General features: G+C 64.2%; 55 protein-coding genes and 2 pseudogenes (1 of these 57 only partly in view). 41 read left to right on the forward strand and 16 right to left on the reverse strand.

The annotated features are described in order from the left end of the window. Positions 1 to 212 carry the end of a protein-methionine-sulfoxide reductase catalytic subunit MsrP gene (msrP, locus tag ABS45_RS01055; RefSeq protein WP_291551950.1) on the forward strand. The gene continues 781 nt to the left of window position 1, outside the view, so only the last 212 of its 993 coding nucleotides appear in the window; its start codon lies beyond the left edge, outside the window; it ends in the stop codon at positions 210 to 212. Continuing rightward, positions 212 to 865, forward strand: a complete 654-nt coding sequence (locus ABS45_RS01060) for a protein-methionine-sulfoxide reductase heme-binding subunit MsrQ (RefSeq protein WP_291551953.1) — start codon at positions 212 to 214, stop codon at positions 863 to 865. Before msrP ends, ABS45_RS01060 begins: the two co-directional genes overlap by 1 nt. Positions 866 to 918: 53 nt before the next feature. Here ABS45_RS01060 and lysA read toward each other — a convergent pair whose 3' ends face one another. From lysA to ABS45_RS01075, 3 genes are read right to left on the reverse strand one after another with little or no spacing between them, the layout of a single operon-like run. Then, positions 919 to 2,205, reverse strand: a complete 1,287-nt coding sequence (lysA, locus tag ABS45_RS01065) for a diaminopimelate decarboxylase (RefSeq protein WP_291551955.1) — start codon at positions 2,203 to 2,205, stop codon at positions 919 to 921. Next, a complete protein-coding gene (locus ABS45_RS01070) occupies positions 2,202 to 2,387 on the reverse strand; it encodes a lipoprotein (protein ID WP_291551957.1) in 186 nt (61 codons plus the stop codon). The genes lysA and ABS45_RS01070 overlap by 4 nt, the downstream gene beginning before the upstream one ends. Positions 2,388 to 2,404: 17 nt before the next feature. Next, positions 2,405 to 4,786 carry a PBP1A family penicillin-binding protein gene (locus tag ABS45_RS01075; protein ID WP_291551960.1) on the reverse strand — a complete coding sequence of 794 codons (2,382 nt, stop codon included), beginning with the start codon at positions 4,784 to 4,786 and terminating at the stop codon, positions 2,405 to 2,407. A 233-nt stretch (positions 4,787 to 5,019) separates the two neighbouring features. Here ABS45_RS01075 and ABS45_RS01080 point away from each other — a divergent pair, with 233 nt between their 5' ends. From ABS45_RS01080 to ABS45_RS01130, 11 genes are all read left to right on the forward strand, one after another. Further along, on the forward strand, positions 5,020 to 6,099 hold the full coding sequence (locus ABS45_RS01080; protein WP_291551962.1) for a pilus assembly protein PilM: 1,080 nt from the start codon (positions 5,020 to 5,022) through the stop codon (positions 6,097 to 6,099). Beyond that, a complete protein-coding gene (locus ABS45_RS01085) occupies positions 6,096 to 6,707 on the forward strand; it encodes a PilN domain-containing protein (RefSeq protein WP_291551965.1) in 612 nt (203 codons plus the stop codon). The genes ABS45_RS01080 and ABS45_RS01085 overlap by 4 nt, the downstream gene beginning before the upstream one ends. A 2-nt stretch (positions 6,708 to 6,709) precedes the next feature. Next, a complete protein-coding gene (locus tag ABS45_RS01090; protein ID WP_291551968.1) occupies positions 6,710 to 7,402 on the forward strand; it encodes a type 4a pilus biogenesis protein PilO in 693 nt (230 codons plus the stop codon). Further along, positions 7,402 to 7,956: a pilus assembly protein PilP gene (locus ABS45_RS01095; protein WP_291552132.1), complete on the forward strand. Its 555-nt coding sequence runs from the start codon at positions 7,402 to 7,404 to the stop codon at positions 7,954 to 7,956. Before ABS45_RS01090 ends, ABS45_RS01095 begins: the two co-directional genes overlap by 1 nt. Further along, complete coding sequence (locus ABS45_RS01100; RefSeq protein WP_291551971.1) at positions 7,953 to 10,124, forward strand: type IV pilus secretin PilQ; 2,172 nt, start codon at positions 7,953 to 7,955, stop codon at positions 10,122 to 10,124. Before ABS45_RS01095 ends, ABS45_RS01100 begins: the two co-directional genes overlap by 4 nt. 20 nt (positions 10,125 to 10,144) lie before the next feature. Next, positions 10,145 to 11,668: an Ig domain-containing protein gene (locus ABS45_RS01105; RefSeq protein ID WP_291551973.1), complete on the forward strand. Its 1,524-nt coding sequence runs from the start codon at positions 10,145 to 10,147 to the stop codon at positions 11,666 to 11,668. A gap of 127 nt (positions 11,669 to 11,795) precedes the next feature. Beyond that, positions 11,796 to 12,896 (forward strand): 3-dehydroquinate synthase, encoded by a 1,101-nt coding sequence (aroB, locus tag ABS45_RS01110; protein WP_291551976.1) that lies wholly within the window; start codon positions 11,796 to 11,798, stop codon positions 12,894 to 12,896. Positions 12,897 to 12,952: 56 nt separating this feature from the next. Then, positions 12,953 to 14,110 (forward strand): deoxyguanosinetriphosphate triphosphohydrolase, encoded by a 1,158-nt coding sequence (locus tag ABS45_RS01115; protein ID WP_291551978.1) that lies wholly within the window; start codon positions 12,953 to 12,955, stop codon positions 14,108 to 14,110. Then, entirely contained in the window at positions 14,107 to 15,306 is a 1,200-nt protein-coding gene (locus tag ABS45_RS01120; RefSeq protein WP_291551981.1) for an MFS transporter, read from the forward strand. Before ABS45_RS01115 ends, ABS45_RS01120 begins: the two co-directional genes overlap by 4 nt. Before the next feature lie 6 nt (positions 15,307 to 15,312). Further along, complete coding sequence (locus ABS45_RS01125) at positions 15,313 to 15,903, forward strand: DUF1415 domain-containing protein (protein ID WP_291551984.1); 591 nt, start codon at positions 15,313 to 15,315, stop codon at positions 15,901 to 15,903. After that, positions 15,900 to 16,772, forward strand: coding sequence for an SAM-dependent methyltransferase (locus ABS45_RS01130; RefSeq protein WP_291551987.1), 873 nt, complete (start codon positions 15,900 to 15,902; stop codon positions 16,770 to 16,772). The genes ABS45_RS01125 and ABS45_RS01130 overlap by 4 nt, the downstream gene beginning before the upstream one ends. Here ABS45_RS01130 and ABS45_RS01135 read toward each other — a convergent pair. After that, the gene (locus ABS45_RS01135; protein WP_291551990.1) at positions 16,769 to 18,826 is read right to left on the reverse strand and encodes a TonB-dependent receptor; all 2,058 of its coding nucleotides are present in this window, start codon (positions 18,824 to 18,826) and stop codon (positions 16,769 to 16,771) included. The two genes, ABS45_RS01130 and ABS45_RS01135, sit on opposite strands and share 4 nt — an antisense overlap. Before the next feature lie 127 nt (positions 18,827 to 18,953). Next, positions 18,954 to 19,316 carry a hypothetical protein gene (locus ABS45_RS01140; protein WP_291551993.1) on the reverse strand — a complete coding sequence of 121 codons (363 nt, stop codon included), beginning with the start codon at positions 19,314 to 19,316 and terminating at the stop codon, positions 18,954 to 18,956. A gap of 82 nt (positions 19,317 to 19,398) precedes the next feature. On the opposite strand from ABS45_RS01140, the gene ABS45_RS01145 reads away from it, so the two are divergent. The 4 genes from ABS45_RS01145 to ABS45_RS01160 all read left to right on the forward strand — a co-directional run bounded on the left by ABS45_RS01145 (position 19,399) and on the right by ABS45_RS01160 (position 22,603). Continuing rightward, positions 19,399 to 20,208, forward strand: coding sequence for an amino acid ABC transporter substrate-binding protein (locus tag ABS45_RS01145; protein WP_291551997.1), 810 nt, complete (start codon positions 19,399 to 19,401; stop codon positions 20,206 to 20,208). 56 nt (positions 20,209 to 20,264) lie between these two features. Next, the gene (locus tag ABS45_RS01150; protein ID WP_291551999.1) at positions 20,265 to 20,915 is read left to right on the forward strand and encodes an amino acid ABC transporter permease; all 651 of its coding nucleotides are present in this window, start codon (positions 20,265 to 20,267) and stop codon (positions 20,913 to 20,915) included. Beyond that, positions 20,899 to 21,675: an amino acid ABC transporter ATP-binding protein gene (locus ABS45_RS01155; RefSeq protein WP_291552002.1), complete on the forward strand. Its 777-nt coding sequence runs from the start codon at positions 20,899 to 20,901 to the stop codon at positions 21,673 to 21,675. Before ABS45_RS01150 ends, ABS45_RS01155 begins: the two co-directional genes overlap by 17 nt. A gap of 79 nt (positions 21,676 to 21,754) precedes the next feature. Then, entirely contained in the window at positions 21,755 to 22,603 is an 849-nt protein-coding gene (locus tag ABS45_RS01160) for a lytic transglycosylase domain-containing protein (RefSeq protein ID WP_291552005.1), read from the forward strand. 23 nt (positions 22,604 to 22,626) lie between these two features. Here ABS45_RS01160 and dnaJ read toward each other — a convergent pair whose 3' ends face one another. The 4 genes from dnaJ to grpE form a co-directional block, all read right to left on the reverse strand. Further along, positions 22,627 to 23,766: a molecular chaperone DnaJ gene (gene dnaJ, locus ABS45_RS01165; protein WP_291552008.1), complete on the reverse strand. Its 1,140-nt coding sequence runs from the start codon at positions 23,764 to 23,766 to the stop codon at positions 22,627 to 22,629. 15 nt (positions 23,767 to 23,781) lie between these two features. Next, positions 23,782 to 24,141, reverse strand: a complete 360-nt coding sequence (locus ABS45_RS01170) for a four helix bundle protein (protein ID WP_291552010.1) — start codon at positions 24,139 to 24,141, stop codon at positions 23,782 to 23,784. Positions 24,142 to 24,150: 9 nt separating this feature from the next. Then, entirely contained in the window at positions 24,151 to 26,103 is a 1,953-nt protein-coding gene (gene dnaK / locus ABS45_RS01175) for a molecular chaperone DnaK (RefSeq protein ID WP_291552013.1), read from the reverse strand. A gap of 116 nt (positions 26,104 to 26,219) precedes the next feature. Continuing rightward, positions 26,220 to 26,771: a nucleotide exchange factor GrpE gene (gene grpE / locus ABS45_RS01180; RefSeq protein WP_291552015.1), complete on the reverse strand. Its 552-nt coding sequence runs from the start codon at positions 26,769 to 26,771 to the stop codon at positions 26,220 to 26,222. A gap of 221 nt (positions 26,772 to 26,992) precedes the next feature. Here grpE and rpsF point away from each other — a divergent pair, with 221 nt between their 5' ends. From rpsF to rplI, 4 genes are read left to right on the forward strand one after another with little or no spacing between them, the layout of a single operon-like run. Next, a complete protein-coding gene (gene rpsF / locus ABS45_RS01185) occupies positions 26,993 to 27,361 on the forward strand; it encodes a 30S ribosomal protein S6 (RefSeq protein ID WP_291552017.1) in 369 nt (122 codons plus the stop codon). Between the two features lie 28 nt (positions 27,362 to 27,389). Next, on the forward strand, positions 27,390 to 27,698 hold the full coding sequence (gene priB / locus ABS45_RS01190; RefSeq protein WP_291552019.1) for a primosomal replication protein N: 309 nt from the start codon (positions 27,390 to 27,392) through the stop codon (positions 27,696 to 27,698). 19 nt (positions 27,699 to 27,717) lie between these two features. Beyond that, positions 27,718 to 27,996, forward strand: a complete 279-nt coding sequence (gene rpsR / locus ABS45_RS01195; protein WP_291552021.1) for a 30S ribosomal protein S18 — start codon at positions 27,718 to 27,720, stop codon at positions 27,994 to 27,996. A gap of 12 nt (positions 27,997 to 28,008) precedes the next feature. Further along, positions 28,009 to 28,461, forward strand: a complete 453-nt coding sequence (rplI, locus tag ABS45_RS01200) for a 50S ribosomal protein L9 (RefSeq protein ID WP_291552023.1) — start codon at positions 28,009 to 28,011, stop codon at positions 28,459 to 28,461. A 73-nt stretch (positions 28,462 to 28,534) separates the two neighbouring features. On the opposite strand, the gene ABS45_RS01205 is transcribed toward rplI, so the two are convergent. Beyond that, the gene (locus tag ABS45_RS01205; protein ID WP_291552026.1) at positions 28,535 to 28,897 is read right to left on the reverse strand and encodes a PilZ domain-containing protein; all 363 of its coding nucleotides are present in this window, start codon (positions 28,895 to 28,897) and stop codon (positions 28,535 to 28,537) included. Positions 28,898 to 29,092: 195 nt separating this feature from the next. Here ABS45_RS01205 and dnaB point away from each other — a divergent pair, with 195 nt between their 5' ends. Next, positions 29,093 to 30,511: a replicative DNA helicase gene (gene dnaB / locus ABS45_RS01210; RefSeq protein ID WP_291552029.1), complete on the forward strand. Its 1,419-nt coding sequence runs from the start codon at positions 29,093 to 29,095 to the stop codon at positions 30,509 to 30,511. Positions 30,512 to 30,577: 66 nt separating this feature from the next. Then, the gene (locus ABS45_RS01215; protein WP_291552134.1) at positions 30,578 to 32,110 is read left to right on the forward strand and encodes an aldehyde dehydrogenase family protein; all 1,533 of its coding nucleotides are present in this window, start codon (positions 30,578 to 30,580) and stop codon (positions 32,108 to 32,110) included. Between the two features lie 198 nt (positions 32,111 to 32,308). Here ABS45_RS01215 and ABS45_RS01220 read toward each other — a convergent pair. The 3 genes and pseudogenes from ABS45_RS01220 to ABS45_RS01230 form a co-directional block, all read right to left on the reverse strand. After that, a pseudogene (locus tag ABS45_RS01220) lies at positions 32,309 to 33,922 on the reverse strand (PhoH family protein); the annotation flags it as partial. A 135-nt stretch (positions 33,923 to 34,057) separates the two neighbouring features. Beyond that, on the reverse strand, positions 34,058 to 34,546 hold the full coding sequence (locus ABS45_RS01225) for a peroxiredoxin (RefSeq protein ID WP_291552032.1): 489 nt from the start codon (positions 34,544 to 34,546) through the stop codon (positions 34,058 to 34,060). A 187-nt stretch (positions 34,547 to 34,733) separates the two neighbouring features. Then, the gene (locus ABS45_RS01230) at positions 34,734 to 35,108 is read right to left on the reverse strand and encodes an Mth938-like domain-containing protein (protein WP_291552035.1); all 375 of its coding nucleotides are present in this window, start codon (positions 35,106 to 35,108) and stop codon (positions 34,734 to 34,736) included. Positions 35,109 to 35,195: 87 nt separating this feature from the next. On the opposite strand from ABS45_RS01230, the gene ABS45_RS01235 reads away from it, so the two are divergent. The 8 genes from ABS45_RS01235 to moaD all read left to right on the forward strand — a co-directional run bounded on the left by ABS45_RS01235 (position 35,196) and on the right by moaD (position 42,195). Continuing rightward, positions 35,196 to 36,470: a pyridoxal phosphate-dependent aminotransferase gene (locus tag ABS45_RS01235; protein ID WP_291552038.1), complete on the forward strand. Its 1,275-nt coding sequence runs from the start codon at positions 35,196 to 35,198 to the stop codon at positions 36,468 to 36,470. Positions 36,471 to 36,512: 42 nt separating this feature from the next. Further along, a complete protein-coding gene (locus tag ABS45_RS01240) occupies positions 36,513 to 37,850 on the forward strand; it encodes a homoserine dehydrogenase (RefSeq protein WP_291552041.1) in 1,338 nt (445 codons plus the stop codon). Between the two features lie 65 nt (positions 37,851 to 37,915). After that, the gene (locus ABS45_RS01245; RefSeq protein WP_291552043.1) at positions 37,916 to 38,173 is read left to right on the forward strand and encodes a type II toxin-antitoxin system prevent-host-death family antitoxin; all 258 of its coding nucleotides are present in this window, start codon (positions 37,916 to 37,918) and stop codon (positions 38,171 to 38,173) included. Between the two features lie 5 nt (positions 38,174 to 38,178). Continuing rightward, positions 38,179 to 38,607 carry a type II toxin-antitoxin system VapC family toxin gene (locus ABS45_RS01250; RefSeq protein WP_291552047.1) on the forward strand — a complete coding sequence of 143 codons (429 nt, stop codon included), beginning with the start codon at positions 38,179 to 38,181 and terminating at the stop codon, positions 38,605 to 38,607. Positions 38,608 to 38,616: 9 nt separating this feature from the next. Continuing rightward, a complete protein-coding gene (thrC, locus tag ABS45_RS01255; RefSeq protein WP_291552049.1) occupies positions 38,617 to 40,101 on the forward strand; it encodes a threonine synthase in 1,485 nt (494 codons plus the stop codon). 62 nt (positions 40,102 to 40,163) lie between these two features. Continuing rightward, complete coding sequence (gene mobB, locus ABS45_RS01260) at positions 40,164 to 40,709, forward strand: molybdopterin-guanine dinucleotide biosynthesis protein B (protein ID WP_291552052.1); 546 nt, start codon at positions 40,164 to 40,166, stop codon at positions 40,707 to 40,709. After that, on the forward strand, positions 40,706 to 41,938 hold the full coding sequence (gene glp / locus ABS45_RS01265; protein WP_291552055.1) for a gephyrin-like molybdotransferase Glp: 1,233 nt from the start codon (positions 40,706 to 40,708) through the stop codon (positions 41,936 to 41,938). The genes mobB and glp overlap by 4 nt, the downstream gene beginning before the upstream one ends. Next, complete coding sequence (gene moaD, locus ABS45_RS01270) at positions 41,938 to 42,195, forward strand: molybdopterin converting factor subunit 1 (protein WP_291552059.1); 258 nt, start codon at positions 41,938 to 41,940, stop codon at positions 42,193 to 42,195. The genes glp and moaD overlap by 1 nt, the downstream gene beginning before the upstream one ends. Here moaD and ABS45_RS01275 read toward each other — a convergent pair. Together ABS45_RS01275 and ABS45_RS01280 are read right to left on the reverse strand one after the other, a co-directional pair. After that, positions 42,182 to 42,508 carry a hypothetical protein gene (locus ABS45_RS01275; protein WP_291552063.1) on the reverse strand — a complete coding sequence of 109 codons (327 nt, stop codon included), beginning with the start codon at positions 42,506 to 42,508 and terminating at the stop codon, positions 42,182 to 42,184. The genes moaD and ABS45_RS01275 overlap by 14 nt on opposite strands. Before the next feature lie 4 nt (positions 42,509 to 42,512). Next, positions 42,513 to 42,767 (reverse strand): hypothetical protein, encoded by a 255-nt coding sequence (locus ABS45_RS01280; RefSeq protein ID WP_291552065.1) that lies wholly within the window; start codon positions 42,765 to 42,767, stop codon positions 42,513 to 42,515. A gap of 53 nt (positions 42,768 to 42,820) precedes the next feature. On the opposite strand from ABS45_RS01280, the gene moaE reads away from it, so the two are divergent. Then, positions 42,821 to 43,294 carry a molybdopterin synthase catalytic subunit MoaE gene (moaE, locus tag ABS45_RS01285; RefSeq protein WP_291552137.1) on the forward strand — a complete coding sequence of 158 codons (474 nt, stop codon included), beginning with the start codon at positions 42,821 to 42,823 and terminating at the stop codon, positions 43,292 to 43,294. 180 nt (positions 43,295 to 43,474) lie between these two features. On the opposite strand, the pseudogene ABS45_RS01290 reads toward moaE, so the two are convergent. After that, positions 43,475 to 44,461: pseudogene (locus tag ABS45_RS01290) on the reverse strand (biotin--[acetyl-CoA-carboxylase] ligase); the annotation flags it as partial. Here ABS45_RS01290 and ABS45_RS01295 point away from each other — a divergent pair. The 9 genes from ABS45_RS01295 to clpB all read left to right on the forward strand — a co-directional run bounded on the left by ABS45_RS01295 (position 44,460) and on the right by clpB (position 54,821). After that, complete coding sequence (locus ABS45_RS01295; RefSeq protein WP_291552069.1) at positions 44,460 to 45,032, forward strand: biotin transporter BioY; 573 nt, start codon at positions 44,460 to 44,462, stop codon at positions 45,030 to 45,032. The pseudogene ABS45_RS01290 and the gene ABS45_RS01295 sit on opposite strands and share 2 nt — an antisense overlap. Next, on the forward strand, positions 45,029 to 45,466 hold the full coding sequence (locus ABS45_RS01300) for a DUF1284 domain-containing protein (RefSeq protein WP_291552071.1): 438 nt from the start codon (positions 45,029 to 45,031) through the stop codon (positions 45,464 to 45,466). Before ABS45_RS01295 ends, ABS45_RS01300 begins: the two co-directional genes overlap by 4 nt. Positions 45,467 to 45,867: 401 nt before the next feature. Continuing rightward, complete coding sequence (locus ABS45_RS01305; protein WP_291552075.1) at positions 45,868 to 47,349, forward strand: glutamine synthetase family protein; 1,482 nt, start codon at positions 45,868 to 45,870, stop codon at positions 47,347 to 47,349. Between the two features lie 9 nt (positions 47,350 to 47,358). Further along, complete coding sequence (locus tag ABS45_RS01310; RefSeq protein ID WP_291552077.1) at positions 47,359 to 48,129, forward strand: type 1 glutamine amidotransferase; 771 nt, start codon at positions 47,359 to 47,361, stop codon at positions 48,127 to 48,129. Beyond that, positions 48,126 to 49,472, forward strand: coding sequence for a Rieske 2Fe-2S domain-containing protein (locus tag ABS45_RS01315; RefSeq protein ID WP_291552080.1), 1,347 nt, complete (start codon positions 48,126 to 48,128; stop codon positions 49,470 to 49,472). Before ABS45_RS01310 ends, ABS45_RS01315 begins: the two co-directional genes overlap by 4 nt. Then, positions 49,469 to 50,122, forward strand: a complete 654-nt coding sequence (locus ABS45_RS01320) for an aromatic-ring-hydroxylating dioxygenase subunit beta (protein WP_291552084.1) — start codon at positions 49,469 to 49,471, stop codon at positions 50,120 to 50,122. The genes ABS45_RS01315 and ABS45_RS01320 overlap by 4 nt, the downstream gene beginning before the upstream one ends. A 10-nt stretch (positions 50,123 to 50,132) precedes the next feature. Then, on the forward strand, positions 50,133 to 51,140 hold the full coding sequence (locus ABS45_RS01325; protein ID WP_291552087.1) for a ferredoxin--NADP reductase: 1,008 nt from the start codon (positions 50,133 to 50,135) through the stop codon (positions 51,138 to 51,140). 25 nt (positions 51,141 to 51,165) lie between these two features. Further along, entirely contained in the window at positions 51,166 to 52,041 is an 876-nt protein-coding gene (locus ABS45_RS01330) for a LysR family transcriptional regulator (RefSeq protein WP_291552092.1), read from the forward strand. A 182-nt stretch (positions 52,042 to 52,223) separates the two neighbouring features. Continuing rightward, positions 52,224 to 54,821, forward strand: a complete 2,598-nt coding sequence (gene clpB / locus ABS45_RS01335; RefSeq protein ID WP_291552095.1) for an ATP-dependent chaperone ClpB — start codon at positions 52,224 to 52,226, stop codon at positions 54,819 to 54,821. The last annotated feature ends 132 nt before the right edge of the window (positions 54,822 to 54,953 follow it).

Below are 54,953 nucleotides of genomic sequence, written 5' to 3' on the forward strand. Positions count from 1 at the left end.
GCACCGCGTGGAATATCGCCGCGCAGCATGAATACGGTTTTTATTCCAACGTCAACCCGGACGTGCCGCACCCGCGCTGGAGCCAGGCGACGGAACGACGCATCGGCGAGGACGGGCTCTTTGCCAAGCGCCGCAAGACCTTGCTCTTCAACGGCTATGGCAACCAGGTCGCCCAGCTCTATGCGGGCATGGACCTGAAGAAGTTCTATTGATGGCCGTCCCGGGCACGCGCGGTCGCTGGCTGCTGCATCCGGCAGCCAAGCCGGCACTCTTTCTGTTGTGCCTGCTGCCGCTGGCATGGCTGATCTGGGGGGCGGCAACGAACGGCCTGGGTGCCAACCCGGCGGAAAAGCTGATCCGCGCCACCGGCGACTGGACGCTGCGCCTGCTCTGTGCCACGCTGGCGATCACCCCCGTGCGCACGCTGCTGCGCGTGCCTGCGCTGGCACGCTTTCGGCGCATGCTTGGGCTGTTTGCCTTCAGCTACGCGTTGCTGCACCTGCTGTGCTATGCCGGTTTCGACATGGGATTGGACCTGGCCGATATCGCCGCTGACATCGCCAAACGCCCTTTCATCCTGGCAGGCATGAGCACCTTCGCCGTGCTGCTGGTGCTTGCCATCACCTCGTTTCAGCCACTGGTGCGCTGGTTGGGCGGTCGGCGCTGGCAGCAGTTGCACCGGCTGGTGTACCTGGCGGCAGGCCTTGCCATCCTGCACTTTTTCTGGATGCGGGCCGGCAAGCGCGACTTTGCCGATGTGTTGCTCTATGGCGGCATTCTGGCCGCGTTGCTGCTGGCACGGGTGGCATTGCGCTGGCGGGCTACGCCCTCAAAAATAGCGAAAAAGATAGCTGTTCGCGCTTGATGGATAAGCGCTGGAAAGCTATTTGATTCGATTCTCGCGAATGCCGATGGTGATTACCGTGCAGGCACCAGCCGCTCGCTGCGAAAGATATCGCTGACCGATTCGCGCTCGCGGATCAGGTGGGCCGCGCTGCCATCCACCAATACCTCGGCGGGTCGTGCGCGGGTGTTGTAGGTGCTGCCCATGGCGCTGCAGTAGGCGCCGGCGGACAGCACGGCGAGCAGGTCGCCCGGCTGCACCGCCAGCGCCCGATCACGCCCCAGCCAGTCGCCGCTCTCGCAGATCGGGCCGACCACGTCGTACACCTGCGTTTCGCCGGCAGGCTTCTCGGTGAGCGGCACGATGCCGTGGAAGGCCTCGTACATCATCGGGCGTGGCAGGTCGTTCATCGCCGCATCCACGATGCAGAAATTCTTCTGCTCGCCGGGCTTGAGGTACAGCACCTCGGTGAGGCAGACACCGGCGTTGCCCACCAGCGAGCGGCCCGGCTCGATCATCAGCATGCGCTCGCCATAGCCGCGCGCATCGAGCCTGGCCAGCAGCTGGGCCCAGAGCGCATCGGCGGCTGGCGGCGTATCGCCCTGGTAATCGATGCCCAGGCCGCCGCCAAAATCGATGTGTTCGATCACGATGCCCGCAGCTTCGATGGTCTGCACCAGGTCGATCACGCGGTCCATGGCATCCAGGTAGGGCGTGGCTTCGGTGATCTGCGAGCCGATGTGGCAGTCGATGCCCTTGACATGCAACCCCGGCAGGCTGGCCGCGCGCCGGTAGGTGGCGAGCACGCGCTCATGCGCGATACCGAACTTGTTGCCCTTGAGCCCGGTGGAGATATAGGGGTGCGTCTTGGCGTCGACGTTGGGGTTGACGCGGATACTCACTGGCGCGCGCACGCCCAAGGCCTGGGCCACGCTGCTGAGCACTTCCAGCTCGGCCTCGCTTTCGACATTGAAGCACCCTATGCCCGCCTTGAGCGCTTGTTGCATCTCGCCGCGCGTCTTGCCAACGCCCGAAAACACCACGGTGGATGGATCGCCGCCCGCTGCCAGCACGCGCTCCAGTTCACCAGCGGAAACGATGTCAAACCCGCATCCAGCCTGCGCAAACAGCTGCAATATGGCGAGTGACGAATTGGCCTTCATCGCATAGCAGATGCGCGCCTTGCGGCCGGCGAAGCCGCGCTGGTAGGCGGCCAGCGCCTGCAGCATGGCGGCACGCGAATACACGTACAGCGGTGTGCCGTGCTGCGTTGCGAGATCGGCGAGGCGAACGCCTTCAAGCTGCAACTGCCCCCGGGCGTAGTGCAGCTGGGGATGTCCGGGCATGGGGGAGGGGTTCATGGTTGGGTGGCCGGTGGAGCGGCCTTCTTGGCGTCGGTGGTCGGGGCTGGCGTGGCAGGGGCAGCTGCAGCGGGCGATGCCGCTGGCGGCGTGGGCAGGCGCAGCGGCCCGCGCTGACCGCAGGCGCCCAGTGCGAGCGCGCTGGCCATGAGCGCCGTGGTGAGCAGAAAGCCTTTGGTCATGGTTTTGCGGTCGATGGTCAATGGCGGAAAAGATCCAGGATGCGGCTGCGCTCCTCGGCTGCAGGCGGGGGCGGAGCGTCGTTGCCCACGGGCGCGCTGCCCGCGCCGGTATCCGGCGCCAGACTGGTCACGCCGGCGCCGCGTGCGTATTCGTCGTAGTACCACTCGCCGCCCACATTGGTCACGCCCGGCGGTACCGTCGGCTGCGTCACCGGCACGCCCTTGAGCGCGTACTGCATGAAATCGATCCAGATCGGCAGCGCCAGCCCGCCACCGGTCTCGCGGCTGCCGAGGTTGCGCGGCTGGTCGTAGCCTATCCAGGTGATGGCGGTCACCGTGGGCTGAAAGCCGGCAAACCAGGCATCCTGCGAGTCGTTGGTGGTGCCGGTCTTGCCGTACAGGTCAGGGCGCTTGAGCGTCGCCTGCGCGCGCGCTGCCGTGCCCGAGCGCGCCACTTCGTTGAGCAGGCTGTCCATCACGAAGGCGTTGCGCGGGCTGATGGCCTGCGCCAGAGTGTCGACGGCAGGTGGCTGGTACTGCGCCACTACACGGTCCTTCTGGTCCGTGATGCGTGTGATGAGGTAAGGGCTCACTAGATGGCCACCGTTGGCGAAGACGGAGTAGGCCGCCGCCATCTGCAAGGGCGTGACCGAGCCTGCGCCCAGCGCCATCGTCAGATAGGCCGGGTGCCTGGCGGCGTCAAAGCCGAAATGGGTCGCCCAGGTCTGTGCGGTCTTGGGGCCGATGGCCTGCAGGACCCGGATCGAGATCATGTTCTTGGATTTGGCCAGGCCTGTGCGCAGCGTCATCGGGCCGTCGTACTTGCTGTCGTAGTTTTTGGGCTCCCACGGCTTGCCGCCGGTCTGCTCGGCGCTGAAGAACAGCGGGGCGTCATCGATCACGGTCGAGGGCGTGAAACCCTTCTCCAGGGCCGCCGAATAAATGAAGGGCTTGAAGCTGGACCCCGGCTGGCGCCAAGCCTGGGTGACGTGGTTGAATTTGTTCTTCTGGAAGTCGAAACCGCCCACCAGCGCCTGGATGGCGCCGCTGCGCGGATCGATGGCGACGAAGGCGCCCTCCACTTCCGGCAGCTGGGTGATCTCCCAGGTCTGCTTGGGCGTCTGCACGATGCGCACCACTGCGCCGCGGCGCAGCTTGATGGCGGGTGGCGCCTTGTCGGCCAGGCCGGACTGCACCGGCTTGAGCCCGTCACCGGTGATCTCTATGGTCTGACCATCGGCGCGTGACACCACCACTTTTTTGGCACTGGCCTCCAGCACCACCGCGGCCAGCACTTCGCCATTGTCCGGGTGGCCGGCCAGGGTGTCATCGATCACGTCTTCGGCGGCTTCTGCTGCCGCCGGCAAGGTCACGAAAGCCTCTGGCCCGCGGTAGTGCTGACGACGTTCGTAATTCATGATGCCCTGGCGCAGGGCAGCATAGGCGGCGTCCTGTTCGCCCGCGCGCAGCGTGGTGTAGACATTGAGCCCGCGCGTGTAGGCATCGCTGCCGTACTGGGCATAGACCAGCTGGCGTGCCATCTCGGCGGCGTACTCGGCATGCACGCGCGTGCCTTCGCCCGGCGTACGCAGCTTGATCGGCTCCGCCTTGGCCGCCTTGGCCTGCTCGGCGGTGATGAAACCGTTCTCCAGCATGCGGTCAATGATGTAGAGCTGGCGCGCGCGTGCCCGCTTGGGGTTGCTGATCGGGTTGTAGGCCGAGGGCGCCTTGGGCAGACCCGCGAGCATGGCGGCCTCGCCGATGGTGATGGCCTTGAGCGGCTTGCCGTAATAGGCCTCTGCCGCAGCGGCAAAGCCATAGGCGCGGTTGCCCAGGTAGATCTGGTTCATGTAGATCTCGAGGATCTGGTTCTTCGTCAGCAGGTGTTCCAGCTTGAAGGTCAGCAGCAGCTCATAGATCTTGCGCGTGTAGGTTTTCTCCGACGACAGATAGACATTGCGCGCCACCTGCATGGTGATGGTCGACGCGCCCTGGCTCTTGATGCGCCCCAGGTTGGCCAGCGCCGCGCGCAGCACGCCCTTGTAATCCACGCCGCCATGTTCAAAGAAACGCGCGTCCTCCACGGCCAGCACCGCATTGGTCATGATGGGCGGGATGTCCTTGATCGGGGTGAGGGTGCGGCGCTCTTCGCCGAATTCCCCCAACAGCGCACCTTCGACCGAAAAAACCCGCAGCGGCAGCTTGGGGTGGTAGTCGGCCAGGTCCGAAATATCCGGCAGATGGGGATAGGCCATGGCCAGGCCAATGCCAATCAGCAGCACGCCCGCCGCCACGCCGGCCAATGCCAGACCGGCGAGCCACGCGAAGGCACGGATCACCCAATGGATTGCGGAGGTTTTCTTGGCAGGGGGAGTGGAGCGAGCGGATTCCGAAGGCATAACTGGCCCGTTGGCGGGAACCGGGCATTATAGAAATCACGCATCAGGGCCGGTTTCTGAATGCAAACACCAAGGAATCCGCGGCTGCGCCCGGCTGCATCCGCGTCGGCTTTTGACAACGTTTGGACGGCAAAAACGGGCTAATTCTCTTTCCTGCAGAACAACTTTGCTGCTAGCATGCAAGTGACGTGTCAACTTTTGTTGCATTGTTTAAAACATCCACGGGGGGTCACTTGATTTCATTGGGGTCGTTGTTCAGTCGCCAGCCGGCCCCCTTGTTGGGGATTGACGTGAGCTCGTCCAGTGCCAAATTGGTCGAACTCAGTCGTGACGCCGCCGGCGCGTGGGTGCTCGAGCGGTGTGCCATTGAACCCCTGGAGCAGGGCTGGATCACCGATGGCAACATCGAAAAATTCGACGAAGTGGCCGACGCCGTGAAGCGCCTGGTCAAGAAGAGCGGCTCGCGCACCAAGAACGTCGCGCTCGCGCTGCCCAGTTCGGCAGTGATCTCCAAACGCATCACGCTGCCTGCGGACATGACCGACCAGGAAATGGAAGTGCAGGTGGAGTCCGAGGCCAATCAATACATACCGTTTTCGCTCGACGAGGTGAGCCTGGATTTCTGCGTCATTGGCCCGAGCAAGACGGCACCGGGCGATGTGGATGTGCTGATTGCCGCATCGCGGCGCGAGCGGGTGCAGGACCGCGAAGGCTTGGCTGAGGCGGCGGGCCTGAAGTCCGTGATCGTGGATGTTGAGTCGCATGCCGCCAGGCTGGCCGCCGGGCGTCTGGTGCAGGAGATGCCGAACAAGGGCCAGGATGCGGTGGTGGCCCTGTTCGAGGTCGGCTCCATGACCACCAGCATGCAGATCATGCGCAACGACGAGGTGCTGTACGAGCGTGATCAGGGCTTTGGTGGCGCGCAATTGACGCAGCACATCGTGCGCCAATACGGGTTTTCGCTCGAAGAGGCGGAAACCAAGAAGCGCAACGACGATCTGCCCGAGGATTACCGCAGCACGGTGCTGCAGCCTTTCGTCGAAGGCATGGCGCAGGACATTGGGCGCGCCTTGCAGTTTTTCTTCACCAGCACACCGTATAACCGGGTGGATCGCATTTTGATCGCTGGTGGTTCGGCGGCGCTGCAGGGGCTTACCGAGGCGGTGACGGCGGGCACCGGGTTTGCTGCCGCCATCGCCAATCCGTTTGATGGCATGGAAGTCGGCGGGGCAGTGCGTGCCAAGAAAATGGCGCGCGAGGCACCCGCCTACCTGACGGCATGCGGCCTGGCCATGCGGAGGTTTCTGCAGTGATATTGATCAACCTGCTCCCGCACCGCGAAGCCGCGCGCAAGCGCCGCCGTGAGTCGTTTCAGGCCGTCATGCTGCTGTCGGCCATCGTCGGCCTGCTGATCGCCGGTGGCATTTATCTCTGGTTCCAGAACATGATCCAGAACCAGCAGGAACGCAACAACTTCATCAAGAGTGAAACAGCCATCCTTGAAAAGCAGATCGCCGAAATTGCCAATATTGAACAAGAAATCGCGGCCCTGAGCGCGCGGCAGAAAGCCGTCGAGGATTTGCAGGCAGACCGCAATCTGCCCGTGCACATGCTCAATGAATTGGTGCTGCAGTTGCCTGACGGGGTCTACCTCACGAGCCTTGGGCAGACCAACCAGACCGTCAGCCTCAAGGGGATGGCGCAATCCAATGAGCGCGTCTCGGAAATGTTGCGCAATCTGTCGGACAACACGCCGTGGTTCTCCAAGCCGCAGCTGGCGGAAATCGTGGCAGCCAACATCTCGCTTTCGCCGCGTGACCAGCGCCGTGTGGCGGCATTCACCCTCAGTTTCAACCTTGCACGCAGCGCTGAAGCCAAGAAAGCGGCTGAACAGGCGACTGCGACCACTGGGAAGAAATAGCCATGGCGACAAAGAACAAAAAGCAGGGGGTCGATTTCGCCAAGATCCAGGAGGGTTTGCGGCGGCAGTTCCAGAATCTCGACCCCAAGGACCCATCGCTCTGGCCCCAGCTTCCCAAGGTGCTGTTGTGCATTGGCATTGCGGTTGTGGTGGCGGCAGCGCTCTGGTTTGCCAAGATCAATGAATACCAGGACGAATTGACGGCCGAACAGGCGAAGGAACAGTCACTCAAGGACGATTACCAGAAAAAGCTGGTCAAAGCGGTCAGCCTGGATGCGCTCAAGAAGCAGCGCGAGCAAATCCAGCAATATGTGATTCAGCTCGAGAAACAACTGCCGAGCAAGGCCGAGATGCCGGCGCTGCTGTCGGATATCAACCAGGCCGGCCTGGGGCGAAGCCTGCAGTTCGAATTGTTCCGTCCGGGGCAGATCATCACGCGCGATTACTACGCAGAGCTGCCGATTGCCATTCGCGTGACCGGGCGTTACCACGACATGGGTGAGTTTGCGTCGGACGTTGCCAAGCTGTCGCGTATCGTGACGCTCAACGATTTGAAGGTCGCGCCTGTCGATGCCAAGGATGCCCCTGGGGGCGTACTGAGAATGGATGCCACGGCGCGCACATTCCGCTACCTGGATGCCAGTGAGATCGAAGCTCAAAGACAGGCCGCGGCGGCCAAGGACAAGAAACAATGATGATGCGCCAATCAGCATTTCTTGCACTTGCCTGCGCCGCCACCCTTCTGGCGGGTTGCCAGCCGTCCGGGCAGGATGATCTGCGCCAGTGGATGGCAGATTTGAAGGCCAATACCAAGCCGCGTGTCACTCCGTTGAAGGAGCCGGTCCAGTTTGTTCCCCAGGCCTATGTGGCGGAAAGCGGTACCGACCCGTTCAATCCGCAGAAACTCACCCAGGCCTTGCGCCGCGATTCTCAGGATGTGGCAAGCAATGCGTCGCTGATTGCGCCTGAACTTGCAAGACGCAAGGAGCCTTTGGAAGCCTACCCGCTGGACACCATCAAGATGGTGGGCAGCATGACCAAGAGCGGCAAACCCACTGCGTTGGTGACGGTCGACAAATTGCTGTACCAGGTCCAGGTGGGCAACTACTTGGGACAAAACTACGGGAAGATTCTGGCCATTACAGAGACAAACATGCAAATAAGAGAAATTGTCCAGGATCAATCAGGAGATTGGGTGGAGCGCATGACGACGCTTGATTTGCAAGAGGGAACCGGGAGTACAAAATGATGACGCGTAATGCCCATGTTGTTGCCAGATATTCCCGGGCGGCCGTTGCAGCCTTGGCGCTGGGTTTGGCTGCTGCCGGCGCTCATGCAGCCGGTGCGATTGAATCGGTGACCGGTTTTTCGCAAGGAGGTGCCGACGTATTGCGCATTGAGTTGTCGGAGGCTCCGGCGCAATTGCCCACTGGTTTTTCCATCCAGAGCCCGGCCCGCATTGCGCTGGATTTTGCCGATGTCACGAATGCCATGGGGCGCTCCCTCGTTGAGATCAACCAAGGCAACGTCCGCACGGCCAACGTGGTGCAGGTGGGCAATCGCACGCGCGTGGTGCTCAACCTCAAGCAGCCCACCACTTACCGGTCCGAGCTGCAGGGCAAGACGGTGGTGGTGTCGCTCGAACCGGTGGCCGGCGCTTCGGTGGCCATGACGCCGGTGGTGGCGCAGGCTGCCACCGCGCCCGCGGCGGCTACTGCCGATGTCACGGCGCTCAAGGATCTGGATTTCAAGCGCACGGCCGACGGTGCCGGCCGGGTTGTTCTGCAACTGGGCAGCAGCGATGTTGGCGTGGATGTGCAGCAGCACGGCAAGGACCTGGTGCTGGATATTCCCCGCACCACGCTGCCGGAAGGCTTGCGCAGGCGCCTGGATGTCACCGATTTCGGCACCCCGGTGCAGACGATCACCGCCACGCAGCAGGGTGAGCGCGTGCGCATCACCATCAAGGCCGTGGGTGATTGGGAACACAGCGCCTACCAGAGCGATCAGCAGTTTGTGGTGGAGGTGCGCGCCAAGAAGGTGGATTTGAACAAGCTTGCGCAAGGCCCGAATTACACCGGGGAAAAGCTCTCGCTGAATTTTCAGAACATCGAAGTGCGCTCGCTGCTGCAGGTGATTGCCGACTTCACCAACTTCAACATCGTCACCTCCGATACGGTTACGGGCTCCTTGACCCTGCGCCTGAAGGATGTTCCCTGGGATCAGGCGCTGCAGATCATCATGGATGCCAAGGGCTTGGGTATGCGCAAGACCGGCACGGTGCTGTGGATCGCGCCCAAGGACGAGCTCGACGAGCGCGAGAAGAAAGATCTGGAAGCGCTCAAGGCCAAGCAGGGGCTGGAACCGCTGCGCTCACAGGCCTTCCAGCTCAACTATGCCAAGGCCACCGATCTGATGACCCAGCTCACTGGCGGCACCTTGCCGGGTGTGAGTGCTTCGTCAGGTTCCGGCGGCAACAACAACCGCTTCTTGTCCGAGCGCGGCAGCGTGATGGCCGAGCCCAGGACCAACCAGCTGTTCGTCACCGACATTCCCGGCAAGCTCGAAGAGGTGGCAAGGCTGATCCAGTCGCTGGATGTGCCGGTGCGCCAGGTGATGATCGAGGCGCGCATTGTCGAGGCGCGTGATACTTTTGGGCGGTCGTTGGGCGTGCGCCTGGGCGGCGGCGATCTGCGGGCGCAAAAGGGCGGTGACGGCGGGTATGGCCTCTTTGGCAACAACCGCGTGGCACTGGGTACCGATTACACCAATGCGACCAACTCCACTGGATTTGGCGGCCCGGTGAACGTGGGCGGAAATTTCGTCAATCTGCCGGCGTCGCTCTCGGGAATGACGAGTGGCGGAACGTTCGCCTTGTCGATTTTCAACGCCGCGGCCAATCGCTTCCTTTCCTTGGAGTTGTCGGCGATGGAAGCCGATGGTCAAGGCAAGATCATTTCCAGCCCGCGCGTCATTACGGCGGACCAGACAAAAGCGATCATCAAACAGGGTACGCAAATACCGTATTCGCAAACGGCACCCAATGGCGCCACCACGGTGGCCTTCAAGGACGCCGTACTCCAGCTGGATGTGGCGCCGCAAATCACGCCGGAAGGCAACATCATCTTGCAGCTCGATGTGCACAAGGACAGTGTCGGCCAGATGACGGATACCGGTGTTCCTGCGATCGACACCAAGCAGATCACCACCCAGGTGCTGGTGGAAAACGGCGGCACCGTCGTGATTGGCGGCATCTTTGAGCTGGAAGAAACCAGCCAGGTCAACAAGGTGCCATTCCTGGGGGATGTCCCGATCGTCGGCAACCTGTTCAAGAACACCACCAAAACCGCGGACAAACGCGAAATGCTGGTCTTCATTACACCCAAGGTCATTTCTGATCGTGGGCCGATACGTTGAATTTCGAAGGTAGAGAGCACATGAAAATCCTGAAAAATTTGGTACTTTCTGCGGCGGTTGCCGTGTTGGCGGTGGCTTGTGGCGGCGGTGGCGGCAGCCCCGGTGAAACACATGCGCCTTACCAGATCACCTTGCGGGCGGAGCGCACGCAGTTGCCGATCAACATCAACAATGTCGGTCCGGGCATAGGTGCTTATGCACCCTACACCACAGTCCTTTACGTCAATGCGACGGATGGCGGCAACGCGATCCCGAATGGTGAAGACGGGGTATTTTCGTGCAACGCGTCCGGCGGTCTGTCTTCGGGGCCGCTGTACTATCTGGATGGAAAAGATGAACACAGCACCGACGTGACGCAGCCGGACGGCAGCGTGGTCAAGGTGCCCAATGCCTATCGATCGATTACCCTGCCCTCCAACGCGGGCGGTGCATCCTTCCATTTCCATGCGGGCGACAAGAGCGGCGTAGCGACGATTACCTGCTCGGTGACCGACCCGCGTGACAAGCGCCAGGTGTCGGCGAGCGTTTCCATCACCGTGGGTGCAGCGACACGCAGTCCGGCTCGAGCCGATGCCTTCACGCAGGTGCCGGGTTACTTGGGGACGCGCAACAATCCCAACCACATTGCTTCCACCGTGGCGATCCAGGCAAGAGTGTGGGACGATGCCAACCAACCAGTGCCTGATCCCGGTGCGGCCAATGTCCAAGTGCGTATCAAACCCGTGGGCAATCCGGCGGAAGTGGGTGCCACCTTGCTGCAGGGCGGTGCGGGTGGCAGCAGCGTCATCCAGTTCCCGACCTTGAACGGAATCGCGCAGTTTTCATTGGCGAGTGGCTCGAACAACGGACCGATCATTCTGGAGGTGACCTCGGATCGGGCAGACAACAATGTGGCCAATGGCATCCAGGACCCAGTGACCTCGTTGATGCAGGTCTACGCGGTCAACGAGCTGGCAACCGTGCCTTTGGTGATTGCCGAAACTGACCTTGGAACCGCAAATACCGGCGTTGAGTACGTTCGCTCGCTGGTGGCCAGCGGCGGCATGCCGCCTTACACGTGGGTGGTTGCAGGCTTGCCCAGCGGTTTGACGGCCGATGACACGGGTGTTGTCAGCGGCACGGTGGACGCGCCGCCCGGGAATTACGCGGTCAGGATCAAGGTGACCGATGCCAATGGGACGACGCAAGAAGCCAGCGCCAAGATCGTTGTCGAGCGCGGTATCGCGCCGGAAGATTTCGTGGTGGCTGGTTGCCCGGCGTCGCAGGACATCAATACTGCGTGCGCGATTGGCAGCGTTGCGCAAGGGAAAAAGTTCTCCTACGCGTTTACCGCATCCGTTCCAGGTGTCACGTGGTCGTTTTCCGGTCTGCCGGCGTGGTTGAGTGGCAGCTCCTCTGGTGCAGTGGGCATTGTTTCGGGCACGGCGCCTGCGGATGCTGTTCCGCTCGTACCTCCGTCAGTCGTAGGCCCCTACAGCTTCTTCGTCACGGCCACTTCAGGGAGCACGTCGGTGACACGGCAAGTGGTCGTCACGGTGAACTGAACCGACTGGCGTAGGCTGGAGCGGCGCGGCCTCTCCAGGCTGCGCCCATTTCGAGGCTCGATCCCCAGCCACGTGCTGGGGATTCCTTTTTCTGCCGTTGCCAGCAAACAGGAAAGTGTGGGTGTATATGGGGATGGAAACTCTGTCCGTATGCCTTGAAGACCGTAGCTATGACATCGTGATTGGGCATTCAGTGTCGGACATGGAGTTGTTGCGCCAGCGTCTGCCAGACGGGGTCGATACCCTCGTTGTCACCAACGACACGGTGGCTGCGCTGTACGCGAATAGGTGGTGTGCAGAGCTGGCGCCGCACTATCAGAAAGTCCATGTGGTGATCTTGCCCGACGGCGAAGCCCACAAAGACTGGCAAACCCTGAACCTGATCTTCGATGCCCTGCTCACCCACGGTTGCGACCGCAAGACCGTGCTCTATGCGCTGGGCGGCGGCGTGGTCGGCGACATGACGGGCTTTGCCGCTGCCTGCTACATGCGCGGCGTGCCTTTCGTGCAGGTGCCCACCACGCTGCTCGCGCAGGTGGATTCCAGCGTGGGCGGCAAGACGGCGATCAACCATCCGCTGGGCAAGAACATGATCGGCGCGTTTTATCAGCCCAAGCTGGTGATCTGCGACCTTTCCACGCTCGATACGCTGCCCGAGCGCGAGTTGTCGGCAGGCCTCGCCGAGGTGATCAAGTACGGGCCGATCGCCGACATGGCGTTTTTCGCATGGCTGGAGGCTCAGATGGACGCGGTGCGCGCGCGCGACAAGGAGACGCTGGCCTACGTGGTCAGGCGCTGCTGCGAGATCAAGGCCGAGGTGGTGGGGCAGGACGAGCGTGAATCGGGGCTGCGTGCCATTCTGAATTTCGGCCACACCTTTGGTCATGCGATCGAGACTGGCATGGGCTATGGCGTCTGGCTGCATGGCGAGGGCGTGGCGGCGGGCATGGTGATGGCGGCGGAGCTCTCGCGGCGTCTGGGGTTGGTGGATGCGGCTTTCGTGGCGCGCCTGCGCGCGCTGATCGAGCGCGCCGGCCTGCCCACGCGCGGGCCGGTGCTCGACGCGCGCGACAACGCCGGGCATTACCTGGAGCACATGCGCGTGGACAAGAAGGCGGAGGCGGGCGAAATCCGCTTTGTGCTTATTGATGGGCCGGGCCGCGCTGTGGTGCGCGCCGCGCCGGATGCGCTGGTGCGTGAGGTCATTGACGCGTGCTGCAGCGACTGAAACTATCAACAAGATAGCTTTCAGCGCTTGCCAGTAGTGCGTCAGAGCCTGTTTTCATGATGATTTTTGAACTTGCGCCCTATGCCTGCCATCCCGAGCGCACACGGGGCAGGCGTCATCCGGTCGCGCCGGATGCCACGCGCAGCGAGTACCAGCGCGACCGCGACCGCATCGTGCATTCGTCGGCGTTCCGGCGGCTGGAATACAAGACACAGGTGTTCGTGAACCATGAGGGCGACCTGTTTCGCACGCGACTCACGCATTCGCTGGAGGTGGCGCAACTCGGGCGCTCGATTGCGCGCTCGCTGCGGCTGGATGAAGACCTGGTGGAGGCGATCTGCCTGGCGCACGACCTGGGCCACACGCCGTTTGGCCATGCGGGGCAGGAGGCGCTCAACGGCTGCATGCGCGAATGGGGTGGGTTTGAGCACAACTTGCAGAGCCTGCGCGTGGTGGACGCGCTGGAAGAGCGCTACCCGGCGTACGACGGCTTGAATCTGACCTTTGAGGCGCGCGAGGGCATTCTCAAGCACTGCTCGCGCCGCAATGCTGAATCGATAGAGGCGCGTGAGCCCGGCGGTGTGGCGTCGCGCTTTCTGCATGGCGGACAGCCCAGCCTGGAGGCGCAGCTGTGCAACCTGGTCGACGCAATTGCCTACTGCGCGCACGATGTGGACGATGGCGTGCGCTCCGGCCTGATCACGCTGGCGCAACTGCAGCAGGTGCCCTTGGTGCAACAATGCATGGCGCAGGTGCTCGCGCAGTACCCGCAACTCGATGAGCGGCGCCTGCGCCACGAGACGATACGGCGCCTGCTGAGCAGCCAGGTCTATGACGTGATCGCGACGACGCGGGCGGCGCTGGATGCGGCGCAACCGGTGGATGTACGGGCGGTGCGGCAGATGCCCCGGCTGGTGGCGTTTTCCGCGGGAATGCAGGCGTGCATGGCCGAGTTGCGTGATTTTCTCTTCGGTCAGCTCTATCGCCACCCGCAGGTGGTGCAGACCATGGCGGCGGCGCAGCAGGTGGTGCGCGAGCTGTTTGGCATGTACCAATCCGATGCCGGGCAGATGCCCGCGGCGCAGGCGATGAAGGCGGCTGCGGCAGGGCCGGCGCAGCGCGCACGTGCGGTGGCGGATTTCATTGCCGGCATGACGGACCGCTACGCACTGCGCGAGCACGAACGCCTGACCGGGCGCAGACTGCTGGCATGAATCCGCGCGCTGATCCGGGCATCCGCATTGCGCTGATCGTCGTTTTGGCGGGAGTAGCGGCGGCGCTGCACATCGCCAAGCTGCCGCCGGCGGTGCCGGTGCTGCAGCGCGAACTGGGCATCACGCTGGTACAGGCAGGTTTTTTGCTGTCGCTGGTGCAGCTGGCATCGATGGGCCTGGGCATCGTCGCCGGGCTCACGGGCGATGGCATAGGGCTCAAGCGCAGCATGCTGATCGGGCTGGCGCTGCTCACGCTGGCGGGTTTTGTCGGCGGTTTTGCGCACACCGTGGGCGCATTGCTGGTGTTGCGCGCGGTGGAGGGCCTGGGTTTTCTCATGACCACGGTGCCCGCACCCAGCCTGATTGCGCGCAGCGTCAAATCGATGCAACGCACGCGCATGCTGGGCGTCTGGGGCAGCTTCATGCCGTTTGGCACGGCGCTGGCGCTGCTGGCCGGGCCGGGCATCATGGGCCTGATAGCCTGGAATGGCTGGTGGTGGCTGATTGCATCGGTCTCGCTGGCGATGTTCTTTTGGCTCGCGCGCAGCGTGCCGCATGACCCGCCGCATTTCGCCGCTGGCGGCCAGGCGTGGCGCTCGCGCCTCACGCAGACGCTCGCTGCCCGCGGGCCCTGGCTGGCAGCCCTGACCTTTGCCGTGTATTCGGCGCAGTGGCTCTCGGTCATCGGCTTTTTGCCAGCGCTCTACCAGGCCTCGGGCTGGACGGGCACGCTGGGCGCCGTGCTCACGGCGGGCGTGGCAGGCGTCAACATGATCGGCAATATTCTGGCCGGACGCCTGCTGGCGCGCGGCGTGGCGCCGCGGCTGGTACTTTGGGGCGCGTTTGGCGCGATGGCGCTGGGCGCCTTTCTGGCATTTGCCAGCGTGACGGAGCAGGCGCCGGTGCTGCGCTATGGCGGGGCGCTGCTGTTCTCCGCCCTGGGCGGCATGATTCCCGGCGGGCTGTTCGGCCTGGCACCGCGCCTGGCGCCGAGCGATCAGACGATCTCCACCACCATGGGCTGGATACTGCAGTGGTCTGCCATCGGTCAGTTCATCGGCCCGCCGGTGGTCGCCTGGGTGGCAAGCCAGGTTGGCAACTGGCAGTGGACCTGGGTGATTCTGGGCGGATGCAGCCTGTGCGGCATGGTGTTGGCGTGGGCAATCGAGCGGCATCTCAAGCGGGTTGCGGTTTAATTCGGCATGGATCCAACGCTTGAAGACACCGTCATTGCCGATACCCGCCGCTGGCTGGAGCGCGCGGTGATTGGCCTCAACCTGTGCCCGTTCGCCAAGGGCGTGGAGGCAAAAGGGCAGATCCATTTTGCCGTCAGCCGCGCACAGGATGAGCGCGGCGTGCTCTCGGATTTGCAGCGCGAGCTGCAAGCGTTGGCAGAGGCCAATCCGGAGCAGCGCGACACCACCTTGCTGATGCTGCCGTTCGCCTTCCAGGATTTCCTCGCGTTCAATGATTTCCTTGAACTGGCCGACGACCTTGTGGAGACCATGGACCTGGCGGGCATTCTGCAAGTGGCGCCATTTCATCCGCGCTTTCAGTTCGCCGGCACCGCGCCCCAGGATGCGAGCAACAACACCAACCGCGCACCCTATCCCACGCTGCACCTGCTCCGCGAAGCAAGCATCGACCGCGCGGTGGAGCAGTTCCCCGAGGCCGAGACCATCTTTGAACGCAACATCGAGGTGGTCGAGACGCTGGGTGCCGAGGGCTGGGCGGCGCTGGATGTCGGCGCGCGCTGCCCTGTGCATCCGACGGACCCGCAGGAGCCGCAATGACGCAGCGGCGTGCGGGGGCAGGGCAGGACGCGGCCCGCGCAGCAGTGCTGGCCGAGCTGCGCCCGGGGCAGTCCGTGGCCTTGCTGCAGGAACTGCACATCCTCACACGCGACGGCCTGATGAACCAGGATTCGCGGCGCAAGCTCAAGCAGGTCTACCACCTCTACCAGTTCATCGAGCCTTTGCTGCAGGAGTTGGCGCGGGACGGGCACGCACCGCTGCTGGCCGACCACGGCGCGGGCAAGTCGTATCTGGGCTTCATCCTCTATGACCTGTTCTTCAAGCCACTGGGGCGTGGCGAGGTCACAGGCATCGAGTGGCGCGCCGAGCTGGTACAGCGCTCGCGCGAGCTGGCGGCGCGCCTGGGCTTTGCGCGCATGCGTTTTCTGGACATGGCGGTGGCCGATGCCGCCGCGCAGGCCGATCTGCCCGAGCGCTTTGACCTCGTGACCGCGCTGCACGCCTGCGATACGGCGACGGACGACGCGATCACCTTTGGCCTGGCCAAGCAGGCGCAGGCCATGGTGCTGGTGCCCTGCTGCCAGGCCGAGGTGGCGCGAGGGCTGCGGCAGAACAAGGCCTTCAATCTGGCGCGCACGCCGCTGGCCGAGCTCTGGCGTCACCCCATCCACACGCGTGAGATCGGCAGCCAGATCACCAACGTGCTGCGCTGCCTGCGCCTGGAGGCCAGTGGCTACCAGGTGACGGTGACCGAACTGGTGGGCTGGGAGCACAGCCTGAAGAACGAGCTCATCATCGCGCGCTTCACCGGGCAGAAGAAGCGCAGCGCACGCGAGCGCTTGACGGCCATCCTCGATGAGTTCGGCCTGCGCCAGACGCTCGGCGCACGTTTCGGCCTTGACGCCTAAAACGACACCCGCAGACCAATGGCGATATTGCGCCCCATGAGCGGCGCGGCGGTCTTGATGTAAGAGGTGTGGGCGTAGGCCAGGCGGTTGGTGAGGTTGCTCGCGCGCACGTAGAACTGCCAGGGCGTGCCATCGGCCCACTGGCTGTTGTAGGTGGCGCCCAGGCTGAGCATGCCGTAGCCCGGGGTGGAGGTTTCAAACTCTGCGATGCGGTTCTGGCGCATCACTTGCACCCATTCAATCTGGCCGTCCCAGCGCTGCCAGGCGGCGTCCAGCCGCAGGCCGGCGCGCGCGGCGGGAATGCGCGGCAGCTGTCCGCCGGTGCTCAGGCGTGCGTGCACCAGATCGCCGAACAACGTCACGCCCAGGTGGCGCGTCAGGCGTTGGCGCAGCTGCGCTTCCAGGCCGCGGAAGGTGGCGTCCTGCTGGCTGTACTGCAGCAGCTGCAAACCATTGAGCTCATCGAGCGTGCGGCCATAGATGTAGTTCTTCACGCGGTTGTGGAACACGCTTGCGCTGAACGTCGTGTCGCCCGCGGTCTTGCGCAGCGCCAGGTCGATGGATTGCGCCGTCTCGGGGCTCAGGTTGGGGTTGCCGCGCTCGAAGGTGCTGGTGGCCAGGTGCAGGCCGTTGGCGTAGAGCTCCTCGGCCGTGGGCATGCGCCGCGCGTGGGTGAGCGAGGTCGAGAGCTGGTAGCCGGGCGTGAACTTCCACACCGCGGCGAGCGATGCGGAGCTGCCGTGGTGCCGACGGGTGAGGCCTGCATCCAGCGCATCCACGCTTTGGTGCTCCTGGCGCAGCGCACCTTCGACGCGCCATTGCTGCCACTCGAACTGCTGCAGCACGAACGCGCTGGTGCGCCGCGTGGTGGTGGGTTGCACATAGGCCTCTTCGCCCAAGGCGCTGAAGCGACGCTCGCTGGTCTGCAGCCCGAACACGCCGCGCCAGCCGCCGATCGACTCTTGTTGCAGTTCTATGCGCAGGTTGCGCGCCTGGTTGCGAAAGGTGGTGGCGATGCTGCCGTCCTCCACCTCGTCGTGGCGGTAGCCGGTCACGCCGGCGCGCAGGCGCATGGCGGCAATGCCGGCAAAGGGCTGGCGCAGCTCGCCGCGCAGATCCCAGCGCTTGCTGCGCAGGTTCACCACCGGTATGTCGCCGGGGGCGTGCGCGTCATCGCTGCCGTGGCCATGTCCGTCGTGACCGCCGCAGTGCAGGTGGTCGCCATGGGTATGGCAGTCCTCGTCGGTGTGGTTGTGCCCGGGCAGGCCGTAGCGCGCGGTCTGTCGCGTGTACGCCAGGCCCAGGGTGCCACGGTCGGTGATCCACGACAGGCCCAGGCTTGCGTTATCGGTGTGGTTGAAGCTGCCGGGTACGGCGGCACCACCGCCCCAGCCGCTGCCGACGCGGTAGTCGCCCGCAGCGCGCGCCAGGCCTTGCACATGCACGGCGAGTTGACCCGCGCCGCCGGTGAGCTCGAAGGCGCCGGTTGTTTCGCGCGCCGCCGTAGTGCCGCGCAGCTCGGCGCTGCCCGCGATGCCGTTTTCGGGGATGGCCGTCGGGATCTTGTTGTCAAGCACATTGACCACGCCGCCGATGGCGCCACCGCCGTGGATCAGCGCCGAGGGGCCGCGCAGCACCACGATCTGGCGCGCCAGCAGGGGCTCGACGACGACCGCGTGGTCCGGGCTGACGGAAGAGGCGTCCTGCACTTCAGAGCCGTCGGTGAGAATCTGCACGCGCGGCCCGTCCATGCCGCGGATCACCGGGCGGCTGGCTCCGGCGCCGAAGTGCGTGGCCTGGATGCCGGGTTCGCTGTCAAGCGTGTCGCCCAGCGTGGCTGCACGTCGGCGCACGAGTTCACCGCCCTCGAGCACGATCACGGGCGTGGCCATGTCGCCGCTGGCCTGCTCCAGACCGCTGGCCGAGACAGTGACAGAGGGCAGGGCTGCGGGTGCTGCATCCTGGGCCTGCGCAGGGTGCAGGCTGCTGCCAAGCAGCGTGGTGACAAGCAGGGCAAGGCGCACCTGCGAGGGAGGGAGAAAGGGGTAGCGCATGAAAACATTCCTGAAATGGCCGTGCCGCCGCTGCAGGCGGCGGTCCGCTCTGAAAGCAAAGGGTTCAAAGCAAAAACGGCTGTAGCGCTTGATAGGACAAGCGCTGTCAGCTATCAAAACAGGGGATTCAGGCTTGGGGAGGGGCGCGCGCCAGGAATGGCAGTGCCGCGTGTGCGCGTGGCGTCTGCGCCGCAGGCTCCGACGGGCACGCAGGCACTGCGTGCGTGAGAGGTGGGATCCACGCCGTCGCAGGCGCGCCACCGTGGATGAGCTGGTCAAGCAGTTGGCATTCCGCTGCGTCGTGACCAAGGAAGAGTGCGCTCAGCCCCTTTGCAACCACCTGGGGTGCGGCGGTGCTGACCGCCGTGGGCAGGTGCAGCATGCGGTGCATGCCAACCAGCGCGGGGGCGAGCACCAGCGCGAGCGCCAGCGTCCACAGCACAAGGCGACGGGACGGGCTGGGGCGGCTCGGTGGAGGTGGCAAGCGCATGGCGATCCCCGGATCGTAGTGCAAGGCTGATCAATGGGACAATACAAAGCTTTGCTGCATACCCATTCGAGGATCCAAGACCATGAAAAAATTTGCCTCCGTTGCCCTGCTGAGCCTGGGCGTGCTGCTGGCCGGCTGCTCCAAGCAGGAGAGCGCCGCACCGGCTGCTGCCCCCACCCCGGCCGCCGCCGCGCCTGCGGCCGTCACCAAGATCGTTGTCGGCCTGGACGACAACTTCCCACCCATGGGTTTCCGTGACGAAAAGAATGAACTGGTGGGCTTTGACATCGACATGGCCAAGGAAGCCGCCAAGCGCCTGGGCGTGCAGGTGGATTTCAAGCCCATCGACTGGAATGCCAAGGAAGCGGAACTCTCCGGCAAGCGCGTCGATGCATTGTGGAACGGCCTGACCATCACCGAAGAGCGCAAGCAGAACATCGCCTTCAGCGCGCCTTACATGGAAAACCACCAGATCATCGTGGTGCCGGCCGATTCCGCGATCAAGACCAAGGCCGATCTGGCGGACAAGGTGGTGGGTGCGCAGGAAGGTTCGAGCGCGGTCGATGCCGTCAAGAAGGAGGAGGCGGTATTCAAGTCGTTCAAGGAGTTCAAGACCTTTGGCGACAACGTCACGGCGCTCATGGATCTCTCGGCCGGGCGCCTCAATGCGGTGGTGGTCGACGAGGTGGTGGGGCGCTACTACGTGGCCAAGAAGCCCGACCAGTACGCCGTGCTGGAAGACAACTTCGGCACCGAGGAATACGGCGTCGGTCTGCGCAAGGACGACACCGAACTGCTGGGCAAGCTGGACAAGGTGCTGGCGGACATGAAGGCCGATGGTGCGGCGGCGAAGATTTCCGAACAATGGTTCGGCAAGAACATCGTCAAGTAACTCCGGGCGGTTTCTCCCTCCCCTCGCGCGGAGGGAAGTAAATTCCAGGCCCACGCATGGACTATTTCCTCTCACTTCTGGGGCCGCTCGCGCAGGGCGCGGTGGTGACCCTGAAGCTCTTTTTCATCACGGTGGCGCTGGCGTTGCCGCTCGGGCTGCTGCTGGCGCTGGGGCGGGTCTCGCACCTGCGCCCGCTCTCCGCGGTGGTGAATGGCTACATCTGGCTGATGCGCGGCACGCCGCTGATGCTGCAGATGCTGTTCATTTATTTTGCGCTGCCTTTCGTGCCGGTGATCGGCGTTCGCCTGCCGGATTTCCCTTCGGCCGTGGTCGCGTTCACGCTCAATTACGCGGCCTATTTCGCCGAAATTTTCCGCGCCGGCATTCTCTCGGTCGATCGCGGCCAGTACGAGGCGGCGCGGGTGCTGGGCATGAACTATCGCCAGACCATGCGGCGCATCGTGCTGCCGCAGATGGTGCGCAACATCCTGCCGCCGCTGTCCAACGAAACCATCACGCTGGTGAAGGACACCTCGCTCATCTACGTGCTGGCCCTGAATGATCTGTTGCGCGCTGCGCGCGGTATCGTGCAGCGCGACTTCACCACCTCGCCCTTCATCGTCGCTGCTGCCTTCTACCTCATCATGACGCTGGTGCTCACCTGGGGCTTTCAGCGGCTGGAGCGTCACCATGCCCGCTATGAGTGAGACAACGATGATTGCCGCGCAGGGCGTGAAAAAGCGCTTTGGCGACAACGAGGTGCTGCGCGGCGTCTCGCTGTCGATCGCGCGTGGCGAGGTGGTGGCGCTGATCGGGCCGTCGGGCTCGGGCAAAAGCACTTTTTTGCGCTGCCTGAACCAGCTGGAAACGATTGACGCCGGCGAGATCCGCATCGCCGGCGAAGTGCTTGCCAGCACCGACGCGCAGGGTCATTGCCGTTACGCACCTGAAGCCGAGGCACGCAGGCTGTGCCGCAAGAGCGGTATGGTGTTCCAGCATTTCAACCTGTTCCCACACCTCACCGTGCTGGAGAACCTGATCGAAGCACCGATGGTGGTCGCCGGCGTGGCGCGCGCCGAGGCGCTGGCGCGAGCGGAAAGGCTGCTGGCCAAGGTGGGCTTGTCGGTCAAGGCAGACAGCTACCCGGCGCGCCTGTCGGGCGGGCAGAAGCAGCGCGTGGCGATTGCGCGCGCGCTTTGCATGGAGCCTGAGATCATGTTGTTTGACGAACCCACTTCGGCACTCGACCCGGAGCTGACCGGCGAGGTCCTGCGCACCATGCGCGCGCTGGCCGAAGAGCGCATGACCATGCTGGTCGTCACGCACGAGATGGGTTTTGCACGCGAGGTGGCACACACCGTGGCCTTCATGGATGAAGGCGCCTTGCTGGCCAAACGCTCCGCGCAGGAATTTTTTGCCGATCCGGGGCATGAACGTGCACAGGCCTTTCTTGATCACATGCTGTGAGCGGCCCGCCGGCCGGCATGCGTCTGCGGCGCCGCTTATTCGCGGCCCTCTATTGGCACGCTGCGGTCTTGCCTTGCTGATGCTGCTGGCAGCGCCGGCCCATGCCCAGGGCAGTGCGCAGACTCAGGGCTGGAGCGACGAGCCACCCACCATCATGCGTTGGCTGGATGATGGCTATGCGGCTGAATTTCGTGGTGATCGAACGACCGCGCAAGAGCGTTACTGTGCGGCGGCGCGGGAGGGGAGCCTGGAAGGGCAGTACCGTCTGGGACGGCTGTTGTGGAAAACTGGTGCGTCGACGGAGCACACGATAGCCGCCACGCTGCTGGCCCTTGCGGCGCAACGCGGGCATGAAAAGGCACGCATCCTGCTTGCGGGCGAGTCCTCGGGTGACCAGTTGCCCGATTGCCTGAAGCCGAATGTCAGTCCATCAGAGCCAGCGTCGCCGGCGGTGGTGTCCGCCGAGGTGGTGGAACGCTATGTCGCCGGGCTGTCACCGGCGCAGCGGCGCCAGGCACGGCTGGTGGAGCGTTTGGCGCCGCGTTTTGCGGTTGACCCGCGCCTGGCACTGGCGATCGTGAAGGCGGAATCGAATTTCGACCCCTTCGCACTGTCGACGCGCAACGCCCAGGGGTTGATGCAGCTGATTCCGGAAACTGCCGAGCGCTACGGCGTGCGCGATGCCTGGAACGCGGAACAGAACGTCCGTGGCGGGCTGGCGCACCTGCGCTGGCTGCTGCAGCGTTTTGAAGGGGACATCGCCCTGGTGGCAGCGGCCTACAACGCCGGCGAAGGCGCGGTCAAGCAATACGGCGGGGTGCCACCCTTTGCCGAAACGCGTGAGTATGTCAAGCGCGTACTCGCGTTTTACCGTGCCAGCCACCATGTGGCACCGGATGCACAGGCGGTGGCTGGCAGGCACCCTTGAATCCGGGTACCGGCCGCAGCCCATCAGCTGAAAAAGCTGCGCTTGAGGCGTTCCGTCCAGCTTTCGGTTGAGGGCGAGTGCTTGGCACCACCTTTTTTCAGTGATTCTTCGAGCTCACGCAAGAGCTTGCGCTGGTATTCGGTGAGCTTGACGGGTGTCTCGACCACGATGTGGCAGTAGAGATCGCCGGGGTAGCTGGCGCGAATGCCTTTGATGCCCTTGCCGCGCAGGCGAAATTGCTTGCCCGCCTGCGTGCCTTCGGGGATATCGATCGCCGCCTTGCCGGCCAGCGTCGGCACCTCGATCTCGCCGCCGAGCGCCGCGGTGATGAAACTGACCGGTACCTGGCAGTGCAGGTCGTCGCCGTCGCGCTCGAAGATGTCGTGCTTCTTGATCCGGATTTCGATGTACAGATCACCCGGCGGGCCGCCGTTGGTGCCGGGCTCGCCGTTGCCGGTGGAGCGTATGCGCATGCCGTCGTCGATGCCGGCGGGGATCTTCACTTCCAGCGTCTTCTGGCTCTTGACCTTGCCCTGGCCGTGGCAACTGGCGCAGGGGTCGGCAATGATCTTGCCCGTGCCGCGGCAGTGCGGGCAGGTCTGCTGCACACTGAAGAAGCCCTGGCGCATCTGCACCACGCCCGAGCCGTTGCAGGTGCCGCAGGTCTTGGGACTGGTGCCGGGTTTGGCGCCGCTGCCGTGGCAGGTGTCGCAGTTGTCCCAGCTCGGGATGCGAATCTGCGCGTCCTTGCCGGCGGCCGCCTCCTCCAGCGTGATGTCCATGGCGTAGGAGAGGTCGCTGCCGCGGTAGACCTGCCTGCCGCCGCGTGCGCCGCCGCGTTGGCCGCCGAACATGTCGCCGAAGATGTCGCCAAAGGCCTCGGCGAAACCGCCAAAGCCTTCCTGCCCGCCCATGCCACCGCGCATGTTCGGATCGACCCCGGCGTGCCCGTACTGATCGTAGGCGGCGCGCTTCTGGTCGTCGGAGAGCATTTCATAGGCCTCCTTGGCCTCCTTGAATTTCTCCTCGGCGCTCTTGGCCGCGTCCCCCTGGTTGCGGTCGGGGTGGTACTTCATCGCGAGCTTGCGATAAGCCTTCTTGATCTCGTCCTCGCTGGCGTTCTTGGGAACGCCCAGGATTTCGTAATAGTCGCGCTTGGCCATAAGGGGGTTCAGCGTTCAGTGTTCAGTGTTGAGCGAGTTGCGCAAACCGTTGAGCAACCCGTACAGCCTGTCGATGACCGCCTGCAATTGATTCATGTCCGTGGAAGACAAAAACCCAAGCTCCGTGGACAACAGAGCCTGGGTTTGCAGTTCATTGAGAGAACTGCGCGCAATGGTAACGAAACTGGAAAAATCCTTCTTCGTTGAGCGGCCGGCGCCTTCAGCCAGGTTGGACGGGATGGAAACCCCCGCCCGGCGCATCTGTGATTTCAGGCCGAGCTCTTCCGATTTCGGAAAGCGCTCTGTGGCTTGATAGATCAGCCTGACAAGTTCAAAAGCAACTTGCCAAGCGATCAACTCTCGAAAGTTGCGCACGCCAAACGCTCACCCCTTCTTGACTTCCTTGACTTCGGCATCGACCACGTTGTCGTCCGCCGCGGCTGCCGAAGTCTGCGCCTGCTCCGCCCCGGGCGTTGCACCCGCGCCGCCCGCACCTGCGGCTTGAGCGGCAGCTGCCGCGTCGGCGTACATCTTCTCGCCGAGTTTCTGGCTGGCGCTCATAAGAGCGTTGGTCTTTTCCTCGATGGCGGACTTGTCTTCGCCCTTGAGGGCGGTTTCCAGGTCCTTGATCGCGGCCTCGATCTTCTCCTTCTCGCCGGCGTCGAGCTTGTCGCCATGCTCGGTGAGCGCCTTTTGCGTACTGTGCACCGCCGCCTCCGCCTGGTTGCGTGCCTGCACCAGTTCGAGCTTCTTGTGGTCCTCGGCGGCGTTGATCTCCGCGTCCTTCACCATCTTCTGAATCTCTTCCTCGGACAGACCCGAAGACGCCTTGATGGTGATCTTGTTTTCCTTGCCTGTGCCCTTGTCCTTGGCGCCCACGTGCAGGATGCCGTTGGCATCGATATCGAAGCTCACCTCGATCTGCGGCGTGCCGCGGCTGGCCGGCGGGATGCCTTCCAGGTTGAACTCGCCCAAGGCCTTGTTGGCGGTGGCGATTTCACGCTCGCCCTGGAACACCTTGATGGTCACCGCGGGCTGGTTGTCCTCGGCGGTGGAGAAGGTCTGGGCGAACTTGGTCGGGATGGTGGTGTTCTTGGCGATCATCTTGGTCATCACGCCGCCCAGGGTTTCGATGCCCAGCGACAGCGGCGTCACGTCCAGCAGCAGCACGTCCTTGCGGTCACCGCTCAAGACTTGACCTTGCACGGCAGCGCCGACGGCCACGGCTTCGTCGGGGTTGACGTCCTTGCGCGGCTCCTTGCCGAAGAATTCCTTGACGGTGTCCTGCACCTTGGGCATGCGCGTCATGCCGCCGACCAGGATCACGTCGTTGATGTCGGAGACGCTGATGCCGGCGTCCTTGATGGCGGTGCGGCAGGGCGCGATGGTGCGCTCGATCAGGTCTTCGACCAGGCTTTCGAGCTTGGCGCGCGTGAGCTTGATGTTCAGGTGCTTGGGGCCCGAGGCATCGGCCGTGATGTAAGGCAGGTTGATGTCGGTCTGCGCGCTGTTGGACAGCTCGATCTTGGCCTTCTCGGCGGCTTCTTTGAGGCGCTGCAGGGCCAGCACGTCGGCCTTCAGATCCACGCCTTGCTCTTTCCTGAACTCGCCGATGATGTAGTCGATGATGCGCTGGTCGAAGTCTTCGCCGCCCAGGAAGGTGTCGCCGTTGGTCGCCAGCACCTCGAATTGTTTCTCGCCGTCGACGTCGGCGATTTCGATGATGGACACGTCGAACGTGCCGCCGCCCAGGTCGTAGACCACGATCTTGCGGTCGCCCTTGCCTTGCTTGTCCAGGCCAAAGGCCAGCGCCGCGGCCGTGGGTTCGTTGATGATGCGCTTGACTTCGAGGCCGGCGATGCGGCCGGCGTCCTTGGTGGCCTGGCGCTGGCTGTCGTTGAAGTAGGCGGGCACCGTGATGACGGCCTCGGTGACCGGTTCGCCCAGGTAATCCTCGGCGGTTTTTTTCATCTTGCGCAGGGTTTCGGCGCTGATTTGCGGCGGCGCGAGCTTCTGGTCGCGCACCTGAACCCAGGCGTCGCCGTTGTCGGCCTTGATGATGGCAAATGGGGCCAGACCCAGATCCTTCTGGACTTCCTTGTCCTCGAACTTGCGACCGATCAGGCGCTTGACGGCGTAGATGGTGTTCTTGGGGTTGGTGACGGCCTGGCGCTTGGCCGAGGCGCCGACGAGGATCTCGCCGTCATCCTGGTAGGCAACGATGGACGGCGTGGTGCGCGCGCCCTCGCTGTTTTCAATCACGCGCGTGGCGTTGCCTTCCATGATGGCGACGCAGGAGTTGGTCGTGCCCAGGTCGATGCCGATGATTTTTCCCATGTTGTTCTCCGAAATGTGTCAAAAACTGGATAGCTGCTACGTGCGGATGGCGGCTTGGAATTCAAGGTGGAGGGTCAGGTGCCGGGTGACGGTTGGATCGCGCCCAGCGCAGCAACTCACTTCGGTGCCGCCACGGTGACCAGCGCCGGACGCAGCACCCGATCAAAAATGAGGTAGCCCTTTTGCAGCACCGAGACGATGGTGTTGGCATCCTGGGCGGACGGCACCATGCTGATCGCCTGGTGCTGGTGCGGGTCGAACTTGTCCCCAATGGCCGGGTTGACGACCGTCACCTTGTTGCGTTCCAGGGCAGAGATCAGCTGGCGCAGCGTTGCGGTGCTGCCTTCGCGCAGCTGTTCGGCGCTGGCGTTCTCCAGTGCCAGGGCGGCGTCCAGGCTGTCGCAGACGGCGAGCAGATTTTCGGCGAAACCCTCGATGCCGAATTTGCGCGCCTTGGCAACATCTTCTTCGGCGCGCCGGCGCGCGTTGTCGGCTTCGGCCTTGGCGCGCAGGTACTGGTCGGCCAGTTCCGCGCTCTTGCTCTTGAGCTCGACCAATTCGGCCTGCAGGCGGGCGATTTCATCCAAGGTATCGGCACCCATCGTGGATGCCACGTCTTCGCTGGCCGACTCGGCGGCAGAGGGCTGTGGCGTGGTGTGGTTGGACATGTCTGGAAATACGAATGGCAAACGCTGCCCATATGGGGCTGGCAGACAGCGATTCAAGACCGCTTTGCATGACGGCGAGGGAAAGCGCACAAAGCCAAGTAGTGTACGCGCGGCTGTTTCATTCGTATAATCGCCGGTTTTCCTTGCCACACCGCAAGGGCGTATTCACGTTTACGCCCGAGACAGACGCAGCGGGTGGCTATCAACCACAAGGAGGTTGCATGCGTCATTACGAGATTATTTTGCTGATCCATCCGGACCAGAGCGAGCAGGTACCGGCGATGCTTGAACGCTACAAGGGCATGATCACCGCTGGCGGCGGTCAGGTGCACCGCGTGGAGGACTGGGGCCGTCGTCAGCTCGCCTACATGATCAGCAAGCTGGCAAAGGCGCATTACCTGTGCCTGAACATCGAGGCGGATCAGGCCGTGATGGCCGAGCTGGAGCACGCGTTCAAATTCAACGACGCCGTGCTGCGCCACCTGACGGTGCAAAAGAAGAAGGCGGACACCACCGCCTCGACGATGATGAAGACCGTGGAGCGTGAAGAGGCGCGCAAGGCCAGCCAGGCCGAGGCCGTCGAGCGCTGAGCGCCGGCCGGTGCCATCCACGGGAGATGTGAGCACGCCCGAAAATACCCCCAACCGCCTGACCCTGAGCGCCCGCGTTGCAGAACTGCAGCCGCTGCGCCACACCCCGGCCGGTTTGCCGGCACTGGATGTGATGCTGGAGCACCTGTCGGTGCAGCAGGAAGCTGGAGGCGAGCGGCAGGCAGTCTTGAGGCTGAAGGCGGTGGTCTTTGGCACGCAGGCCGAGCGGCTCGCGCGTCAGGCGCTGGAAAGTCTCTGGACCTTCCAGGGTTTTCTGGCCCAGGGGCGCAATGGCAAGGGCGTGGTGTTTCACATCCAGCAGTTTCAATCGCAATAGTTTTCAGAAGGTTTCGACCATGTTCAAGAAATTCAACAAGAATGGCAAGAACGGCAAGCGCAATACGCAATCGCTGCTGTTCAAGCGCAAGCGCTTCTGCCGCTTCACCGTCGCTGGCGTCGAGGAAATCGACTACAAGGACATCGACACGCTGCGCGATTTCATCGCCGAAAACGGCAAGATCATTCCCGCCCGCCTGACCGGCACGCGCGCGATCTACCAGCGCCAACTCAACACCGCCATCAAGCGCGCGCGCTTTTTGGCTCTGTTGCCCTACAGCGATCAGCACAAGATTTAAGGAGCACATCCCATGCAAGTCATCCTGCTCGACAAGGTGGTCAACCTCGGTGTGCTTGGCGATATCGTCAAGGTCAAGGACGGTTACGCCCGCAATTACCTGATCCCCACCGGCCGTGCGCACCGCGCCACCGCCGCCGCCAAGGCGCAGTTCGAAGCCAAGCGCGCCGAACTGGAAAAAATCGCTGCCGACAAGCTGGCCCAGGCCCAGGCCCACGCCCAGCAACTGGCCGATGCCACCATCAAGCTGACGCAGAAGGCCGGCGTGGACGGCCGCCTGTTCGGCTCGGTCACCAACTTCGACATCGCCGAAGAACTGCACCGCCAGGGCGTGAAGGTGCACAAGGCGCAGATCCACATGCCCAATGGCCCGATCAAGGTCGTCGGCGAGAGCTCGGTCACGGTGGTGCTGCACACCGATGTGTCGGTGGAACTGTCCGTGACGGTGTACGGCGAAACCGCCTGACCCGGGCGCCACGGCGCAACGCTGCAAAAGCCGCCTTTGGGCGGCTTTTGCTTTGGCGGCTCAGCGCCGGTGTTCAGTGCCCGGCGCTCAGTTCCGCCAGATCGCGTTCCAGCAGCTTGGGGTCGCCCAATTGCAGCTCGATCAGGCGGCGCAGGTGGGTGACGCTGTCGATGTCCACGCTCAGGCAGGAGACGCCGATCTGCTGCCCTTGCAGGTGCGCTACCTGCACCGTCATCGCAATGTATTCCTGGTGCGCCAACGGTACGGTGAACTCGCAGCGCTGACCGGCCTGCAACGCAGCGCCGTCGGTGGTCTGCAGCAATGCGCCCTTGAGCGAGAGGTCCAGCACGCGCACCGCCACGGCTTGGCCGGGCCAGCGCAGTTGGCCGGGACTGTCGAACTGGACGCGGACGAAATGGCGGCGCTCGTGGGGCATGGGGTTCCTTCTGGCGGTCGGGTGAGCGATGCTAACGCCTGAACACCCGTTCGCAAACCTGCCGGGTACATTGTGCGGAGGGTCGTGCACAGCTTTGCCTGTGCTTGTGCACCTGTTGTCCACAGACTTGTGCGATGACGTTTCAAGGAGAGGCCGCTAGGATGTCTCCTTGGTTTTGGATGGATGGTTTTTTGCATGTCTGCCGTGATTTCGTCGCCGCTGGAAACGTTTCTGCCCAGCGGCTTTGTGGACCAGGATGTGGCGCAGCTGCGCGTGCCGCCGCACTCGATCGAGGCCGAATCGAGCGTCCTGGGCGGCCTGCTGCTGGACAACCTCGCGTGGGATCGCGTGGGCGACCTGCTCACGGAGGGCGATTTCTACCGCCATGAACATCAGCAGATTTATGCGGCGGTGAGCACGCTGGTCGGCGCGGGCAAGCCGGCCGACGTGATCACGGTGTATGAGCGGCTGCAAAGCATTGGCCGCGCTGAAGAAACCGGTGGGCTGGCCTACCTCAACAGCCTGGCGCAGTATGTGCCCAGCGCCAGCAACATCCGCCGCTACGCCGAGATCGTGCGTGAGCGTGCGATCTTGCGCAAGCTGGTGACGGCCAGCGACGAGATAGCCACCAATGCCTTCAACCCCCAGGGCCGGGCGGTCGATCGCATCCTCGACGAGGCCGAGCAGAAAATCTTCGCCATCGGCGAGGAAGGCTCGCGCATGAAGCAGGGCTTTCAGCCGATGGAGTCGCTGGTCGTCACGCTGCTCGACCGCGTGACCGAGATGGCGGACAACCCGGTGGACGTGACCGGCGTGCCCACGGGCTTCGTCGACCTGGACAAGATGACCAGCGGCCTGCAGGCGGGCGATCTGGTGGTGCTGGCGGCGCGCCCGTCCATGGGCAAGACCTCGCTGGCGGTGAACATCGCCGAGCATGTGGCGCTCAACGAAGGGCTGCCGGTGGCGATTTTCTCGATGGAAATGGGCGCGGCGCAGCTGGCGGTGCGCATCGTCGGCTCGATCGGGCGCATCCATCAGGGCCATTTGCGCACCGGCAAGCTCACGACCGAGGAATGGCCGCGCCTGACCGAGGCCATAGAGCGCCTGCGCGGCGTCTCGCTGCACATCGATGAAACACCGGGCCTGACACCCAGCGAGCTGCGCGCCAACGCCCGGCGCCTGGCGCGCCAGTGCGGCAAGCTGGGGCTGATCGTGGTGGACTACCTGCAGCTGATGAGCGGCTCCAGCGGCAGCCAGGGCGAGAACCGCGCTACCGAACTGGGCGAGATTTCGCGCGGCCTCAAGATGCTGGCCAAGGAACTGCAGTGCCCGGTGATCGCGCTCTCGCAGCTCAATCGTTCGGTGGAAACGCGTACCGACAAGCGCCCGATGATGAGCGACCTGCGCGAATCCGGCGCGATCGAGCAGGATGCGGACATCATCATGTTCATCTACCGCGACGACTACTACAACAAGGAGAGCAAAGAGCCCAACGTCTCCGAAATCATCATCGGCAAGCAGCGCAATGGCCCCACGGGGACCGTCAAGCTCTATTTCCAGAAGGACCAGACGCGCTTTGAAAACCTTGCCGTGGATGGTGGCGACGATTTTTGATTTTCGATTTTGATAGCTTTCGACGCTTGATGGGAAAGCGCTACAGCCTGTTTTGTGTCTATTTCCATGACCAATTCAAGCGCGCACCTGCAGGCCGTCCTGTCGGCTCTGGGGCTGGATCTCGCGTGCTACGCAGGGGCCGATCTGGCAATCCGTGCGCCGCGTGATGGTGCGCTGCTGGCGTCACTCCGGACCAGCACGATGGCGCAGACACGGGCGGCGATAGCCTCCGCCCATGGCGCGTACCAAGCCTGGCGCGAGGTTCCCGCCCCGGTGCGCGGCGAGCTGGTGCGCCGCCTGGGCGAACTGCTGCGCCGGCACAAGGCGGCCCTGGGCGCCCTGGTGTCGCTGGAGGCCGGCAAGATCATTGCCGAGGGCCTGGGCGAGGTGCAGGAGATGATCGACATCTGCGACTTCGCCGTTGGCCTGTCGCGCCAGCTGCACGGCCTGACGATCGCCAGTGAGCGGCCCGGTCACCGCATGATGGAAACCTGGCACCCCATGGGCGTGGTGGGCATCATCTCGGCGTTCAACTTTCCCGTGGCCGTATGGTCGTGGAACGCGGCCCTGGCCCTGGTCTGCGGCAATGCCATCGTCTGGAAGCCATCCGAGAAGACGCCGCTCACGGCCATTGCCTGCCAACATCTGCTGCTGCAGGCCATGGATGCCTTCAATGCCGACAGGCCAGGCACGGTGCCCGAGGGTCTGAGCCAGCTCTTGATCGGCGGGCGCGAACTGGGCGAACTGCTTGCCGCCAGCCCGCAGGTGGCGGTGGTCAGTGCCACCGGCTCCACGCGCATGGGCCGGCAGGTGGCGGTGAAGGTGGCCGAGCGCTTTGGCCGCGCCATCCTGGAGCTGGGCGGCAACAACGCCATGATCGTCACGCCCACGGCCGACCTGGAGCTGGCGGCGCGCGCCATCACCTTTGCGGCCGTCGGCACGGCCGGCCAACGCTGCACCACGCTGCGCCGCTTGATCGTGCATGAATCCGTAGCCGACGCGCTGCTGGCGCGGCTGGCGGCGATCTACGGCAGCATCGCCATCGGCGACCCGCTCACGGACGGCACCCTGGTCGGCCCGCTGATCGACCGCGCCGCGTTTGATGCCATGCAGCAGGCGCTGGCCCAGGCCCGGGCCGAGGGCGGCCAGGTGCTGGGCGGCGAACGCGTGCGCGAGGATCTGGGGCAGGAGGCCTGGTATGTGCGCCCGGCGCTGGTGCAGATGCCGCAGCAGTCCGCGGTGGTGCAGCACGAGACCTTCGCGCCCATCCTTTATGTGCTGCGTTACGACGGCGACACCGACATGGCCATCGCGCTGCAGAATGCTGTGCCCCAGGGTCTGTCGTCTGCCATCTTCACGCAGAGCCTGATGGATGCCGAGCGCTTCATGTCCGCTGCGGGCAGCGACTGCGGCATTGCCAACGTCAACATCGGCACCTCGGGCGCCGAGATCGGCGGCGCCTTCGGTGGCGAGAAGGAAACCGGCGGCGGGCGCGAGTCGGGATCGGACGCCTGGAAGGGCTATATGCGCCGCGCCACCAACACCATCAACTACAGCGGCGCGCTGCCGCTGGCGCAGGGCGTACGGTTTGATGTGTGAGAATATGGCTGCAACGCTTGCTGGATAAGAGTTTGCAGCTATTGATTTTATAGGAATCTGTCGGACTTGGAGCGTCGATAGCGAAAGTCGACCCCAGCGAGACCAGTTTTTGCCGGATTTGCAGCCCAATAGCCGAGCTATTGGGCAAAAAGACGGTGAAAAATGGGCCGCTGCGGTCGATTTGCAGCCGACGATTTCCAAGCGCGAGCGCTCGCCGCGTGCCAGCAGGATGTGGCCGCTGTGCGCCCAGCCCTTGAAACGGTCCACGGCGTAGGTCAGGCCCGATGAGCCCTCGGTGAGGTAGGGGGTGTCGATCTGCCCGAGGTTGCCCATGCAGATGATCTTGGTGCCGGGGCCGGCGCGGGTGATGAGCGTCTTCATCTGCTTGGGGGTCAGGTTCTGCGCCTCGTCGATGATGACGTACTTGTTCATGAAAGTACGTCCGCGCATGAAGTTCATGCTCTTGATCTTGATGCGGCTGCGCACCAGATCATTGGTGGCTGCGCGCCCCCACTCGCCGGCGTTGCCGCCGTCGCCCTTGGCGAGGAACTCCAGGTTGTCGTCCAGCGCGCCCATCCACGGGCCCATTTTTTCTTCTTCGGTGCCAGGCAGAAAGCCGATGTCCTCGCCCACGCTCACCGTGGCGCGGGTCATGATGATCTCGGTGTAGCGGCGCTCGTCCAGTACCTGTGTGAGGCCGGCGGCCAGCGCCAGCAGCGTCTTGCCGGTGCCGGCCTGGCCGGTCAGGCTGACGAAATCCACCTCCGGGTCCATCAGGAGGTTCATCGCGAAGTTTTGCTCGCGGTTGCGCGTGTGCACGCCCCAGACGGCATTCTTGGCTGAGCCGTAGTCCTTGAGCGTCTGCAGCACGGCGGTCTGCTCGCGGATTTCGGTCACGCGCGCGTGCAGGCTGGGTTCGCCCGGCGCTTCGAAGAAGACGTATTGGTTGATCATCATCTGCGCCACCTGCGGACCGCTCACGCGGTAATAGGTGTGTGCGCCGCTCTGCCAGCTTTCGACCTTCTTGCCGGCCTTGGCCCAGAAGTCGGGCGCCAGCGCCAGGTAGCCCGAGTACAGCAGGTCGCCGTCGTCGAGCACCTTGTCGTTCTGGTAATCCTCGGCCGCCAGACCCAGCGCGCGCGCCTTCACGCGCATGTTGATGTCCTTGGAGACCAGCACCACCTCGCGCGGTGCATGGTGCGCGCGCAGGGCTTGCACCACGCCCAGGATCTGGTTGTCCGCCTTGCCCTGGGGCAGGCTGGTGGGCAGCTGGTACTCAAGCGGTGCGGTCTGGAAATACAGCTGGCCGGTGGCGGCGCGCTGGCCGGTGCCGTTCAGCGCCACGCCTTGGGCGATATCCGCCCCGGCGGCAGCGGCCACCAGTGCGTCAAGCATGCGGCTGGCCTGGCGTCCGTTGCGCGCCACTTCGGTGGTGCCGCGTTTATGGCCGTCGAGCTCCTCCAGCACGATCATGGGCAGGAAGATGTCGTGCTCCTCGAAGCGGAACAGGCTGGAGGGGTCGTGCAGCAGCACATTGGTGTCGAGCACGAACAGCTTGGCGGCCCCGCTGCGTCGGACGCTCTTGCGCGCCGGCACCTTGCGCGGTTGTGGCGTGCCCGACTGAGTGCGTGTGGCCGGGGCAGCGGGTGCAGCGGCGGCCTTCTTCGATGGGGCGGTGGCGGGGGCTTTCGGCGGCGCCGTCACGGGTGCGGCGACAGGCGCCGGCGCTGCTTCGGCCACAGGGGCGGCAGCGTTGTAGGCGGAGGCAGCGTGCAGCGAAGCGCGCTTGGCAGGGGCAGGAGGCAGAGGCATCGGAGGAGATTCAGAAAGTGAAAAGCCGCCCGGGTTGCCAGGCGGCTTTCAAGAGGTGGCTGGTGCGGCACGGACCCATGCGGTCATTATGCATGCGGCCCAACCAGGTGCGCGGCCTGGGCAGCCGCGCCGCGTTCAGGCGACTTTTTTCACCGGCGACTTGAGCGCCTTGACCGCCTTGAGCACTTCATCCACATGTCCGGGCACCTTCAGGCCGCGCCACTCCTGCACCACCAGGCCGTCGGCGCCGATGAGGAAGGTGGAGCGCTCGATGCCCTTGACCTTCTTGCCGTACATGATCTTGTTCTTGACCACGCCGAACATGTGGCACATTTTTTCTTCGGTGTCGGCGATGAGCTCAAACGGCAGCTCCAGCTTGGCCTTGAAATCGTCGTGCGACTTCATGTTGTCGCGCGAGACACCGAACACCTCGGCGCCGAGCTTGACGAATTCCTTGTACTTGTCGCGAAACTGCATGGCTTCGGTCGTGCAGCCGGGGGTGTTGTCCTTGGGGTAAAAATACAGCACCACGGCCTGACCCAGATGCGAGACGTTGGTGACCTGTACATCGCCGGTTGCTTTGGCTTCAAATTCTGGAAGGGGCTTGCTGACAACAATCGCCATGGCGTTCTGATCTCTCTTGTGGTAGGGTCCGTGAAAAGCCGGGGGTATGAAGCTGTGGGCGCTCCCGGCCGCAGTCCCGTATTTTACTGTGTAACAGCCAAAATTGCCAGTGCTGCGCATGGCTGCGCGCTGGTCATTGCATTGCCGCGTGAGTCGCCGTGTGGAGCGGCGCGCGCAAGCCCCGGGGTCAGGCTTCGGTCAACAACAGCGCCGCGAACACCTTGCGGCCTTCGCCGGCGAGGATGTTGTAGGTGCGGCAGGCGGCGTGGGTGTCCATGGTTTCCAGCCCGATGTGGCGCGCCATCAGGGGTTTGAGCCAGGCCGGCGAGACGAACCGCCCGCGCTCGCCGCTGCCGAAGATCACGACCTCTGCGTCCAGCTCTGCCAGGCGCGAAAAATGCGTTTCGCTCAGATCCTCGAAGCGCTCGCATTCCCAGTCCAGGCGCTCGCCATTGCTGCCAATGATCACGCTGTGCGTCAGGCGATCGGCATTGACCGCGATCCAGCCCGGGCCATAACCGGTGATGGTTTGTGCGTCGCTGCGGTCGGGCTGGAATTTCATGGTGGTGGCGCTTGCCTGCGTGCGCGCAGGTTGCCTTGGCAAATGTGGTCAAATTATAGGTTTCGTCCTGATTGCCGGTTGCCCGCCATGAAACCCCTGTGCAAATCCACCAAGCTGAGCAATGTGCTCTACGACGTCCGCGGCCCCATCGTTGACGCTGCGCGCCAGATGGAGGAAGAGGGGCAGAAGATCATCAAGCTCAACATCGGCAACATGGCGCCGTTCGGCTTTGATCCGCCCGACGAGGTGGTGCAGGACATGATTCGCAACCTGCCCGAATCGGCCGGTTATTCCGACAGCAAGGGACTTTTCGCCGCGCGCAAGGCGGTGATGCACTACACCCAGCAGCAGGGCATCGCTGGCGTGACGCTGGACGATATCTATCTCGGCAATGGCGCGAGCGAATTGATCGTCATGGCGACCAATGCGCTGCTCAACGATGGGGACGAACTCCTGCTGCCGGCGCCCGACTACCCGCTGTGGACGGCCGCGACCAGCCTGGCGGGCGGCAAGCCGGTGCACTACCTGTGCGACGAAACCCGCGGCTGGATGCCGGACCTTGCCGACATGCGCGCCAAAATCACCGAGAGGACGCGCGGCATCGTCGTCATCAACCCCAACAACCCGACCGGTGCGCTGTATTCCGACGAGCTGCTGCTGGGCATCGTGCAGCTGGCGCGCGAGCACGACCTGGTGTTGCTGGTCGATGAGGTCTATGACAAGGTGCTGTACGACGGTGCCAAACACACCGCGATGGCCAGTCTTTCGACCGATGTGCTCACGCTCACCTTCAATTCGCTCTCCAAGGCCTACCGCTCCTGCGGTTACCGCGCGGGCTGGATGGTGGTCTCGGGCGACAAGACGCAGGCGCGCGACTATGTCGAAGGCCTGAACATGCTGGCCAACCTCAAGCTGGGCTCCAACGTGCCGGGGCAGTGGGCGATACAGACCGCACTCGGTGGCTACCAGAGCATCAACGACCTGATCAAGGAAGGCGGGCGCCTGAAGGTGCAGCGCGACCTGGCGTATGAACTCATCACGCAGATTCCGGGCGTCACCTGCGTCAAGCCGCAAGCGGCGCTGTACATGTTTCCGCGCCTGGACCCGGAGATGTACCCGATCGCGGACGACCGCCAGTTTTTCATGGAAGTCTTGCGTGCCACGCGGGTGATGCTGGTGCAGGGCACGGGCTTCAACTACCCCGATCAGCAGCACTTTCGAATCGTCTTTTTGCCGCACAAGAGCGATCTGCGCGAGGCGATTGCACGCCTGGCGAAGTTCCTGGAGCAGTACCGCCTGCGCCACGCCAAGCGTGCGGCGGTGCTGGACATCAGTCTCAAAAAAGAAGCAGCTCGCGCTTGATGGACAAGCGCCAGAGCCCTATTTCGCTTAAACAAAGTCACCATGAAACCCATTCAAGTCGGCCTGCTCGGCATCGGCACCGTTGGTCGCGGCACCTTTGAGGTGCTCACGCGCAATCAGGAAGAGATTGGTCGGCGTGCCGGGCGCGGCATCGAGATCACCATGGTGGCCGATCTGGACACGGCGCGCGCGCGCGAGATCGTGGGCGAGCGCGCCCGCGTGGTGGGCGATGCGCGCGAGGTCATCGCCAATCCCGAGATCGACGTCGTGATCGAGCTGATCGGCGGCTACGGCATCGCGCGCCAGCTGGTGCTCGAAGCCATTGCCGCGGGCAAGCACGTGGTCACGGCCAACAAGGCGCTGCTGGCGGTGCATGGGGCCGAGATTTTCAAGGCCGCGGCTGCCAAGGGCGTGATCGTCGCGTTCGAGGCGGCGGTGGCCGGCGGCATTCCCATCATCAAGGCGCTGCGCGAGGGCCTGACGGCCAACCGCATCCAGTGGGTGGCGGGCATCATCAACGGCACGACGAATTTCATCCTGAGTGAGATGCGCGACAAGGGGATGGACTTTGAGGCGGCCTTGAAGGACGCGCAGCGGCTCGGCTATGCCGAAGCCGACCCGACGTTTGACATCGAAGGCGTGGACGCGGCGCACAAGGCGACGCTCATCAGCGCCATCGCCTTCGGCATTCCGGTGCAGTTTGACAAATGCCATGTCGAGGGCATCACCAGGCTGGTGTCCGCGGACATCAAGTACGCCGAGCAGCTGGGCTACCGCATCAAGCTGCTGGGCATCGCCAAGCGCACCGACGGGGGGGTGGAGCTGCGCGTGCACCCCACCCTGATCCCGGCGCGCCGCCTGATCGCCAATGTCGATGGCGCGATGAACGCCGTCGTGGTGCAGGGCGACGCCGTGGGTACCACGCTTTACTACGGCAAGGGCGCGGGCAGCGAGCCGACGGCCAGCGCGGTGATCGCCGACCTGGTGGACATCGCGCGCCTGGATGGCGCCGACCCGGCGCACCGCGTGCCGCCACTGGCCTTCCAGAGCAACACGCTGGCGGCGGCCGGCGGCGATCTGCCGGTGCTGCCGATGGCCGAGGTGGTCACCGGCTACTACCTGCGCATCCGTGTGGCGGACGAGGCCGGCGTGCTTGCGCGCATCACCGGCATCCTCGCCAATGCGGGCATCAGCATCGATGCCATCCTGCAACGCGAGGCCGATGAGGTGGGCGGCGAAGGCAGCACACAGACCGATCTCATCATCCTGACGCACGACACGCGCGAGGGCGACCTGGATGGCGCGCTGGCACACATTCAGCCGCTGCCCACGGTGCTGGCGCCGATCACGCGCATCCGCAAGGAAGAGTTGCAGGGTTGAGATGTGGGTGATTCTGGCCAGATTGGCTAAAATTCTGGCTTGAATTCATCCGCCCGGAGGCCACCATGTCCGCAATCTGGCAAGTGCAAGAGGCCAAGAACCATTTTGGCGAGCTGATCGACCGCGCCCTCTCCGAAGGGCCGCAGACCGTCACGCGTCACGGCAAGCCGGTGGTGCGGGTGGTGGCGGTGGCTGACGTGGCGTCGCACTCCGGTGCCGTGGATGACGGGTTTATCGACTTCTTGCTCAATGCGCCCAAGGCCGATGATTTCGAGCTGCCCGAGCGCACCAGCATCAAGCCGATCGACCCCCTGGGTGAATGAGTGCGATGGCGTGGTTGCTCGATACCTGTGTCAGTTCGGATGCCATCAAACCGCAGCCGAATGCGGCATTGCGGGAATGGCTGCAGGCACATCGGGGTGAATGCCTGATGCCGGCGGTCTCCGTCGGCGAAATTTTGTATGGCATCGAGCGCATGCTGCCAAGCGCACGGCGCAGCCGCTTGCAACTGTGGTTTGAACAACTGTGCCACGACTTCGAGGGCAAGATTTTGCCGACCGATGAAGCCGTCTGGCGCACCTGGGGCCGTTTGCGCGTTGCGTGCCAGGCCATCGGGCGGCCCCAGGCAGACATGGATTTGCTGATCGCCGCCACCGCCGTCACGCACCGTCTACCGCTCGTGACCCGCAATGTGCGCCACTTCCAGGATACCGGTCTGACACTCGTCAATCCGTGGGATCCGGCCTCTTCAAGTTGAAACTTGCCCATGCACTACCTCTCCACCCGTGGCGACGCCACCCCCCGCGCCTTCTGCGACATCCTGCTTGAAGGCCTGGCGCCCGATGGCGGCCTGTACCTGCCCGAGCGTTATCCGCAGATCGATGCCGCCGAGCTGGCCCGCTTGCGCGCGGTGCACGCGAGCCAGGGCTATGCGGCGCTGGCGTTTGAAATCCTCTCGCTCTACATAGCCGACATCCCCGCCGCCGATCTGCGTGCGATTTGCGAGAAGACCTATACCGCGGACGTCTTCGGCACGCCCGAAATGGTGCCGCTCAAACCGCTCGAACCTGGCCTCTTTCTGCTCGGTCTTTCCAACGGCCCGACGCTGGCCTTCAAGGACATGGCGATGCAGTTGCTCGGCCATCTGTTCGAATACGAACTGGCGCGCCGGGGCGAGCAGCTGAACATCCTGGGCGCGACCAGCGGCGACACCGGCAGCGCTGCCGAATACGCGATGCGCGGCAAGCAGGGCATCCGCGTCTTCATGACCAGCCCGCACGGGCGCATGAGCCCGTTTCAGCAGGCGCAGATGTTTTCGCTGCAGGACGAGAACATCCACAACATCGCGATTGAGGGCGTGTTCGACGACTGTCAGGACATCGTCAAGGCGGTAAGCAATGATCTGGCGTTCAAGGCGCGCTACAAGATCGGAACGGTGAATTCGATCAACTGGGCGCGGTTGCTGGCGCAGGTGGTGTATTACTTTGCCGGGTACTTTCAGGCGACCTCCGATCGCGTCCAAGCGACCAGCGGCCCCTCTCCCCAGCCCTCTCCCCAGAGGGGCGAGGGAGAAAAGCGGGTGAGTTTTACCGTTCCATCGGGCAATTTCGGCAACGTCTGCGCCGGGCACGTGGCGCGCATGATGGGGCTGCCGATCGCGCACCTGGTGGTGGCCACGAACGAGAACGACGTGCTCGACGAGTTCTTTCGCACCGGCATCTACCGCGTGCGCGCCGCGGCCGACACGCTGGAGACCTCCAGCCCGTCGATGGATATCTCGAAGGCGAGCAATTTCGAACGCTTCGTCTTCGACCTTCTTGGGCGCGATGCGGCGGCCACGCGGGCGCTCTTTGCCGAGCAACTGCCGCGCCAGGGTTTTTTCGATTTGAGCCGCGATACGCGCTTTCCGGGCGCTGCTGCGCGCTACGGTTTTCAGAGTGGCCGCAGCACGCATGCCGATCGCTTGGCCACGATCCGCGACTTGCACCAGCGCTGCGCAGTGACGATAGATACCCATACCGCCGACGGCGTGAAGGTGGCGCGCGAGCACCGCGAGGGCGGCGTGCCTATGATCGTGCTGGAGACCGCGTTGCCCATCAAGTTTGCCGACACCATCACCGAGGCCCTGGGTCATCCGCCAGAGCGGCCAGCGAAGTTTGCCGGCATCGAAGACTTGCCCAAGCGTGTCACCGTGCTGTCGGCGGATGTGGCGCAGGTCAAGGCACTGATCGCCGCACAGACAAAAATTTGAACGAAACAGGGCTCTGACGCTTGTTTGACGGGCGTCAGAAGCTATCAAAAAAGAGGTATTGCATGAAGGTCGTCGTCTTTGCCGGTTTCTCCGGGGCCGGCAAGACCACGTTGCTGGAGGCGGTGATTGCGCTCTTGAAGGCGCAGGGGCAGCGGGTTTCGGTGCTCAAACATGCGCACCACCGCTTTGACATCGACCAGCCGGGCAAGGACAGCTGGCGCCACCGTCAGGCGGGTGCGCACGAGGTCCTCATCGCGTCGGACCAGCGTCTGGCGCTGATCCATGAATATGAAACCCGGCACGACCCCGAGGTGCACGACCTGCTGGCGCGCCTGAGCCCTGTGGACTGGGTGCTGGTCGAGGGCTTCAAAACCGCCAGGCTGCCCAAGATCGAGGTCTGGCGCGCTGTCGAACCGGGGCAGGATGCGCGCCCGGTGCTCTACCGGGATGATCCGCAGGTGCTCGCAATTGCCACCGTCGACCCCGACCGCCTGCCGCAGCCGCCGCACCAGCCGGTGCTGGATCTGAACGACCCGGCACGGATCGTGCAATGGCTCACTGAACATGCCGCCCGATTTGCCTACCGGCGGGCGCAGGAGATGCAATGACGAGACCCCCTTTGAAACCCCTGGACGACGCGCTGGCCGAGCTGCTCGTACATGCCGAGCCGCTGGCGCAGACCGAAACCCTGTCGCTGTTTGATGCCGACCACCGCGTGCTGGCGCAGGACGTGGTCTCGCCGCTGCAGGTGCCGCCGCGCGACAACAGTGCGATGGATGGCTACGCGCTGCGCTGTGCCGATGTGGCGCAGGCAGGCACGCTGCTGCCCGTCTCGCAGCGCATTCCCGCCGGGCATGTGGGTCAGCCGCTCGCCGAGGGCACGGCGGCGCGCATCTTCACCGGCGCGCCGGTGCCCGAGGGCGCAGACGCCATCGTCATGCAGGAAGACTGCACCGCGCTGGAGGATGGGCGCGTGCAGGTCCATGCCGTGCCCAAGGCAGGCCAGTGGATACGCCACAGCGGGGAAGACATCGTGCGCGGCGCCACCGTGCTCACGGCCGGCACCCGCCTGGGCCCGGCGGAGCTCGGCCTGGCCGCCAGCGTCGGCCTGGCCGAAGTGGCCGTGGCGCGCCGCCCGCGCGTGGCGCTGTTTTCCACCGGTGATGAACTCATCATGCCCGGTACCGTGGCACCCGAGCAGATGCGTGAAGGCACCATCTACAACAGCAACCGCTATTTCCTGCGCAGCATGCTGCAGCGCCTGGGCTGCGAGGTGCTTGATCTGGGCGTCGTCGAAGACACATTGGCCGCCACCGTCGCGGCGCTCAGGCGCGCGGCCGCCGAATGCGACGTGATCGTCACCAGCGGCGGCGTCTCCGTGGGTGAGGAAGACCATGTCAAGCCCGCCGTGCAGCAACTCGGTCAGCTCGATCTGTGGAAGATCGCCATCAAGCCCGGCAAGCCCTTTGCCTATGGCCATGTGCACAGCGGCGCGCGGCGCGCGCATTTCATGGGGCTGCCGGGCAATCCGGTGTCCAGCTTCATTACCTTCGTCTGGCTGGTGCGGCCGTTTCTGCTGCGGCTGCAGGGTACGACCGCGATTGCTCCTCAATCTGTAGCTGCGAGCGCAGGATTCGATTGGGCAAAAGCCGATTCCCGCCGCGAATTCCTGCGCGTGCGCTGGGGCGCTGACGGGCGGCTGGAGCGCTATGCCAACCAGAGCTCGGGCGTGCTGACCTCCACCGTCTGGGGCGATGGGGTGGTGGACAACCCCGCTGGCAGCACCATCCGCGCGGGCGATACCGTGCGCTTCATCCCCTGGGCGGAGCTGCTGTGATGGCCAAGACCGTGACCGTGCGCTATTTCGCCTCCATCCGCGAGGCCGTGGGGCGCGACAGCGAAGCGCTGACCACGCAGTGCGCGACCGTGGGTGCGCTGCGCCAGGAGCTGATCGCCCGCGGCGCGCCCTGGGCCGAATGCCTGGCCGAAGGGCGCGCGGTGCGCATGGCCGTCAATCAACTGATGGCCAAGGCCGATACGGCGCTGGCCGAGGGCGCCGAGGTGGCGTTTTTCCCGCCGGTCACGGGGGGCTGACGGCGCTGGTGTCCAGCGGCGGGCTGGGCCAGTTCAGCAGCTCGGCCAGGCGCAGCACCACCCAGCGCGCTTCGTCCGCATGCAGACCGGTGGCCGGCTGGTTCAGCGCGGCGTGAAAGGCCTGCAGCACACCGGCTTCCGAAGGGGCACCGTGGATCACCTGCAAGGCGCGTTCAACCAGGCTGCTGGCCATGTCCTCGCATAGTTCATAGCGCTCGCGAACCAGTGCGGGTGGCTCCTGCAGCCGCCCGCGGCGGTCTTGGAACAGTGCCAGAAACGAGGGCGGAACGACGATCTGGTTTTCGTCTTCCATCGGCTCAGTCGGGCGTGAAGCGCTTTTCAAAGCGCAGGCGGTCGGTTTCCAGTTCAAAGCTCACCAGTTGTCCCATCTTGCCATCGGCAATCCGGTGCGCGGCAAACAGGCTGGTGCGACCCGCAAGCTCCATGCTTGGCAGGTCGATGATCGCGTAGGGGTGGGGCACGAAGAGGTGAAATTCAAACACCGTGCGGTGCGCGCTTTGCGGCGACGGGTAGAGCGTGTAGCCGTGAGCGGTGAAGGCGAGGGTGGCCATCGGTGGGGAGCAGTACAGTAGGCGCTTCACTGTAGCAAAACGACGACGGGTTCATGGCCAGCGAGATTTCCATCCAGACCGAGGATTTCGATGTATCGGACGAGGTCGCCCGCCTGCGCGCCCAGGATGCGCGCGTGGGCGCGGTCTGCTGCTTCGTCGGCACGGTGCGCGATCGCAGCGGCAGTGGCCAGGTGAGCGCGATGGAGCTGGAGCATTACCCCGGCATGACGGAAAAATCCATCGCCGCGATGATTGACGAGGCGCGCCGGCGCTTTGACTTCTACGGCGTGCGCGTGATCCACCGCGTGGGGCTGTTGCAGCCCGAGGACCAGATCGTGCTGGTCGCCGTTACCAGCGCGCACCGTGGCGAGAGCTTTCAGGCCTGCGAATTCCTGATGGATTACCTCAAGACTCAGGCGCCGTTCTGGAAGAAGGAAGAAACGCCTGAGGGCAGCCGCTGGGTGGATGCGCGCGAGAGTGACGATGCGGCGCTGGCCCGCTGGGGCATCGTTGCCAGCAACGCGTAATGCCTCAGCGGCGCACCGATACCTTGTCGCTGTAGACGGTGCTGATCTGGCCGTTGATCGCCACGCGCAGCGCGCCGCGTTCGTCGATGCCGCAGCCCGTGCCGTGCTGTGCACCTTGCGCGCCGTGCAGGGTGAGCGGCTGCCCATGCAGGCAGTCCAGCCGAATGCCGCCAGGCCCTCGCGCTCAAAGCGCAGCAGGCCGGCACGCAGATGCTCGATCAGCCGCGCCGCCAGCAGGTTGCGATCGGGCAGTGCGCCGCCGCACTGGCGCGCCAGCGCTGTCGCAGGCTGATCGAGCTGCGCCAGTAGCCCGGGCGCCAGGCGCAGGTTCAAGCCCAGGCCCACACGCGCGATGCAGGGGCCGTCGTACTCGCCATCGACCTCGATCAGGATGCCCGCAAGCTTTTGGCTCCCCACCACCAGGTCGTTGGGCCATTTGAGCCGCAGATCGGGCGCGGTGGCGATACTTTGAATCGCCTGCGCCGTGCAGACGCCCATGGCGATCGAAAGGCCCGTCAGCGCCGACGGCCCACTCTCAAAGCGCTTCACAATGGAGAGCATGATGCCCATGCCCGGCGGGCATTGCCAGCCGCGACCGCGCCGTCCGCGCCCTGCGCTCTGGGTTTCCGCCAGCACGGCTGTCAGGTCGGGCACATCGGCCGTGAGGCGTGCCAGTTCGTTCTGGGTGGAATCAAGCTCCCAATGCACCTGTACCGGCGCCTGCACGAATCCTGGCGACGCGGTCGAAAGGGCGGTGGTGATGGCCTGCGCATCCAGCAGCGCCACGGCCCAGGGCAAGCGATAGCCCGAACCCGTGCGCGCCTCAATCGGCAGGCCGAGCGCGCGCAGCGCTGCAATCTGCTTCCAGATCGCTGCGCGGGTGACGCCCAGCTGCTCGGCCAATGCCTCGCCCGATACCGCCTCGCCCTTGGACAGGCGGTGCAGCAGACCTTGTGCGGAAAGCCCTGGTTTCATGGCGTGAGTGTGCCTCAGGTGGCACGCCGGGCGTTCGGGCCCACGGAGAGGAGATTGGCAGTGAACCGTAAACTTAATTTTATGGTTTAAAGTTGACAGCGCGGTGTGCCTCCTGGATACTTCGCTGCTGTTGGTTGCTGCAGCCTCGTGGCCGCGGCGATCTGGACCCACTATTTTTTCGGAACTACTCATGTCCCAGTCCGCTTCTCTTGCCTTGCCTTCGTCCCGCTCTGCGTCGCTGCCGCGGCAGTTCCTGATGGTGCTGGGTGGCACGGCGGTGCTGACTGCTTCATCCTACGTCAGTATCCCGTTGCAGCCCGTGCCGGTGTCGATGCAGACCTTGGCAGTGTTGCTGATCGGGGCGCTCTACGGCTGGCGCCTGGGCGGCATCACGGTACTGGCATGGCTGCTTCAGGCGCTGGCTGGCTTGCCGGTGCTCGCCGGTGGCGCCGGGGGGCTGGCGCCCTTCATGGGCAAGACGGCAGGGTATCTGTTCGCCTTCCCCGTGGGCGCGATGCTCATGGGCTGGCTGGCCGCACGCGGCTGGGATGGTGCAAAGCCGGTGCGCGCCTTCCTGGCGATGTTCCTGTGCACCACGCTGATCCTGCTGACGGGCGGCGCCTGGCTGGGCATGCTGATCGGCATGGACAAGGGCTGGCAGTTCGGCGTGCTGCCCTTCCTGCTGGGTGATGTGGTCAAGTCCGCTCTGGGCGCCGCCACGCTGGCGCTGTGGCACGAGGTGCGCCGCCGCCGCAGCGCGTGACCATCACCCTGCGCGCACACCATCTGTTGTGCGTGCTGACGTACTCGGGCAAGGGCTACAGCCCGGCGTTCGTCACTAATTTTGATAGCGCGGTGCGCAGGCTGCAGGCCGGCGAAGCGTTGGAACTTGTCACAGGCCCCGACACCCTCTGCGCGCCACTGTGTGCAGAAGAGGGTGATGGCGCCCACTGCCATGGCGCCAGCGTGCAGCAGCGCGACCGACGCGCGCTGCGGGATCTCACGCCCTTGCTGGGGGCTCTTGGCAGCGGCAGCCCTCTGGTGCTGGATGCGGCGCGGGTCGCCCGCCTGCGCTCTGCCTTTGCGCGGGACACGATCCGCAGCGCCTGTACCGACTGCCCCTGGCACGCGATGTGCACCCATGTGGCCGCAAACGACTATGTCGGGGCGATGTTGCACCAGCGACTTTCAACATAGTTGCCCGCTTTTTGAATCCTTGCTGGCACTCGCCTGAGTGAACGTGAGGCGTCTGGCCCAAGGCCTGTGCCGCGACCGGCCGATCGCCAGCGGCGTGTGCCTGCAGCCGTCGGTCGATTTCAGCGGGAGAGCCGACTTCATCGCCACGGCGGGCTCGAGCCGCGGATTCTGGCCCGCGCCACCCCACCCACCTCCAAGATCAAGCAGTCTGCTTTGAGACCGCCCGACCAATTGCTGCACTGCAGCAGTTTCAATATTGCGAATCAAAGTCGCAGTTTTGGTATTTACGCTCTGTTTTTGACCTAGAACAATAGTCGACAGGCAAGTGAGGTGTTCGGTATTCCCACTGGATGAAGCGCTTGTCCCGGCATTGGATGCCGGAATAAAACCCAGGAGACAAAATGAGCAAGAAATTCATTGAATTGCATGGACTATGGTCTGATGCCCAAAAGGCAGCGGCAGCCGAGGTATTGCAACAGATCGAAAAGGCGGGCCTGCAGATGGTGCGCCTGTCCTGGCCGGATCAATATGGCCTGCTGCGCGGGAAAATGTTGTCGGTAGCTGCGCTCAAGTCGGCCTTTGCCAGCGGTTCCGAAATCACGATGGCGCCGTTCTTCTTCGACACCGCCAGCGCCATCGTCTTCAACCCCTTTTCCGCTGATGGTGGCCTCGGCAATGCCGAACTGGCGGGCAGCCCGAACGTGGTGATGGTGCCGGATCCGGGCACTTTTCGCATCCTGCCCTGGGCGGATCGCACCGGCTGGATGCTGGCCGACCTGTACATGACGAGCGGGCGTCCATTCGCGCTGAGCCCGCGCACCATTCTCAAGAAGGCGCTGGGCGAGCTGCAGGAACTGGGCTACGACTACCAGGCAGGCCTGGAGGTGGAGTGGTATCTGACCCGTATTGTTGATCCCTGCCTTGAGCCCGAAACCCTGGGCGGCCCTGGCACGCCAGCGGCGCCTCCCAAGGTGATGCCCGTGGCCAAGGGCTATTCCTACCTGCTGGAAAACCACCTGGACGAGGTCGAGCCCATCATGGCCGAGGTGCGCCAACACTTGCTGGCCTTGGGCTTGCCGCTGCGCAGCATCGAGGACGAGTGGGCGCCAAGCCAGATGGAAACCACATTTGACGTCATGAACGGCTTGGACGTGGCGGACGCCATGGTGCTGTTTCGCAATGCGGTCAAGCAGATCTGCCGCCGCCGTGGGTATCTCGCGACCTTTATGTGCAAACCCGCCATCCCAGGGTTCTACTCCTCGGGTTGGCACCTGCACCAGTCGCTCAGCGCACGCGACAGTGGTGCCAACGCCTTCATCCCGGTGCAGCCGGGCGAGCCGCTGTCGGCGCTGGGCCGGGCCTATGTGGGCGGCCTGCTGGAGCATGCCTGCGCGGCGTCGAGCTTCACTACTCCCACGATCAATGGCTACCGCCGTCGCCGTCCGTACTCGCTGGCGCCTGATCGCGTGAGCTGGGCCAAGGACAACCGTGCGGCGCTGGCGCGTGTGATCTCTGCACCAGGCGATTCGGCCAGCCGGGTTGAAAACCGCGTCGGCGAGCCGGCCGCCAACCCCTATCTGTACCTCGCATCACAGGTGTTTTCGGGTATTGACGGCATTCGCCGCCAGCTTGATCCGGGGCCGCTGCAGGAGACGCCGTACGCCGCCGATGTACCCATCCTGCCGCATAACCTGGCCGAGGCGTTGGATGTACTGGAATCCTCGGCATTTTTCCGCACGACATTCGGTGATGAGTTCATCCGCTATTGGCTGCATCTGCGCCGCAGCGAATGGGCCCGTTTCTCGGCTGCCGAGGGGCAGGTGGATTTTGCCGGTGACACGGTAACCGATTGGGAGCACCGCGAATACTTCGAATTGTTCTGACACGACGACATGAAAAAATATGCTGTGATCTGGTGCGCTGATGCCCCAGGGGACGAAGAATGGCAGGGAAAAATTATCTCGACCTTCGGCAGGAAAGACGAACAATGGGACGTCCTCCACCCTGCTCGAGATAATTTTCTTGAACAGGCCGCTGGTTATGCGGGCTACGTGATCAGCGGCAGCCCTCAGTCGGTGGTTGACGATGCGCAGACGCCGCTGGTGCGCAATTTGATCGCCTTCCTGCAGGCGCAGGCGCAGCGCGGCGACGCCCCGGTGGTCGGTTTGTGCTTCGGCTCCCAGGCCATTGCCGCCGCACTGGGCGGGCAGGTCGGGAAGAACCCCTCCGGCCGCTTCAAGCTCGGCGTGGACCAGTTGCAATGGGGCGCGCAGGCGCAGGCTTTGATCGGCGCCCAGGGCGGCGGCGGCCCGACGTCCCTGGTGCAGAGCCACGGGGAATGCGTAACCCGCTTGCCGTCTGAGGCCGTTGCCTTGGCGTCCTCGGCAACCATTGCGCACGAGGTCTTTCTGGTGGACGGGCGGTTCCTGGGGATCCAGGGGCACCCCGAGGTGGACCGGCGCTTTCTGCAAGAGAAGTTCATGGCTTACCACCGGGCCCTGTTCGACGATGAGCAATGGGTGTGCGTGCAGGAAGAGTCGCGGCAGCCCCTGGATGCCGACCGCGTGATTGCGCTCGGGCGACGCCTGCTGGATGCAGGCAGGCTGCCTACGGCTGCCACCGCACTGGACGCTCGGCCATCGACACAAGGAATAGCCCCATGACGAATACCGCAAGAATTTCGCTCCTCCCGCACGAACCGTTGGTCTCGGGTGCCTGGGATGATCTGGTACAGGAAGACCGTGTGCACCGCCGCGTCTATACCGACCAGGACATCTTCGCGCGTGAAATGAACAATATCTTTGCCGCCACCTGGGTCTATCTGGCCCACGAAAGCGAGATACCGGAGCCCAATGATTTCAAGCTGGCCTGGATCGGCGTGCGCGAGGTCATCGTCGCGCGCGACGAAGATGGTGCCGTGCGCGTGTTCTCCAATCGCTGCTCGCACCGCGGCGCCAGCGTCTGCCGCGAGCACCGGGGTAACGCTGCGGACTTCACCTGCCCCTACCACGGTTGGCGCTTCGACAACCGCGGCCAGCTCTTCGGCGTTCCGGGCAAGAACGCCTACGGTCCCGACTTCAAGTCGCGCGACATGCATCTGGCGCGGCCGGCGCAGGTCGATTCCTACAAGGGCTTCGTGTTTGCGACGCTCAATCCCGATGCGCCGCCACTGGTGCAGCATTTAGGCAACGCGGCGCACTACCTGGACGCTTGGATCGAGCACAACGGTGGGCCCCGGCATTTGTGTTTGGCCGGTGCGCAACGCTTTCGGCTGGCGTGCAATTGGAAGCTGGTGTGGGACAACGCAGGGGACGGCTACCACGTGCCGTTTTCGCACCAATCGCTCCTTGTGATGACCAATGAGCGCTACGGCGGCGGTGATATGGCCTATTTTGCCGATGCCGACCGCTCCAGGATGACCAGCAGCGCGCTGGACAGCGGGCACACCGTGATCGACCAGCGCCCGGAAATGCACGGCGAATCGGCCTGGCGCCAGCAGCGCCCGCAGCCGGGACGCGAGCCCTACGAAGACCATGTGGCCGCCACCTATGGTGAGCGGGCGCAGCGTGTGCTGGACACCACGGTAGGCGCGGGCATGAATCTCAATATCTTTCCCAACCTGGCGCTGATTGGCAACCAGGTGCAGGTGATCCAGCCACTGGCCGTCGCCGCCACGGGTGTGCACTGGTACGCGACGCAACGCCGCGACGCCGACGCAGAAGTGAACACCATGCGCTTGCGTACCCAAGAAGATTTTCCGGTCATGGGCGAGATGGACGATGCGGCCAACTTCGAGGAGTGCCAGCGCGGCCTGACCAATAGCCCCGAGGATGAATGGGTGGACATGAGCCGGCACTACGAGACCGGCAGGGATGTGCCAGCCGAGGATGGCATCGTCCGCGGACCGGTGACCACAGACTTGCACATGCGCAACTATTACGCACAGTGGAAGTGCCTGATGAAGGCCGAGCCCACGCTGCGCGTGGACAAGGGGAGGCTGGCATGAGCAGCACGGCACCGTCTACCGCACTCCCCGCACAGGGCGCGCGCGCGTATCGCCACCAGCCGCCGTCGCTGTACGTCGTGCCCTCGTTTTACGACTGGCTGGTGGGTGCATCGGCCGATCTGGCCGCACCCGCGGTGCGCGCGCCCGGCGCCGCGGCAGCGGCGCGCGAGGCTGAGATTGCCCGGCTGCTGACGCTCGAGGCGCGTCTGTTGGATCAGGGGACACTGGCGCAAGAGGCGTACGTGCGCTGGCTGGCGCTGTTTGCCGAGGAGTGCGTCTACTGGATTCCGGCCAGCGCGCCCGCAGCCGATCCGCGCCAGGCGGTTACGCTGGAATTCCACGACCGCCGCCGGCTGCTTGATCGCGTGGCGCGTCTGGGCACGGGCTTTGCCTTCTCGCAGGTCCCGGCCTCACGCACGGCGCGGCAGTACAGCGGCCTGGAGGTCTGGTCCAGCCCGGATCGCACAGACGAGTGGCGTGCGCGCTGCAGCTTTTTGCTGGCCGAGTCGCGCGAGGGCCACGGCCGCATGCTCGCAGGCTGGAACGGTTTCGTGCTGCGCGCAACGCCTGAGGGTTTGCGCATCGTGCTCAAGCAGGTCAATTTGATCGATTGCGACCAGCCTCAGGGCAATAACTCCTTCTTTCTCTGAAAACAACGGCATGGCCACGCGCGCGCAATCACTCACCATCACTGACATAGCCCCCCAGGGCAGCGACGCGATTCTGCTCAGCCTGGGCGAGAGCGGGGAGCAACCGCCGCTGTGCTTTCGGCCGGGCCAATACCTGACGCTGGCTGCCGAGGTGAACGGCGATGAGCTCTGGCGCTGCTACTCGATCACCAGCGAGCCCGTGATCGGTCGGCCGATCAGTGTGTTGGTGCGCCGAGTGGCTGGCGGCAGGGCGTCCAACTGGCTGTGTGACAACACCCGTCCCGGCGACCAGCTACGGGCGTTGCCGCCCGCCGGGCGCTTTACCTTGGCGCGACCGGGGCAGCCCGTGTTGTTTTACGCAGGCGGAAGTGGTATCGCGCCGGTGTTCGCGCTGGCGCGCGAGGCGCTTGCGCAAGGTGCGTCCCGCGTGCGGCTTTTTTACGCCAACCGCGACCGTGCCAGTGCCATGCTGTTGGCCGAGCTGCAGGTACTGCAAGTCGCCAGCGCAGGTCGGCTGGAGATCGAACATTGGTATGACGCCGAGCAGGGTTTGCCGGCGCAGGCCGAGCTGGAGCGACAGGCGCATGGGCTGGAGCAGGCTGACGCTTATCTGTGCGGCCCCGAGCCCTTCATGCGCGCCGCTGTCGCTGCTCTGGTGGCTTGCGGGTTCGATGCCGCCCGCGTGCACCGAGAGGACTTTGGCGCTGCAGTGCAGAACGCGGAGGAGGCTGCCGCCGATGGCTCGGCGGCGGCCCTTACTGTGCAGATCAAAGGCCAGATCCACACCGTTCCTGTGCAGCCCGGCGAGCTGCTGCTGACCGCCATGCTGCGCGCCGGATTGCCTGCGCCGCATGCCTGCAAAGTCGGCGAATGCGCTTCCTGCATGTGCCGGCTGCAGGCGGGCGAAGTGCAGCGGCTGGACAACTCGGTATTGGACGAGGACGATGTAGCTGCGGGCTGGCTGCTGGCCTGCAGTTCGCGCGCTGCCAGCCCCGTGTTGCGCCTGCGCTTTTCCTGACCCGGGAACCACGGACCACGCCACCATGACCCGAGACGGCGCCGCTACACCCCCCTGGGACCTGATCCGGGCTTTCCTGGCGCTGGAGCGCCACGGCAGTTATGAAGTAGCCGCGGAACTGGAGGGCATCGACGACTCCACGCTGCGCCGGCGGATCCGCCAGCTGGAGCTGCACTTCGGCCGCGCCTTGTTCGTGCGGGCGGAAAGTGGCTGGCGTGCCTCGGCTGACTTGCACGCGCTCGTATCGGCGGCACAGCGCATGGAAGTCGCCGCGCGCAGCTTTTGCCAGGACCACCAGGCCGGCGCCGGCACCATCCGCATCAGCGTGATGGACGTGTTTGCGCAGCGCTTCGCGCCGGTGTTCGCGGCACTGAGCGAGAAATACCCCCGGCTGGTTCTCACCATCACCACTGAGGCGCATTTCGTCAATCTGGAGCAGGATCAGGTGGATATCGCCGTGCGCCTGGCACGTCCGGAGCGCAACAGCAACTCGCTGCGTGTGCGCAAGCTTGGCAACGTCGCTGTCGGTGCCTATGCGAGCCGTGCGTATCTGGCGCAGGAACACCAAGAGCACCAATTGCTGGCGATGAACCTGCAGTTTTTTCACCAGGACCACAACTTCATCTACGCCCAGCAGGACTGGTCTCGCTTTGGCCTGGCCGGGCGGGTGCGGCTGCAGTCTGACAGCTTCGCGCACTTGGCACGGTGGTGTGCGCTCGGCCAGGGCCTGGCGCTGCTGCCTCGGTTTCTGGCGGGCGAGCACCCGCAATTGGTGGCCAGCCCGGCCGGCGTCTTCATCGATACGGAGCTGTGGCTGGTCAGCCGTTTCGACATGCATGCTGTCTGGCAGCGTGACCTGGCCGACCTTCTGCAGGCCGAGTTGGCGCGCTGGCCGCAGTGAGCAGGACCTGGTCGCCGGCCCCTGGAGGGTGCTACGGAGGAAATAGCGGCCAGCGCTTGACAGCAAAGCGTTCCATGCCTTTTTGATATAAAAAAACGGCTCGCATGGGAGGCGCCTCGGTACGCGCGTGCGGCTTGAAACTGCTCAGAATTGCCCTATCTGAAGGAGCATTCGGAGGTTTCATGCGACTCGACAAACTCACTACCAAATTTCAGGAAGCCCTGGCCGACGCCCAATCGCTCGCGCTCGGGCACGACAACGCCTACATCCAGCCCGAGCACCTGCTCGCGGCCATGCTGCAGCAGGACGACGGCCCCAAGGCGCTGCTGGCGCGCGCGGGCGTCAACGTTGCGCGCCTGGCGCAAGAAGCCGCCGCCGCCATCAAGCGCCTGCCCGCCGTAGATGGCCAGGAGCAGGTGCAGCCCGGCCCCGATCTGATCAAGCTCTTGCAGGCGACCGAGAAGGAAGCCATCAAGCGCGGCGACCAGTTCATCGCCAGCGAGATGTTTCTGCTCGCGCTGGCTGATTCCAGCGGCGAAGCTGGCCGTATCGCCAAGGAGGCCGGCCTGTCGCGCAAGGCGCTCGAATCGGCCGTGGAAGCCGTGCGCGGCGGCCAGACCATGGACAGCGCCGAGGGCGAGGGCCAGCGCGAAGCCTTGAAGAAATACACGCTGGACCTGACCGAGCGCGCGCGCCTGGGCAAGCTTGACCCGGTGATTGGCCGTGACGACGAAATCCGCCGCACCATCCAGGTGCTGCAGCGGCGCAGCAAGAACAACCCGGTGTTGATCGGCGAGCCGGGCGTGGGCAAGACGGCCATCGTCGAGGGCCTGGCGCAGCGCATCATCGCGGGCGAAGTGCCTGAAAGCCTCAAGGGCAAGCGCGTGCTGGTGCTCGACATGGCGGGCCTCTTGGCCGGTGCCAAGTTCCGTGGCGAATTTGAAGAGCGCCTCAAATCCGTGCTCAAGGAAGTGGCGCAGGACGAAGGCCGCATCATCCTCTTCATCGACGAGCTGCACACCATGGTCGGCGCCGGCAAGGCCGAGGGCGCGATCGATGCGGGCAATATGCTGAAACCCGCGCTCGCGCGTGGCGAGTTGCACTGCATCGGCGCGACCACGCTGGATGAATACCGCAAATACATCGAGAAGGACGCGGCGCTGGAGCGGCGCTTTCAGAAGGTGCTGGTCGATGAACCGAGCGTGGAAGACACCATCGCCATCCTGCGCGGCCTGCAAGTGCGTTATGAGGCCCACCACGGCGTGGACATTACGGATCCAGCTATCGTTGCTGCAGCGGAACTCTCCCACCGCTACATTACCGACCGCTTTCTGCCCGACAAGGCCATCGACCTGATCGACGAGGCGGCGGCGCGCATCAAGATCGAGATCGATTCCAAGCCCGAAGCTTTGGACAAGCTGGAGCGCCGCATGATCCAGCTCAAGATCGAGCGCGAGGCGATGAAGAAGGAGACCGATGAGGCCTCGCACAAGCGGCTCGAACTGATCGAGGAAGAGCTCGCCACCGCCGAGCGCGAGTACGCCGATCTGGAAGAAATCTGGAAGGCCGAGAAAGCCAGTGCGCAAGGCAGCGAGCAGATCAGAAAAGAGATCGACGCGATCCGCACGCAGATCGAAGACCTGAAACGCAAGGGCGATTTCAACAAGGTGGCCGAACTGCAGTACGGCAAGCTCCCCGAGCTGGAAAAGAGCCTCAAGGAAGCGCAGGACAGCGAGGCCGGCGGCAACGCGCCCCAGCACAAGCTGCTGCGTACGCATGTGGGTGCCGAGGAAATCGCCGAGGTGGTCTCACGCGCCACCGGCATCCCGGTCGCCAAGATGATGCAGGGCGAAAAAGACAAGCTGCTGCGCATGGAAGACAAGCTGCACGAGCGTGTCGTCGGCCAGGATGAGGCCATCTCGGCCGTTGCCAACGCGATCCGCCGCTCGCGCTCGGGGCTGTCGGATCCGAACCGCCCGCTGGGCAGCTTCCTCTTTCTCGGCCCCACGGGTGTGGGCAAGACCGAGCTGTGCAAGGCGCTGGCCGGTTTCCTCTTCGACAGCGAAGACCACCTGGTGCGCATCGACATGAGCGAGTTCATGGAAAAGCATAGCGTCGCGCGCTTGATTGGCGCGCCTCCGGGCTATGTTGGCTATGAAGAAGGTGGCTACTTGACGGAAGCCGTGCGGCGCAAGCCCTACAGCGTGCTGCTGCTCGACGAGGTGGAAAAGGCCCATCCGGACGTGTTCAACGTGCTCTTGCAGGTGCTCGACGACGGGCGCCTGACGGACGGGCAGGGGCGTACCGTGGATTTCAAGAACACGGTGATCGTGATGACCAGCAACATCGGCTCGCACCGCATCCAGGCCATGGTCGGCCAGCCTGCCGACGAGATCAAGGACGCGGTATGGGAAGAGCTGAAGACGCACTTCCGCCCCGAGTTCCTGAACCGCATCGACGAGACCGTGGTATTCCATGCGCTCGATGCGAAGAACATCGAAGCGATCGCGGCGATCCAGCTCAAGCTGCTGGAGGCGCGCCTGACCAAGATGGACTTGCACCTGCAAGTGTCGAGCGCAGCGATGGCCGAGCTGGCCAAAGTCGGGTTCGACCCGGTGTTCGGCGCGCGGCCCCTGAAGCGCGCGATCCAGCAGCGCATCGAAAATCCGCTCTCCAAGCTGCTGCTGGAAGGCAAGTTCCTGCCCAAGACCAAGATCGCCGTCAGCGTCGATCCGATCAAGGCGCCAGGCGTGTTCGAGTTCAGCGGTCAGCCTGAGTAACGGCCTTTCCACTTCTTCCCCCTTTGGGGGAAGGTTGGGATGGGGGCCGCGCCGCGGCAGACCAAAAAATTTTTGCAGGTCATGGAATAAACCGGCCCTTGGAAGTGTTCATGCAGGTGTGTTCAACTGATT

This window comes from Comamonas sp. SCN 65-56 (assembly GCF_001724135.1).
Taxonomy (GTDB): Bacteria; Pseudomonadota; Gammaproteobacteria; order Burkholderiales; family Burkholderiaceae_C; genus Comamonas_C.

Coding starts and splice junctions, on each gene's coding strand:
- ABS45_RS01060 (WP_291551953.1), top strand. CDS start 212: ATGGCCGTCCCGGGCACGCGCGGTCGCTGGCTGCTGCATCCGGCAGCC.
- lysA (WP_291551955.1), bottom strand. CDS start 2,205: ATGAACCCCTCCCCCATGCCCGGACATCCCCAGCTGCACTACGCCCGG.
- ABS45_RS01070 (WP_291551957.1), bottom strand. CDS start 2,387: ATGACCAAAGGCTTTCTGCTCACCACGGCGCTCATGGCCAGCGCGCTC.
- ABS45_RS01075 (WP_291551960.1), bottom strand. CDS start 4,786: ATGCCTTCGGAATCCGCTCGCTCCACTCCCCCTGCCAAGAAAACCTCC.
- ABS45_RS01090 (WP_291551968.1), top strand. CDS start 6,710: ATGGCGACAAAGAACAAAAAGCAGGGGGTCGATTTCGCCAAGATCCAG.
- ABS45_RS01095 (WP_291552132.1), top strand. CDS start 7,402: ATGATGCGCCAATCAGCATTTCTTGCACTTGCCTGCGCCGCCACCCTT.
- ABS45_RS01100 (WP_291551971.1), top strand. CDS start 7,953: ATGATGACGCGTAATGCCCATGTTGTTGCCAGATATTCCCGGGCGGCC.
- ABS45_RS01105 (WP_291551973.1), top strand. CDS start 10,145: ATGAAAATCCTGAAAAATTTGGTACTTTCTGCGGCGGTTGCCGTGTTG.
- aroB (WP_291551976.1), top strand. CDS start 11,796: ATGGGGATGGAAACTCTGTCCGTATGCCTTGAAGACCGTAGCTATGAC.
- ABS45_RS01115 (WP_291551978.1), top strand. CDS start 12,953: ATGATGATTTTTGAACTTGCGCCCTATGCCTGCCATCCCGAGCGCACA.
- ABS45_RS01120 (WP_291551981.1), top strand. CDS start 14,107: ATGAATCCGCGCGCTGATCCGGGCATCCGCATTGCGCTGATCGTCGTT.
- ABS45_RS01125 (WP_291551984.1), top strand. CDS start 15,313: ATGGATCCAACGCTTGAAGACACCGTCATTGCCGATACCCGCCGCTGG.
- ABS45_RS01130 (WP_291551987.1), top strand. CDS start 15,900: ATGACGCAGCGGCGTGCGGGGGCAGGGCAGGACGCGGCCCGCGCAGCA.
- ABS45_RS01135 (WP_291551990.1), bottom strand. CDS start 18,826: ATGCGCTACCCCTTTCTCCCTCCCTCGCAGGTGCGCCTTGCCCTGCTT.
- ABS45_RS01140 (WP_291551993.1), bottom strand. CDS start 19,316: ATGCGCTTGCCACCTCCACCGAGCCGCCCCAGCCCGTCCCGTCGCCTT.
- ABS45_RS01145 (WP_291551997.1), top strand. CDS start 19,399: ATGAAAAAATTTGCCTCCGTTGCCCTGCTGAGCCTGGGCGTGCTGCTG.
- ABS45_RS01150 (WP_291551999.1), top strand. CDS start 20,265: ATGGACTATTTCCTCTCACTTCTGGGGCCGCTCGCGCAGGGCGCGGTG.
- ABS45_RS01155 (WP_291552002.1), top strand. CDS start 20,899: ATGCCCGCTATGAGTGAGACAACGATGATTGCCGCGCAGGGCGTGAAA.
- ABS45_RS01160 (WP_291552005.1), top strand. CDS start 21,755: ATGCTGCTGGCAGCGCCGGCCCATGCCCAGGGCAGTGCGCAGACTCAG.
- dnaJ (WP_291552008.1), bottom strand. CDS start 23,766: ATGGCCAAGCGCGACTATTACGAAATCCTGGGCGTTCCCAAGAACGCC.
- dnaK (WP_291552013.1), bottom strand. CDS start 26,103: ATGGGAAAAATCATCGGCATCGACCTGGGCACGACCAACTCCTGCGTC.
- grpE (WP_291552015.1), bottom strand. CDS start 26,771: ATGTCCAACCACACCACGCCACAGCCCTCTGCCGCCGAGTCGGCCAGC.
- rpsF (WP_291552017.1), top strand. CDS start 26,993: ATGCGTCATTACGAGATTATTTTGCTGATCCATCCGGACCAGAGCGAG.
- rpsR (WP_291552021.1), top strand. CDS start 27,718: ATGTTCAAGAAATTCAACAAGAATGGCAAGAACGGCAAGCGCAATACG.
- rplI (WP_291552023.1), top strand. CDS start 28,009: ATGCAAGTCATCCTGCTCGACAAGGTGGTCAACCTCGGTGTGCTTGGC.
- ABS45_RS01205 (WP_291552026.1), bottom strand. CDS start 28,897: ATGCCCCACGAGCGCCGCCATTTCGTCCGCGTCCAGTTCGACAGTCCC.
- dnaB (WP_291552029.1), top strand. CDS start 29,093: ATGTCTGCCGTGATTTCGTCGCCGCTGGAAACGTTTCTGCCCAGCGGC.
- ABS45_RS01215 (WP_291552134.1), top strand. CDS start 30,578: ATGACCAATTCAAGCGCGCACCTGCAGGCCGTCCTGTCGGCTCTGGGG.
- ABS45_RS01225 (WP_291552032.1), bottom strand. CDS start 34,546: ATGGCGATTGTTGTCAGCAAGCCCCTTCCAGAATTTGAAGCCAAAGCA.
- ABS45_RS01230 (WP_291552035.1), bottom strand. CDS start 35,108: ATGAAATTCCAGCCCGACCGCAGCGACGCACAAACCATCACCGGTTAT.
- ABS45_RS01235 (WP_291552038.1), top strand. CDS start 35,196: ATGAAACCCCTGTGCAAATCCACCAAGCTGAGCAATGTGCTCTACGAC.
- ABS45_RS01240 (WP_291552041.1), top strand. CDS start 36,513: ATGAAACCCATTCAAGTCGGCCTGCTCGGCATCGGCACCGTTGGTCGC.
- ABS45_RS01245 (WP_291552043.1), top strand. CDS start 37,916: ATGTCCGCAATCTGGCAAGTGCAAGAGGCCAAGAACCATTTTGGCGAG.
- ABS45_RS01250 (WP_291552047.1), top strand. CDS start 38,179: ATGGCGTGGTTGCTCGATACCTGTGTCAGTTCGGATGCCATCAAACCG.
- thrC (WP_291552049.1), top strand. CDS start 38,617: ATGCACTACCTCTCCACCCGTGGCGACGCCACCCCCCGCGCCTTCTGC.
- mobB (WP_291552052.1), top strand. CDS start 40,164: ATGAAGGTCGTCGTCTTTGCCGGTTTCTCCGGGGCCGGCAAGACCACG.
- glp (WP_291552055.1), top strand. CDS start 40,706: ATGACGAGACCCCCTTTGAAACCCCTGGACGACGCGCTGGCCGAGCTG.
- moaD (WP_291552059.1), top strand. CDS start 41,938: ATGGCCAAGACCGTGACCGTGCGCTATTTCGCCTCCATCCGCGAGGCC.
- ABS45_RS01275 (WP_291552063.1), bottom strand. CDS start 42,508: ATGGAAGACGAAAACCAGATCGTCGTTCCGCCCTCGTTTCTGGCACTG.
- ABS45_RS01280 (WP_291552065.1), bottom strand. CDS start 42,767: ATGGCCACCCTCGCCTTCACCGCTCACGGCTACACGCTCTACCCGTCG.
- moaE (WP_291552137.1), top strand. CDS start 42,821: ATGGCCAGCGAGATTTCCATCCAGACCGAGGATTTCGATGTATCGGAC.
- ABS45_RS01295 (WP_291552069.1), top strand. CDS start 44,460: ATGTCCCAGTCCGCTTCTCTTGCCTTGCCTTCGTCCCGCTCTGCGTCG.
- ABS45_RS01305 (WP_291552075.1), top strand. CDS start 45,868: ATGAGCAAGAAATTCATTGAATTGCATGGACTATGGTCTGATGCCCAA.
- ABS45_RS01310 (WP_291552077.1), top strand. CDS start 47,359: ATGAAAAAATATGCTGTGATCTGGTGCGCTGATGCCCCAGGGGACGAA.
- ABS45_RS01315 (WP_291552080.1), top strand. CDS start 48,126: ATGACGAATACCGCAAGAATTTCGCTCCTCCCGCACGAACCGTTGGTC.
- ABS45_RS01320 (WP_291552084.1), top strand. CDS start 49,469: ATGAGCAGCACGGCACCGTCTACCGCACTCCCCGCACAGGGCGCGCGC.
- ABS45_RS01325 (WP_291552087.1), top strand. CDS start 50,133: ATGGCCACGCGCGCGCAATCACTCACCATCACTGACATAGCCCCCCAG.
- ABS45_RS01330 (WP_291552092.1), top strand. CDS start 51,166: ATGACCCGAGACGGCGCCGCTACACCCCCCTGGGACCTGATCCGGGCT.
- clpB (WP_291552095.1), top strand. CDS start 52,224: ATGCGACTCGACAAACTCACTACCAAATTTCAGGAAGCCCTGGCCGAC.